The 55,562-nt window shown below is 70.4% G+C and carries 54 protein-coding genes and 4 pseudogenes (1 of these 58 only partly in view); 37 read left to right on the top strand and 21 right to left on the bottom strand.

The window, feature by feature from the left end:
• The first annotated feature begins 36 nt into the window (after window positions 1-36).
• Both ACZ5WG_RS37085 and ACZ5WG_RS37090 read left to right on the top strand, forming a co-directional pair.
• A complete protein-coding gene (locus ACZ5WG_RS37085) occupies window positions 37-522 on the top strand; it encodes a hypothetical protein (RefSeq protein WP_468729016.1) in 486 nt (161 codons plus the stop codon).
• Window positions 523-836: 314 nt separating this feature from the next.
• Window positions 837-3,089 (top strand): NACHT domain-containing protein, encoded by a 2,253-nt coding sequence (locus ACZ5WG_RS37090; protein WP_468729018.1) that lies wholly within the window; start codon window positions 837-839, stop codon window positions 3,087-3,089.
• Between the two features lie 194 nt (window positions 3,090-3,283).
• Here the strand turns inward: ACZ5WG_RS37090 and ACZ5WG_RS37095 are convergent, their stop codons facing one another.
• Window positions 3,284-3,850: a TetR/AcrR family transcriptional regulator gene (locus ACZ5WG_RS37095; RefSeq protein ID WP_468729019.1), complete on the bottom strand. Its 567-nt coding sequence runs from the start codon at window positions 3,848-3,850 to the stop codon at window positions 3,284-3,286.
• A 69-nt stretch (window positions 3,851-3,919) separates the two neighbouring features.
• Between ACZ5WG_RS37095 and ACZ5WG_RS37100 the strand changes: the two genes are divergently transcribed.
• The 4 genes from ACZ5WG_RS37100 to ACZ5WG_RS37115 all read left to right on the top strand — a co-directional run bounded on the left by ACZ5WG_RS37100 (window position 3,920) and on the right by ACZ5WG_RS37115 (window position 6,728).
• Complete coding sequence (locus ACZ5WG_RS37100) at window positions 3,920-4,393, top strand: HXXEE domain-containing protein (protein WP_468729020.1); 474 nt, start codon at window positions 3,920-3,922, stop codon at window positions 4,391-4,393.
• A gap of 111 nt (window positions 4,394-4,504) precedes the next feature.
• Entirely contained in the window at window positions 4,505-5,404 is a 900-nt protein-coding gene (locus tag ACZ5WG_RS37105; RefSeq protein ID WP_468729022.1) for an NAD-dependent protein deacetylase, read from the top strand.
• A gap of 115 nt (window positions 5,405-5,519) precedes the next feature.
• Window positions 5,520-5,693: a CsbD family protein gene (locus tag ACZ5WG_RS37110; protein WP_468729023.1), complete on the top strand. Its 174-nt coding sequence runs from the start codon at window positions 5,520-5,522 to the stop codon at window positions 5,691-5,693.
• Between the two features lie 207 nt (window positions 5,694-5,900).
• On the top strand, window positions 5,901-6,728 hold the full coding sequence (locus ACZ5WG_RS37115; protein WP_468729025.1) for a ribonuclease BN: 828 nt from the start codon (window positions 5,901-5,903) through the stop codon (window positions 6,726-6,728).
• A gap of 213 nt (window positions 6,729-6,941) precedes the next feature.
• Here the strand turns inward: ACZ5WG_RS37115 and ACZ5WG_RS37120 are convergent, their stop codons facing one another.
• Window positions 6,942-9,365 carry a SpoIIE family protein phosphatase gene (locus ACZ5WG_RS37120; RefSeq protein WP_468729027.1) on the bottom strand — a complete coding sequence of 808 codons (2,424 nt, stop codon included), beginning with the start codon at window positions 9,363-9,365 and terminating at the stop codon, window positions 6,942-6,944.
• Complete coding sequence (locus ACZ5WG_RS37125; protein WP_468729029.1) at window positions 9,362-13,387, bottom strand: HAMP domain-containing protein; 4,026 nt, start codon at window positions 13,385-13,387, stop codon at window positions 9,362-9,364. Before ACZ5WG_RS37125 ends, ACZ5WG_RS37120 begins: the two co-directional genes overlap by 4 nt.
• A 323-nt stretch (window positions 13,388-13,710) precedes the next feature.
• Between ACZ5WG_RS37125 and ACZ5WG_RS37130 the strand changes: the two genes are divergently transcribed.
• Window positions 13,711-14,082 (top strand): ATP-binding protein, encoded by a 372-nt coding sequence (locus ACZ5WG_RS37130; protein WP_468729031.1) that lies wholly within the window; start codon window positions 13,711-13,713, stop codon window positions 14,080-14,082.
• A 27-nt stretch (window positions 14,083-14,109) separates the two neighbouring features.
• On the opposite strand, the gene ACZ5WG_RS37135 is transcribed toward ACZ5WG_RS37130, so the two are convergent.
• Window positions 14,110-14,457: an STAS domain-containing protein gene (locus tag ACZ5WG_RS37135; RefSeq protein WP_468729033.1), complete on the bottom strand. Its 348-nt coding sequence runs from the start codon at window positions 14,455-14,457 to the stop codon at window positions 14,110-14,112.
• A gap of 222 nt (window positions 14,458-14,679) precedes the next feature.
• On the opposite strand from ACZ5WG_RS37135, the gene ACZ5WG_RS37140 reads away from it, so the two are divergent.
• The 5 genes from ACZ5WG_RS37140 to ACZ5WG_RS37160 all read left to right on the top strand — a co-directional run bounded on the left by ACZ5WG_RS37140 (window position 14,680) and on the right by ACZ5WG_RS37160 (window position 18,389).
• On the top strand, window positions 14,680-15,606 hold the full coding sequence (locus ACZ5WG_RS37140; RefSeq protein ID WP_468729034.1) for a SigB/SigF/SigG family RNA polymerase sigma factor: 927 nt from the start codon (window positions 14,680-14,682) through the stop codon (window positions 15,604-15,606).
• Window positions 15,607-15,666: 60 nt separating this feature from the next.
• Window positions 15,667-16,050, top strand: coding sequence for an STAS domain-containing protein (locus ACZ5WG_RS37145; RefSeq protein WP_468729036.1), 384 nt, complete (start codon window positions 15,667-15,669; stop codon window positions 16,048-16,050).
• A complete protein-coding gene (locus tag ACZ5WG_RS37150; protein ID WP_468729038.1) occupies window positions 16,047-17,012 on the top strand; it encodes an anti-sigma factor RsbA family regulatory protein in 966 nt (321 codons plus the stop codon). Before ACZ5WG_RS37145 ends, ACZ5WG_RS37150 begins: the two co-directional genes overlap by 4 nt.
• A gap of 139 nt (window positions 17,013-17,151) precedes the next feature.
• Window positions 17,152-17,616 (top strand): ATP-binding protein, encoded by a 465-nt coding sequence (locus tag ACZ5WG_RS37155; protein WP_468729040.1) that lies wholly within the window; start codon window positions 17,152-17,154, stop codon window positions 17,614-17,616.
• A 191-nt stretch (window positions 17,617-17,807) separates the two neighbouring features.
• A complete protein-coding gene (locus ACZ5WG_RS37160; RefSeq protein ID WP_468729042.1) occupies window positions 17,808-18,389 on the top strand; it encodes a DUF2231 domain-containing protein in 582 nt (193 codons plus the stop codon).
• Between the two features lie 88 nt (window positions 18,390-18,477).
• Here ACZ5WG_RS37160 and ACZ5WG_RS37165 read toward each other — a convergent pair whose 3' ends face one another.
• Entirely contained in the window at window positions 18,478-18,981 is a 504-nt protein-coding gene (locus ACZ5WG_RS37165; protein WP_468729044.1) for a hemerythrin domain-containing protein, read from the bottom strand.
• Window positions 18,982-19,171: 190 nt separating this feature from the next.
• On the opposite strand from ACZ5WG_RS37165, the gene ACZ5WG_RS37170 reads away from it, so the two are divergent.
• Both ACZ5WG_RS37170 and ACZ5WG_RS37175 read left to right on the top strand, forming a co-directional pair.
• The gene (locus tag ACZ5WG_RS37170; RefSeq protein WP_468729046.1) at window positions 19,172-19,714 is read left to right on the top strand and encodes a hypothetical protein; all 543 of its coding nucleotides are present in this window, start codon (window positions 19,172-19,174) and stop codon (window positions 19,712-19,714) included.
• Between the two features lies 1 nt (window position 19,715).
• Window positions 19,716-20,192 (top strand): hypothetical protein, encoded by a 477-nt coding sequence (locus ACZ5WG_RS37175; protein WP_468729047.1) that lies wholly within the window; start codon window positions 19,716-19,718, stop codon window positions 20,190-20,192.
• A gap of 163 nt (window positions 20,193-20,355) precedes the next feature.
• Here the strand turns inward: ACZ5WG_RS37175 and ACZ5WG_RS37180 are convergent, their stop codons facing one another.
• Window positions 20,356-20,535: a CsbD family protein gene (locus ACZ5WG_RS37180; protein WP_468729049.1), complete on the bottom strand. Its 180-nt coding sequence runs from the start codon at window positions 20,533-20,535 to the stop codon at window positions 20,356-20,358.
• Window positions 20,536-20,889: 354 nt separating this feature from the next.
• On the opposite strand from ACZ5WG_RS37180, the gene ACZ5WG_RS37185 reads away from it, so the two are divergent.
• Together ACZ5WG_RS37185 and ACZ5WG_RS37190 are read left to right on the top strand one after the other, a co-directional pair.
• Window positions 20,890-23,319, top strand: a complete 2,430-nt coding sequence (locus ACZ5WG_RS37185) for a SpoIIE family protein phosphatase (RefSeq protein WP_468729050.1) — start codon at window positions 20,890-20,892, stop codon at window positions 23,317-23,319.
• Window positions 23,320-23,514: 195 nt separating this feature from the next.
• Complete coding sequence (locus ACZ5WG_RS37190) at window positions 23,515-23,877, top strand: STAS domain-containing protein (RefSeq protein WP_468729052.1); 363 nt, start codon at window positions 23,515-23,517, stop codon at window positions 23,875-23,877.
• A gap of 202 nt (window positions 23,878-24,079) precedes the next feature.
• Here the strand turns inward: ACZ5WG_RS37190 and ACZ5WG_RS37195 are convergent.
• Window positions 24,080-24,636 (bottom strand): annotated as a pseudogene (locus ACZ5WG_RS37195) (glutamate synthase-related protein); the annotation flags it as partial.
• A gap of 154 nt (window positions 24,637-24,790) precedes the next feature.
• Complete coding sequence (locus tag ACZ5WG_RS37200; protein ID WP_468729054.1) at window positions 24,791-25,159, bottom strand: PRC-barrel domain containing protein; 369 nt, start codon at window positions 25,157-25,159, stop codon at window positions 24,791-24,793.
• Window positions 25,160-25,597: 438 nt separating this feature from the next.
• On the opposite strand from ACZ5WG_RS37200, the gene ACZ5WG_RS37205 reads away from it, so the two are divergent.
• A complete protein-coding gene (locus ACZ5WG_RS37205) occupies window positions 25,598-25,813 on the top strand; it encodes a hypothetical protein (protein WP_468729055.1) in 216 nt (71 codons plus the stop codon).
• A gap of 246 nt (window positions 25,814-26,059) precedes the next feature.
• Here ACZ5WG_RS37205 and ACZ5WG_RS37210 read toward each other — a convergent pair whose 3' ends face one another.
• A complete protein-coding gene (locus tag ACZ5WG_RS37210; RefSeq protein WP_383517336.1) occupies window positions 26,060-26,215 on the bottom strand; it encodes a DUF6131 family protein in 156 nt (51 codons plus the stop codon).
• A 227-nt stretch (window positions 26,216-26,442) separates the two neighbouring features.
• Here ACZ5WG_RS37210 and ACZ5WG_RS37215 point away from each other — a divergent pair.
• Window positions 26,443-26,906 (top strand): annotated as a pseudogene (locus ACZ5WG_RS37215) (DUF4230 domain-containing protein); the annotation flags it as partial.
• A 34-nt stretch (window positions 26,907-26,940) separates the two neighbouring features.
• On the opposite strand, the gene ACZ5WG_RS37220 reads toward ACZ5WG_RS37215, so the two are convergent.
• Window positions 26,941-27,396, bottom strand: coding sequence for a VOC family protein (locus ACZ5WG_RS37220; protein ID WP_468729057.1), 456 nt, complete (start codon window positions 27,394-27,396; stop codon window positions 26,941-26,943).
• A 96-nt stretch (window positions 27,397-27,492) separates the two neighbouring features.
• On the bottom strand, window positions 27,493-27,870 hold the full coding sequence (locus tag ACZ5WG_RS37225) for a hypothetical protein (protein ID WP_468729058.1): 378 nt from the start codon (window positions 27,868-27,870) through the stop codon (window positions 27,493-27,495).
• A gap of 173 nt (window positions 27,871-28,043) precedes the next feature.
• Between ACZ5WG_RS37225 and ACZ5WG_RS37230 the strand changes: the two genes are divergently transcribed.
• From ACZ5WG_RS37230 to ACZ5WG_RS37240, 3 genes are all read left to right on the top strand, one after another.
• A complete protein-coding gene (locus tag ACZ5WG_RS37230) occupies window positions 28,044-28,529 on the top strand; it encodes a DUF2975 domain-containing protein (RefSeq protein ID WP_468729060.1) in 486 nt (161 codons plus the stop codon).
• Window positions 28,529-28,750 carry a helix-turn-helix domain-containing protein gene (locus ACZ5WG_RS37235; RefSeq protein WP_468729062.1) on the top strand — a complete coding sequence of 74 codons (222 nt, stop codon included), beginning with the start codon at window positions 28,529-28,531 and terminating at the stop codon, window positions 28,748-28,750. Before ACZ5WG_RS37230 ends, ACZ5WG_RS37235 begins: the two co-directional genes overlap by 1 nt.
• 378 nt (window positions 28,751-29,128) lie before the next feature.
• Window positions 29,129-29,887, top strand: a complete 759-nt coding sequence (locus ACZ5WG_RS37240; RefSeq protein ID WP_468729063.1) for a U32 family peptidase — start codon at window positions 29,129-29,131, stop codon at window positions 29,885-29,887.
• Between the two features lie 225 nt (window positions 29,888-30,112).
• On the opposite strand, the gene ACZ5WG_RS37245 is transcribed toward ACZ5WG_RS37240, so the two are convergent.
• Both ACZ5WG_RS37245 and ACZ5WG_RS37250 read right to left on the bottom strand, forming a co-directional pair.
• Window positions 30,113-30,652, bottom strand: coding sequence for a GNAT family N-acetyltransferase (locus tag ACZ5WG_RS37245; RefSeq protein WP_468729065.1), 540 nt, complete (start codon window positions 30,650-30,652; stop codon window positions 30,113-30,115).
• Window positions 30,653-30,738: 86 nt separating this feature from the next.
• Window positions 30,739-31,125 (bottom strand): annotated as a pseudogene (locus ACZ5WG_RS37250) (GNAT family N-acetyltransferase); the annotation flags it as partial.
• A gap of 240 nt (window positions 31,126-31,365) precedes the next feature.
• Between ACZ5WG_RS37250 and ACZ5WG_RS37255 the strand changes: the two are divergent.
• Both ACZ5WG_RS37255 and ACZ5WG_RS37260 read left to right on the top strand, forming a co-directional pair.
• The gene (locus ACZ5WG_RS37255; protein WP_468729066.1) at window positions 31,366-32,454 is read left to right on the top strand and encodes an alpha/beta hydrolase; all 1,089 of its coding nucleotides are present in this window, start codon (window positions 31,366-31,368) and stop codon (window positions 32,452-32,454) included.
• 545 nt (window positions 32,455-32,999) lie between these two features.
• Window positions 33,000-34,004, top strand: a complete 1,005-nt coding sequence (locus ACZ5WG_RS37260) for a winged helix-turn-helix domain-containing protein (RefSeq protein WP_468729068.1) — start codon at window positions 33,000-33,002, stop codon at window positions 34,002-34,004.
• A gap of 36 nt (window positions 34,005-34,040) precedes the next feature.
• On the opposite strand, the gene ACZ5WG_RS37265 is transcribed toward ACZ5WG_RS37260, so the two are convergent.
• Window positions 34,041-34,661 (bottom strand): RICIN domain-containing protein, encoded by a 621-nt coding sequence (locus ACZ5WG_RS37265; protein ID WP_468729069.1) that lies wholly within the window; start codon window positions 34,659-34,661, stop codon window positions 34,041-34,043.
• 442 nt (window positions 34,662-35,103) lie between these two features.
• Window positions 35,104-35,532, bottom strand: a complete 429-nt coding sequence (locus ACZ5WG_RS37270; protein WP_468729071.1) for a hypothetical protein — start codon at window positions 35,530-35,532, stop codon at window positions 35,104-35,106.
• A 312-nt stretch (window positions 35,533-35,844) separates the two neighbouring features.
• Between ACZ5WG_RS37270 and ACZ5WG_RS37275 the strand changes: the two genes are divergently transcribed.
• The gene (locus tag ACZ5WG_RS37275) at window positions 35,845-36,885 is read left to right on the top strand and encodes a vWA domain-containing protein (protein WP_468729072.1); all 1,041 of its coding nucleotides are present in this window, start codon (window positions 35,845-35,847) and stop codon (window positions 36,883-36,885) included.
• Between the two features lie 61 nt (window positions 36,886-36,946).
• On the opposite strand, the gene ACZ5WG_RS37280 is transcribed toward ACZ5WG_RS37275, so the two are convergent.
• On the bottom strand, window positions 36,947-38,290 hold the full coding sequence (locus ACZ5WG_RS37280) for a lipase family protein (protein WP_468729074.1): 1,344 nt from the start codon (window positions 38,288-38,290) through the stop codon (window positions 36,947-36,949).
• A 243-nt stretch (window positions 38,291-38,533) separates the two neighbouring features.
• Here ACZ5WG_RS37280 and ACZ5WG_RS37285 point away from each other — a divergent pair, with 243 nt between their 5' ends.
• The 6 genes from ACZ5WG_RS37285 (at window position 38,534) to ACZ5WG_RS37310 (ending at window position 43,280) form a co-directional block, all read left to right on the top strand.
• Window positions 38,534-39,808 (top strand): PucR family transcriptional regulator, encoded by a 1,275-nt coding sequence (locus tag ACZ5WG_RS37285; protein ID WP_468729076.1) that lies wholly within the window; start codon window positions 38,534-38,536, stop codon window positions 39,806-39,808.
• Between the two features lie 129 nt (window positions 39,809-39,937).
• A complete protein-coding gene (locus ACZ5WG_RS37290) occupies window positions 39,938-40,462 on the top strand; it encodes a VOC family protein (RefSeq protein WP_468729078.1) in 525 nt (174 codons plus the stop codon).
• Window positions 40,463-40,823: 361 nt separating this feature from the next.
• The gene (locus ACZ5WG_RS37295) at window positions 40,824-41,783 is read left to right on the top strand and encodes an SMP-30/gluconolactonase/LRE family protein (protein ID WP_468729080.1); all 960 of its coding nucleotides are present in this window, start codon (window positions 40,824-40,826) and stop codon (window positions 41,781-41,783) included.
• A gap of 150 nt (window positions 41,784-41,933) precedes the next feature.
• Window positions 41,934-42,059 (top strand): DUF4265 domain-containing protein, encoded by a 126-nt coding sequence (locus tag ACZ5WG_RS37300; protein WP_468729120.1) that lies wholly within the window; start codon window positions 41,934-41,936, stop codon window positions 42,057-42,059.
• A 4-nt stretch (window positions 42,060-42,063) separates the two neighbouring features.
• Window positions 42,064-42,390, top strand: coding sequence for a transposase (locus ACZ5WG_RS37305; protein WP_468729081.1), 327 nt, complete (start codon window positions 42,064-42,066; stop codon window positions 42,388-42,390).
• 422 nt (window positions 42,391-42,812) lie between these two features.
• A complete protein-coding gene (locus tag ACZ5WG_RS37310; protein ID WP_468729083.1) occupies window positions 42,813-43,280 on the top strand; it encodes a hypothetical protein in 468 nt (155 codons plus the stop codon).
• Window positions 43,281-44,016: 736 nt separating this feature from the next.
• On the opposite strand, the gene ACZ5WG_RS37315 is transcribed toward ACZ5WG_RS37310, so the two are convergent.
• The 3 genes and pseudogenes from ACZ5WG_RS37315 to ACZ5WG_RS37325 form a co-directional block, all read right to left on the bottom strand.
• Entirely contained in the window at window positions 44,017-45,693 is a 1,677-nt protein-coding gene (locus tag ACZ5WG_RS37315; protein ID WP_468729085.1) for a PKD domain-containing protein, read from the bottom strand.
• A 103-nt stretch (window positions 45,694-45,796) separates the two neighbouring features.
• On the bottom strand, window positions 45,797-46,351 hold the full coding sequence (locus ACZ5WG_RS37320; protein ID WP_468729087.1) for a hypothetical protein: 555 nt from the start codon (window positions 46,349-46,351) through the stop codon (window positions 45,797-45,799).
• Between the two features lie 275 nt (window positions 46,352-46,626).
• A pseudogene (locus tag ACZ5WG_RS37325) lies at window positions 46,627-47,266 on the bottom strand (SRPBCC family protein).
• A gap of 362 nt (window positions 47,267-47,628) precedes the next feature.
• Between ACZ5WG_RS37325 and ACZ5WG_RS37330 the strand changes: the two are divergent.
• Together ACZ5WG_RS37330 and ACZ5WG_RS37335 are read left to right on the top strand one after the other, a co-directional pair.
• Entirely contained in the window at window positions 47,629-48,234 is a 606-nt protein-coding gene (locus tag ACZ5WG_RS37330; protein ID WP_468729088.1) for a hypothetical protein, read from the top strand.
• Window positions 48,235-48,518: 284 nt separating this feature from the next.
• The gene (locus tag ACZ5WG_RS37335) at window positions 48,519-49,409 is read left to right on the top strand and encodes an NB-ARC domain-containing protein (RefSeq protein WP_468729090.1); all 891 of its coding nucleotides are present in this window, start codon (window positions 48,519-48,521) and stop codon (window positions 49,407-49,409) included.
• On the opposite strand, the gene ACZ5WG_RS37340 is transcribed toward ACZ5WG_RS37335, so the two are convergent.
• Window positions 49,346-49,765, bottom strand: coding sequence for a resolvase (locus tag ACZ5WG_RS37340; RefSeq protein WP_468729092.1), 420 nt, complete (start codon window positions 49,763-49,765; stop codon window positions 49,346-49,348). The genes ACZ5WG_RS37335 and ACZ5WG_RS37340 overlap by 64 nt on opposite strands.
• 814 nt (window positions 49,766-50,579) lie before the next feature.
• Here ACZ5WG_RS37340 and ACZ5WG_RS37345 point away from each other — a divergent pair.
• Entirely contained in the window at window positions 50,580-51,830 is a 1,251-nt protein-coding gene (locus tag ACZ5WG_RS37345) for an MFS transporter (RefSeq protein ID WP_468729093.1), read from the top strand.
• A 265-nt stretch (window positions 51,831-52,095) separates the two neighbouring features.
• Here the strand turns inward: ACZ5WG_RS37345 and ACZ5WG_RS37350 are convergent, their stop codons facing one another.
• Entirely contained in the window at window positions 52,096-52,350 is a 255-nt protein-coding gene (locus ACZ5WG_RS37350; RefSeq protein WP_468729095.1) for a hypothetical protein, read from the bottom strand.
• 136 nt (window positions 52,351-52,486) lie between these two features.
• On the opposite strand from ACZ5WG_RS37350, the gene ACZ5WG_RS37355 reads away from it, so the two are divergent.
• The 4 genes from ACZ5WG_RS37355 to ACZ5WG_RS37370 all read left to right on the top strand — a co-directional run.
• Window positions 52,487-52,675, top strand: coding sequence for a hypothetical protein (locus ACZ5WG_RS37355; protein ID WP_468729096.1), 189 nt, complete (start codon window positions 52,487-52,489; stop codon window positions 52,673-52,675).
• An 865-nt stretch (window positions 52,676-53,540) separates the two neighbouring features.
• Window positions 53,541-54,320 (top strand): aminotransferase class IV, encoded by a 780-nt coding sequence (locus tag ACZ5WG_RS37360; protein ID WP_468729097.1) that lies wholly within the window; start codon window positions 53,541-53,543, stop codon window positions 54,318-54,320.
• 147 nt (window positions 54,321-54,467) lie between these two features.
• A complete protein-coding gene (locus ACZ5WG_RS37365) occupies window positions 54,468-55,007 on the top strand; it encodes an EF-hand domain-containing protein (RefSeq protein WP_468729099.1) in 540 nt (179 codons plus the stop codon).
• 139 nt (window positions 55,008-55,146) lie between these two features.
• Window positions 55,147-55,562: the start of an NAD(P)/FAD-dependent oxidoreductase gene (locus tag ACZ5WG_RS37370; RefSeq protein ID WP_468729101.1), read on the top strand. It continues 1,183 nt past the right edge of the window; 416 of the gene's 1,599 nt are visible here — the first part of the coding sequence; the start codon lies at window positions 55,147-55,149; its stop codon lies beyond the right edge, outside the window.

Here is a 55,562-nt window from a genome sequence, read left to right on the forward strand (position 1 = left end):
TACGGGGCGTACGAATCGACGGGGAAGGACCGGGGGATGCTGGAGGAGGCATTGACGGCTCTGGCTGCCGCGGGCGGAACCGCGGTGGTCCAGGCCGCGGGGACCACCGCTTGGCAGGAGTTCCAGCAGGCGGTGGCCCGGTGGTTCGGCCGGGGCGACGAAGAGCGCGAACGCACGGTACTGGAGCGCCTGGACCACGACGCGGCCGCGCTGGCCGCCGTCGGCGAGGCCGGGGACGTCTGCGAGGTCGAGCGCGTCCGGATCGCCCAGCAGGCCGCCTGGCAGACACGCTTCGAGGCCGTGCTGGAGAACCTGCACGGCGACGAGCGCGAGCACGCCGCTCAGTTCCTGCGCACCTTGCTCGCTACGCACTCCAGCGCCGATCGGATCTCGGCCGCAGACGATGGGCAGGCCGTCGGCGGGAACGTGGAGATCCGGGCCGACCACGGGTCCGCCGCCGCGCTGCGCATGCGGGACGTGGTGCTGCACAACCCTCCGCAGCCGGGCCCGCAGCAGGGCTGAGCGGCCCCGGCGTCAGTCAGGCTCCCCAAGTCATCACCGCCGCCACCGCCATCACCGCCTCCCTCGGCGGGCTCGCGGTCGGCCATGCGGATCAGGTCGTCGCCTACTACGCGGCGCCGTCCGCGCCGTGGGACCCCGCCCGGGGCGCCTCTGCGCAGCTGCGCTCCTACCTGGAGGCGGCCCGGCTCGCCGCCGACCACCACCCGTATCCGGGCCTGGCCGACGACGGCCCCTTGCCGCCGCTCGCGTGGGTCTACGTACGCCAGCAGGCAGCTGACCGGCAGACCGGGGCCACCGCCGAAGAAACCACTCTGATGCCCGCCGAGACCGTGTTCGCGGGCGAGGAGAACGAAGGCGACGAGGGAGGCATACGCGTGCTCCTCGCCGGGGCGGGCGGCGGCAAGTCGACGTTGCTGCGCCGCCACCTCGCCGACGCGGCCGCCCGCTGGCTGCGCGCCGAGGGCGACACCACGGATGGCCGGCCCGATCCGCCCGGCCGGCAGGCGGCCGTCCCCGTCATGATCCGGGCCACCGCCCTGGCCGGCGCGCCCCTGTTGGCGCAGGCCCTCGCCACCGCCGTGACCGAGGCCCTCGGCCCGTTCGGGCTGCGCGCGGCGCTTCCGGAGGACTTCTTCCGCACGCGCCCGCGCCCCGCTGCGCCCTGGCTGGTGCTGGTCGACGGCCTCGACGAGGTCCCCGACCACGCCGCGCGCGCCGCCCTTCTGGACAAGCTGGCCCGGGAGGCCCGGCGGCGGCCTTCGGTGTACCGGTTCCTCGTGGCAACCCGCCCGCTCCCGTACGGGGAGCTCGCCCGCCTGGGCCCCGGCACTGCCCGCTTCGAACTCCAGCCGTTCACCCCGGCCAACGTCCTCACGTACGCGCGGGCTTGCTTCGCGGGCCTGCCCGACCCCGACCGCCACGTCAAGGCGTTCAAGGCGTTCAAGGCCGAGCTCAGACGCTCCCGCCTCGACGGCCTGGCCCGCACACCGCTCATGGCTTCCATGCTGTGCCAGCTCTACGCGGCCGACCCGGCCCGGCCGCTGCCCGAAGGCCGTACCGGGGCCTACCAGTCCTTCGTCGAGCTGCTGTACGAACAGAACACCCACAAAGCCGTCGCACACACCCACGACGCCGCGATCCGCTTCCTGAAGGATCGTCACCAGATCGCCCCCGACATCACGGCCGCCGAGCAGGCCGCACAGGCGGTACGCGACCACCTGCGCGAGCTGATCGACCTCCTCGCCCACGAGCGGATCAGCGGCAACACCGCCCCGGCGGTCGGGATACTTGCCGCGCACCTGCCCGAGCAGCGACCGCCGAAGGTGAAGGAGGCCCGCTGGCACGCCTTTCTCGGCGACCTACTGCGGCCCACCGGCCTGCTCGCCCAGCGCGCGGGCGACTTCGACTTCCTCCACCAGAGCCTCCTGGAGTACCACGCGGCCCGGCACGCCACCCGCGACGAGCAGGCGCGCCTCCAGGTGCTCGACGACCTCTTCCCTGACCGGCACGCTCCCACCCGGCTCTGGAAGCCACCGGAACACCTGGAACCGTCCTATCTCGGCTTCCTCTTGGACGGGCTCCTGATCCCCCGGGACCACGTCGCCGAAGCCACCGCCCGGGCCCTGGAGGACGTCGCCGGAGTCGGAGACGCCGCCTTGGGGTTCCTGACGACACAGGTGGGCCTGCGGACCTGCCTGCCCGCCCGGTCCACCGCCCGCAAACTGACTCGCTTCGCCGAGAACCGGCTGTCCGACGGCAGCGCGCGGGCCGCAGCAGCCCTGACCCAGATGGATGGCCATGTGGAGGCCGGCGTTGCCCTGCTCGTACGCATCGCCGCCGGCAGTCATCCGACGCTGCTGCTGTCGGCCGCCTGGCACCTCGCCAGGGTCGACGGGCACGAGGCGGAGGGTGTCGCACTCCTCACCGCCTTCACCACCGACCCGTCCCTGCTCCCGATCACCCGCGTGAAGGCCGCCGGTGAGCTGTCCCACGTGGAAGGGCATGAGGCGGAGGGCCTGCGCCTCCTCGCCGCCTTCGCCGCGGACCCGCGCCAGCAGGATGCCGCCAGGCTGCACGCCGCCCAGGACCTGGCGCGACGGGAGGGGCACCAGCAGGACGGCATCCGGTTCCTCGCCGCCCTCACCGTCGACGCCCGCGTGAACGGCCATGTGCGCACGGAGGCCGCCCGATTCCTGGCCCAGCTCGGCGACGCCCGGGCCGCCGGCCTGCTCCTGCGGCTCTCGGGCGACACCACCGTGTTCGGGCCCGACCGCGTGAGGGCCGCCGTGGCCCTGTCCCATCTCGACGGATACCGGCAGCAGGGGGCCGACCTCCTCGCCGGTCACACCGTCGACCCCACTCTGCACGGCAGCGACCGCCTCTCGGCCGCCGTCGGCCTCGCCGAACTCGGCGATTCCCGCGGCGCGGACCTCCTCGCCAGCCACGCGGCGGCTCCCACCGCGAGCCCGGGAGCCCGTGCTTGGCTGTCCCGCCTCCTGGCCGGCCTCGGCGAGCCCCCCGCGGAAGGCAGCCCCCGTGCACCGGGAGCCGCCGGCCGGGAATCCTGACCCACCGCCGGCCAACACGGTCTGGGCCGGTGTCGTGGACCGCGGTCGGACGCAATGCCGGGCGGCAGCTCCTCGCCGCCGGCGCAGCCCGTCTCCTCGGCGGGCGCTGATGACCGAACCGGCAGCCGTCCACGCCCGTCTTCGCGATGGCGCTTCTCCGCCGGTCCGAGCGTCGCCATGACGGCTCGAGAACGTCAGGCGCGCGGTTCCTCACGCTGGTGGAGGACCGCATCCACGACCTCGGCCGCGAAGCGGTCCGGCAGCGGTTGGCGGCGCAGCAGCACGCGGACCCAGACGGCTCCGGCGACGAGGTCGACCAGCAATTGGGGGTCGGTCGCGGGCAGCTCACCCCGTGCGCGAGCGCGTTCGAAGACGGGCTGCTCACGGGCAAAGCGTTCAGCGAAGAGCTCCCGGGTGAGTTCGGCCAGTTCCGGCTGACCCGATGCGCCGGCCAGGGCGCGCACGACCGGTTCGGCATGCGGTCCGGTGAGCAACCCGATGACCTGCTCAACGAGCGCAACGAGGTCTCCGCGCAGGCTTCCGGTGTCCGGGACGTCGATGTCGAGGGCCCTGGCCTGCAGCACGGTGGCGCGCACCAGGGCCGGCTTCGAGGGCCACCAGCGGTAGATGGTCGTCTTGTTCACGCCTGCCGCCCGGGCGACGGCCTCGATGGTGAGGCCGTCATACCCGCGCTCTGCCAGGAGTTGGAGGGTGGCGTCGAAGATGGCGGCGGCGGCGCGGGGACCTCTGGTGTCGCTCATGGGAGCATCGTATGCTACGAATGCAACGCAACGTTGCGTTGCATTCTGCGAACGGGAGAGGTTGGACCGATGCCTGCCAAGACCGCCGTCCCTGCCACCGTGACATGGGGTCTGCTGGCCGCCTGGGTGCTGAACGACGTCGAGGAACTCGCCACGATGGCCCGCTTCTCCCGAGTGCCACAGCGCCGGGTGAACATCGCGATCGGACTCATGGGCTGCGTCGTGGCAGCGGCCTCGGCCGAGGGTGCCCGCACCGGTGGCCGCAGCCGCTTCTTCCGCACGGCCGTGACGGGTTTCGGTCTGCACGGAGTCACCCACCTGGCATCGGCCGCCGCCTTGGGCCGCTACACGCCGGGGGTGGCGACGGCCCCGACGGTGGTGATTCCGTACGCCCTGTGGGCGGCCCACCGCATGCGGTCGGCAGGCGTGCCGCTGACGAACGGCGATGCGCGCGAGGCGGTGCTGCGCGGCCTGGGCCTCGCCGCAGTGACGACCGCAACGGTGCACGCGGTGGCCTGGCTTTCGACGCGACGCTCTACCTGACGGTGGCCATGGCGGTGGCGGTGGCGGTGGCGGTGGCGAAGGACCGTGATCATTCCTGCGGGAGCAGTCCGCCGGGGACCGGCGCGCACAGTCGTTCCGTACGCTGGCGGCATGCGCATGCGCCCCACTCTGAGCTGGACCCCGACCGAGGGCCTACGTCCTGGCACGGCCGATCCCGAGCCGGTCGCCGATGCACTGAGGACCGGCGGCGTGCTGGTGCTCAGCGGGGCGGGCATATCCACGGAGTCGGGCATCCCCGACTACCGGGGTGAGGGTGGGAGCCTGAGTCGGCACACCCCGATGACGTACCAGGAATTCACCGCCGGTGCTCAGGCCCGGCGCCGTTACTGGGCGCGCAGTCACCTGGGCTGGCGCACGTTCGGTCGCGCCCGGCCCAACGCCGGGCACCGGGCTGTGGCGGCGTTCGGGCGGCACGGTCTGCTCTCGGGTGTGATCACCCAGAACGTCGACGGCCTGCATCAGGCCGCCGGCAGCGAGGGGGTGGTGGAACTCCACGGAGGCCTGGACCGGGTCGTCTGCCTTTCCTGCGGCACCTTCAGCTCCCGCCGTGAACTCGCCCTGCGGCTCGAGGAGGCCAATGCGGGCTTCGAGCCGGTGACCGCCGGACTGAACCCGGACGGTGACGCCGACCTCACCGACGAACAGATCGGGGACTTCTCCGTGGTGCCCTGCTCGGAGTGTGACGGCATCCTCAAGCCGGACGTGGTGTTCTTCGGCGAAGCCGTTCCGCCGGGGCGGGTCGAGCGCTGCCGCGAACTGGTCGGTGAGGCGACCTCGCTGCTGGTCCTGGGGTCCTCACTGACAGTGATGTCCGGGCTCCGGTTCGTCCGCCAGGCAGCCCAGGCCGGGAAGCCCGTGTTGATCGTCAACCGGGACCCGACCCGCGGCGACCAGCACGCCGTCACCCGCGTGATGCTCCCCCTGGGAAGGACCCTCACCACCTTGGCCGACCGCCTGGACATCCCCGTCGACGGCCAGGCGGCCGGCTGAGCCGGGCAGGAACCGAAGTCTCCGCACGACCTGGGCGTCCAGCTCGTTTGGCAGCCGGAATCGCGGTCAGAAGCAGCACGTACGGTTTGTCCCCCTCCTTCAGGAGTGATCAGCTGTGTCGAAGAACCAGAAGAGCCGGGCCAAGGCCGAGCAGGCCAAGGGCAAGCTCAAGGAGACGGCCGGCCGTGCGGTGGGCAACGAACGCCTGACCGCCGAAGGCCGCGCCGAGAAGGCCAAGGGCGACGCCCGCCAGGCCAAGGAGAAGATCAAGGACGTCTTCAAGGGCTGACCCGCCAACGGCGTCGTCGTGGTCCCAGCCCCACAGCGGGCGCGGGGCCACGGCGCGCGGCGCGCGAACGACGGCCATTCGCCATGGTCTGCCACGGGTTGATCTCGAGCGTCACGGTGCGTATGCAGGACGGAAAGCAGCCGGGGCGATCAAGTCCTACCGTGGGAAAAGCAGCAGCTGGAGCGGCCATGCTCGTCACGACACGCTATGCCCGAAACTGAGCGGCCCGGACGGATGTCGCCCTTCGGGCGGATAGGCAGCGCGATCCGCCGTGCCCGGGCCGGGCGCCGCTGGGGGCGCGTGCGGGAAGTGGCCCTGTGGCAACGCGCACTGGGGTTCGCCGCGCTCGGGTTCCTGACGCTGGTACCGCTGCTGATCGTGGTGTCCGCGGCGGATGCCGCCAGCGGGCGGGGGTTCGCCCAATGGCTCGGGGACGGGCTCGGCGTGTCCGCGACAGCCCGAGTGGAGATCGAGCGGCTCTTCGCCCTGCCCGGCCAGGCGTGGCGGACCACAACGGCGTTCGGCCTGGCCCTGCTCGCCGTGTTCGGCCTGTCGTTCGGCACGGTGCTGCAGAGCGGCTACGAAAGGATCTGGGACCTGCCCCCGGCCCGCTGGTGGGCCAGGTGGCGGCACGTGCTGTGGCTCGCCGTACTCATCGGCTTCCTCTACCTGTCGGCGTTCTCCCCGCCGTGGCGCGACTCCCCGGCCCGCGGCTACGTGACGTTCGGGATCGGCACGCTGTTCTTCTGGTGGTCACAGCGGCTGCTGCTCGCCGGCCGGATCCCGTGGACCGCGCTGTTCCCCGGGGCGGCGGCCACCATGATCGGGCTGCTCGGGCTGCGGATTTTCTCCCGGCTCGTCTTCTCGCCGCTGATCGCCTCCAGCGCCGTCACGTACGGGCCCTTCGGAACCGTCCTCGTCATCCAGTCCTGGCTCGTCGCCATCGGCGTCGTCGTGTTCGGCGGCGCGCTCACCGGCCGATTGCTCCACGAGGAGCTGCTGCGCCGCGCCAACGCCTCTCACGGCGGCGGCTGAGGCGCCCCGGCCGGCCGGGGCCGCCCAGCAGGCAGGCGGCGCAGCACGCACGCCAGGGATCCGGCAGAGCGGCAACGGCTGAGGGCAAGGCCTTGCGCGGCCGGGACGGGCCCTGGGCCCCGGGCGGGCCGGACTCGGCGATCGGGCGATCGCCATGGCCCGGCGTCCTGGTCAGCGGCTCGCCGGCGGACGTCGCCGATCCCCGGTGGGGTGTCAGCCGACCTGGATGCCGATCAGGCACGTGTCGTCGTCCGTGTCGGACCGGCTCTCGGCGAGGAGGCGGTCCAGCTGCCCGTCCAGATCCCCGGCTCCGGCGCCCGCCGCGTTCACGAGTTGGCGGAGCGAGTCCTGCACCGAGGAGTCCCGCCGTTCCACCAGCCCGTCCGTGAACATCAGCAGGGTGTCATCCGGTTCGAGCTGCACCTCCCGCTCCACGTACGTGACATCGGGCAGGGCTCCGAGGAGCAGGCCCTCGATCAGGGGGAAGGCGTCGGCCTCGCCCCCGCGGACGAGTACGGGCGGCAGGTGACCCGCGCGCGCCCAGCGCATCACCCTGGTGTTCGGGTCGAAGAGGCCGCAGACAGCGGTGGCCGTCACGTGCTTGGCCAGGTGATGGGTGACCGTGTTCAGCCAGGACAGCAGCTGGGCGGGGCCCGCACCCGTCACGGCGAGGCCCCGCAGGGCGTTGCGCAGCACGACCATGCCGGTGGCCGCCTCGATGCCGTGACCGGCGACGTCGCCCACGGACAGCATGATCAGCCCGGAGGGCAGCACCACGGTGTCGTACCAGTCACCGCCGACGAGCGACTCGGTCTCCGCCGGCCGGTAGCGGACGGCGACCCGCAGACCCGGGGCCTCGATGGCCGGCGGGGTGGGGGGCATGATGGCGTGCTGGAGCTGGAGGGCCAGCCGGTTGCGTTCGGCGGACTCGGCCTCGGTGTGGGCGAGCTGGTCCCTGGTCGCGGCCAGCGCGACCTCGGTCCAGTGCTGGGCGGAGATGTCCTGGTAGGCGCCGCGCACGGCGTACAGCTGCTGGTCCGCGTCGAGGACGGGCTCGGCAACGACCCGGATGTGGCGGGTGATTCCGTCGGGCCGCTGAAGGCGGAGATCGACCGAGGCGGGACGGCGGTGGCGGAGCACCGCCCGCAGGAAACGGCCGAGGGCGGCGGAGTCGTCCGGATGGGCGTAGCCGGGCAGTTCCTGCAGCCGTACCGGGGGCGCCGTGGCCGGGAGTCCGTGCAGCGCGTAGAGCTGCGCGTTCCACGTGGTCTCTCCCGTGGCGAGGTTCTCCTCGAAACCGCCGATCCGGCCCAGGCGCTGGGCGTGCTGGAGGAGGTTGGCCAGCCGGGCCGTCTCGTCCTCGATCCGCCAGATCAGCAGGACGGCGGCGCCGTGACGGCTGACACTGATGTCCGCGACCGAGGTGAGCGGGATCTGGTCGACGAGCGCGGTCAGGCTCATGCGTTCGGCCCTGAAGGGCTCGCCCGTCGCGTGCACGCGCTCGATGACGTCGAACAGCCCGCTCTCGCCGGCGGCCGTCGGATAGGCCTCCAGCAGCAGCGCACCGTTGACGTCACCGCGCGGCCGTCCGACCGGGTCGACGAACCGGCTGCCGGCGTACCGGATCCGGAAGTCGCTGAGCCGGCCCTCGGTATCGAGGACCGGGGTGAGGACCACGGCGGGATCCTGCAGTCCCTCGGCGAGGTCGATGAGCTCCGCGACGTCCGGGAGCACCGCCTCGGTGGTCGTGAGGTCGCGCGGCGGCGCGACGTCCATGGTGCGGGCGCACAGCTCGGCGAGGGCCTCGACTTGGCGCTCGATCTGCGGCGGCTGTTCCGCCAGGGGCTGCGGCCAGCAGATTTCGAGGACGCCGAGGATCCGTCCGCCCGTCCCCGTGGGTACGGCCATCCGTCCGCCGTCGGACCACTGGAGGTGGCCGATCGAGGGCAGCCCTTCGCGTTTGAGGCCGGCGAGGGTGACCAGTCGGCGCTCCCGCAGGGCCAGGCGGGCGACGGTGGAGACCCCCGGGGGTACGTGGCGCCAGCGGGCGGCCTCCCCCGGGCGGAATCCGGCGTGGCCGGCGAGGGCCAGCGAGCCGTCGGGCACCGCGGTCCACACGGCGACGGCGACCGCTCCCAGCGGGCCCAGGGCGTTCGTCAGGAGGGACTCGGCCACTGCCTGGGTATCGGCGGCGGCGGCCAGCATGCCGCTCTCGGCGGTGCGCAGCCGGACCGACACCGCGGAGTGCTGCTCGGCGGGGTCGCCGGCCGCACCGGCGCGCTCGACGAACTCGGCGGCGATCTCGCTGACGTGGTCACGGGACGCCTGGTTGACGATGTCGGCGGCGAGTTCGAGGGGGGACATCCCGCTGTCGCGGCACAGCACGTCGAGCTGCCGTGCAGCCGCGGCCGGGGTGCAGTGCAGTTGCCCGATCAGAATGCCCTTGGCCAGTTCGACCAAGGCCCGGCCGTCGGCGGCCGCCTGCGCCTCCAGCACCTCCCGGCGCAGCCGTTCGACCGTGGCGACGAGGCGCCCCAACGGGGTCGGGGCCTGGTGCGGGATGGCGCGTGCGGCCGGGTCACCGACCGGCGTTCGCTGCCGGCGGGCATCCTCGTGCCGCTGCGTGTCCCCGGTCATCGCGTGAGCCAATGCCGGACGCGGGCGATGAGGTCGTCGGCATCCACCGGCTTGGTCACGTAGTCGCTGGCTCCCGCGGCGAGGCTCTTCTCCCGGTCTCCGGGCATCGCCTTGGCGGTGACCGCGATGATGGGCAGGCCCTGGTACGCCGGCATCCGCCGGATCTCGGCGGTGGCGGCGTAGCCGTCGAGTTCGGGCATCATCACGTCCATCAGGATGAGGTCGACACCCGTGTTGTGGGTGAGGGCGTCGATGCCCTTGCGGCCGTCCTCGGCGTGGAGCACGTGCATGCCGTGCAGTTCCAGGATCCCGCTGAGGGCGAAGAGGTTGCGCGCGTCGTCGTCGACGACCAGGACGGTGCGTCCGGCCAGGTCGCCGTCGAGCCCGCGGGCGGCCAGCTGCCGCTCCGTGCCGCCGTGCACGGGGGGCAGCACGTCCCCCGGCTGCTCTGCGGACAGGTGGAGCGCGATACGTTCCCGCAGCTCGTCCAGACTGGACAGCAATTCCACGTGGCCTGATGCGGACCGTTCCCTCAAGGCCTCCTCCTGACCTGTTCTGACCCGGGGGTTGTTGTGGGCGAGGACGGGGAGCGAGGCGAGCGCCGGGTCCCCGTCGAGCGCGTCGAGGAAGTGCAGCGCTTCTCCGTCGGGCATGTCCAGTTCCAGGACGACGCAGTGGAAGGGGTCGGATGCCAGGGCGGCGGCGGCCTCGCGCGAGCTCGTCGCATTGACCACCTGGATCCCGCCGCTCTCCCCCGTCACCTGATGGCGGGGGGCGAAGTCCCGGGCGGCGCTCTCGGCGACGAGGGAGAGCAGGCCGTTCGGCCGTTCCTCGATCACCAGCAGGCGGCGGGCGCGCCGCTGCGCCGGGAGCACGGGCGTGCCCGGACGGCCCGGACCGGCCGCCCCGGACGTGCCGCCGGGCGGGAACGGGACAGGAGCGTCTGTACGGGGGGCGTCCTCGTAGTCCGCGCGGCTGACCGGCAGGTAGAGGGTGAAGGTACTGCCCTGGCCGGGTGTGCTTTCCGCGACCACGGCACCGCCGAGGAGCTGGGCGATCTCGCGGCTGATGGAAAGGCCGAGGCCGGTCCCGCCGTACTTGCGGCTGGTGGTGCCGTCGGCCTGCTGGAAGGCCCCGAAGACGGACTCCAACTGCTGCTCGGGGATGCCGATGCCCGTGTCGCGCACCCGGAAGGCCAGCATGGGCCCGCGTCGGGGAAGCCCGGCGGGGATCTCGGGGGCCGTCGCCGGTTCGATACGGAGCTCGACGCCGCCGCGCTCGGTGAACTTGACGGCGTTGGACAGCAGGTTGCGCAGGATCTGGCGCAGCCGCGAGTCGTCGGTGAGCAGGTCGTCGGGTGCGTCGGGGGCGGTGGTGACCGTGAAGTCGAGGCTCTTTTGCGTGGTCATCGGCCGGAAGGTGGCATCGACGTATTCGAGCAGCTGGGGCAGGTCCACCCGCTCGGGATTGATGTCCATCTTTCCGGCCTCGACCTTCGACAGGTCGAGGATGTCATTGATCAGCTGGAGCAGGTCCGAGCCGGCCGAGTGGATGATGCCCGCGTACTCGACCTGCTTGGGGGTGAGGTTGCGGGCGGGGTTCTGGGCGAGCAACTGGGCGAGGATGAGAAGGCTGTTGAGCGGGGTGCGCAGCTCGTGGCTCATGTTGGCCAGGAACTCGGACTTGTAGGTGGAAGCCAGTGACAACTGTTGTGCACGGGTCTCCAGTTCCTGCCGGGCCTGCTCGATCTCCAGGTTCTTGGCTTCGATGTCGCTGTTCTGGCTGGCGAGGAGGGCCGCCTTCTCCTCCAGCTCCGCGTTGGAGCGCTGGAGTTCCTCCTGCTGGACCTGGAGTTCCGCCGAACGCGCCTGGAGTTCGCCGGTCAGCCGCTGGGACTCGCCGAGGAGCTCGTCGGTCCTGGCGTTGGCGACGATCGTGTTGACGTTGGCGCCGATGGTCTCCATCAACTGGGCGAGGAAGTCGCGGTGTACGGGGGTGAAGGCGCTGAAGGAGGCGAGTTCGATCACCCCCAGGACCTGGTCGTCCACCACGATCGGCAGGATGATCAGGCTGCCCGGGGTGGTGTGACCCAGCCCGGAGGAGATCACGTAGCCGCCGGGGACCTGGTCGGTGGCGATGATCCGATGGCTGCGGGCCGCCTGCCCGACGAGGGACTCGCCGAGGGTGAACCGGGTGCCCACCTCGGCATCCGCGGGACGGCCGTAGGAACCGACGAGGGTGAGCACGGCGGCGCCGGGGCGGTCCTCGGCGAGGTAGAAGGCGCCGTACTGGGCGGCGACGAGCGGCGTCAGTTCGTCCATGACGAGTTCGGCGACGGCGGCGAGATCCCGGTGGCCCTGCATCAGGCCCGAGATGCGGGCCAGGTTGGACTTGAGCCAGTCCTGCTCCTGGTTGGCCCGGGTGCTCTCCCGCAGCGAACCGACCATGGAGTTGATGTTGTCCTTGAGTTCGGCGACCTCGCCCGAGGCATCGACCGTGATCGAGCGGGTCAGGTCGCCCTCGGCGACCGCGCTGGCGACCTCGGCGATGGCCCGGACCTGGCGGGTCAGGTTGCCGGCCAGCTCGTTGACGTTCTCCGTCAGGCGCTTCCAGGTGCCGGAGACGCCCTCGACCTCGGCCTGACCGCCGAGCCGGCCCTCGCTGCCGACCTCGCGGGCGACCCGGGTGACCTCGGCGGCGAACGCGGAGAGCTGGTCGACCATCGTGTTGATCGTGGTCTTCAGCTCCAGGATCTCCCCGCGGGCGTCCACGTCGATCTTCTTGGACAGATCGCCGTTGGCGACGGCCGTCGTGACGAGGGCGATGTTGCGGACCTGGCCCGTGAGGTTGTTCGCCATGGAGTTGACGTTGTCGGTGAGGTCCTTCCAGGTGCCCGCAACATGAGGCACCTGTGCCTGGCCGCCGAGCCGGCCTTCGGTGCCGACCTCACGGGCCACCCGCGTCACCTCGTCGGCGAACGCGGACAGCGTGTCGACCATCGTGTTGATGACGCCGGCCAGCGCGGCGACCTCGCCCTTCGCCTCCACCATGATCTTCTGCGAGAGGTCACCGCGGGCGACGGCGGTGGCCACCTGGGCGATGGAACGCACCTGCCCGGTCAGGTTGGAGGCCATGACGTTGACGTTGTCGGTGAGGTCCTTCCAGGTGCCGGAGACCCCCCGTACGGTGGCCTGGCCGCCCAGGTTGCCCTCGGTCCCCACCTCGCGGGCCACCCGTGTGACCTCGTCGGCGAACGCGGAGAGCTGGTCGACCATCGTGTTGATGGTCTCCTTCAGCTCGAGGATCTCCCCGCGCGCGTCCACCCGGATCTTCTGCGTCAGATCGCCCTGGGCCACGGCGGTGGTGACCTCGGCGATCGAGCGCACCTGGGCGGTCAGGTTGTCGGCCATGACGTTGACCGATTCCGTCAGGTCCTTCCACGTACCGGAGACACCCTTGACGTCCGCCTGACCGCCGAGCCTGCCCTCGGTGCCGACCTCACGGGCCACCCGTGTGACCTCCCCGGCGAACCCTGAGAGCTGGTCGACCATCGTGTTGATGGTCTCCTTCAGCTCCAGGATCTCCCCCCGTGCGGTGACGGTGATCTTCTGCGAGAGGTCGCCCTTGGCCACGGCGGTCGCGACCTGCGCGATGGAACGCACCTGGGCCGTGAGGTTTCCGGCCATGAAATTGACCGAATCCGTGAGGTCCAGCCAGGCTCCCCCGACTCCCGGTACGTCGGCCTGGCCGCCCAGTGTCCCCTCGGTGCCCACCTCACGGGCCACCCGCGTCACCTCGGAGGTGAACAGCGACAGCTGGTCGGCCATCCCGTTGAAGACGGTGGCGATCTCCCCGAGCAACCCGTCGGCCGTATCCGGCAGCCGGGTACGGAAATCCCCGTCCCGCACGGCTGTCAGTCCGGCCAGCAGCAGGCGCAGCTCCGATTCGCCGATCCCGCCCTCGCCCTCGCCCTGAAGCGCCGGCGACCCGCTCAGTGACTCCGTGACCGTCCGCTCAGCCATCCGCCAACCTCACTCTAGGAAACGACCGTGCCGGCGCTCGGGACGGGAACACGGCACGAGAGCGCACCGGGCCCCCCGGCCCGGCCGGCGGTTCCGCTTTCGCCGCACAGCCGACCGATGAAGGCTAACGCCGCCGACGGGACCACAAGGCACGGCGATCACTCTGAAGCATCGCTTCCGCACAGTGGTGCGCAAGCCGCGGGGTGTTTGCGAAAGCGGCGGGTAGACGCGTCGGTGACGAGCAACACATCGGACGAAGCGGGGTGAGGGCATTGGCCGTCAAGGCAGTGGGCTGGGCACGCTCGTTTCCCGTTTCGAGGGGGGTGCGGGCAGCACGGCAGTGGACCGCCGTGCACCTGGCGTCGCTGCCGTGGAACAACTGGGCTGCGGACACGGTGCATTCCGTGCTCCTCAGCGTCTCCGAGCTCGTCACGAACGCCCACCTGCACGCGGCCGGCACCGCGCACCTCGTGCTGACGTGGGACGGGACGTGCCTCCATGTGAGCGTCGCCGACTCCGACCCCCACCTGCCCAGCGCGCGGGAGGCCGACGCCGATGCCGGCGCCACGTCCGGTCGGGGGCTGGGCATCGTCACTGCACTGGCCGACTCCTGGAACATCCACTCGTGCCACGGCGGCAAGGCGATCACGGCGTGCTTCCGCCCCCGGGGCGGACCCGGCCCCCACACCGGCTGACCGACCGCCCGGGCCGAGGCGCGCCGGTCATGACCCGGTGAGGGCGTCCTCGACGCTCGGGTACAGGGAGAGGACGGTATCGGCGCCCGTCAGGGCGAAGAGGCGGCGCAACTGCTCGCAGGGGGCGGCGATCCGCAGGGTGGTGAGATGGTGCAGCCGCAGCAGCAGGTTCAGGAACGACGAGTCGCCGAAGGTGACGGAGCCCGCGTCCAGCACCACCAGCCGGTTCTGATCCGCTGCAGAGACGAGCGCCTCCTCGAGCGGGGCCAGCGTGTCCTGGTCGAGTTCCCCTTGCGCGGCCACCACCCATGCGGCCCCGGCCGGGTAGCTCTCCCCGACCACGCCTTCGTGGTACGCGTCCCGTGCTCCGGTCATGTCCGCCTCCCCGTATCGTCACTTGTACGGCCTCTGCAAGGGAGTATGCCTGCTCACAGACCGGACGAGGGACGCCGAGACCGCGGCACACACACCGGTGGCCGGGACCGCCTCACCGGCTGCGGGGCGGACACGAAGGATGCGGCGAGATCCGTGTAAGACCGCGAAGTCCGGGCAGGAGCGCCCAGGCAGCCGTCAGTCAACCGGGAGGGAACGGCCACCATGTCTCGCTCGGCCACCGCCGTAAGCCCCATGCCTGCAACAGACGCGCAGATCGCGCCCGCTCCTACCGGCACCGTGGGAGCCCCGACGCAGGACGTGGACCTGTTCCAGGTGGAGAACGCCCGTGAAATGGCGCCCGCCGACGCACGCGAACTTTCGAAAGTCTTCTTCGGGAGGCTTCGCTCCCTGGAAGAGGGCACGCGCGAGTACCAGTACGCCCGCAACACCCTGATCGAGATGAACCTCTCCCTCGTGCAGTTCGCCGCGCGGCGTTTCCGCGCCCGCGCGCTGGGCGGCAGTCTGGACATGGACGACATCATCCAGGTGGGGACCATCGGCCTCATCAAGGCCATCGACCGCTACGACCCGGAGCGCGGCGTCGAGTTCTCCACCCTCGCCCTCCCCTACATCACCGGTGAGATCAAGCGGTACTTCCGCGACACCACCTGGGCCGTGCACGTCCCCCGCCGCCTCCAGGAACTGCGTACGGAGCTCGCCAAGGCCCAGGAGGCCCTGACCGACGTCCTCGGCCGGGCCCCGACGGTCAAGGAGGTCGCCCAGCACCTCGAACTCACCGAGGAACAGGTCATCGACGGGCTGGTCGCCGCGAACGGCTACACGAGCGGCTCCCTGGACACCACCGGCGCCGACGGCGACGAGCCGTCGACGACGGGCCGGACGACTCGGCCGCTGGCGGACCAGCTCGGTGACGTCGACCCCGCCATGGAACTCTTCGAGGAGTTCCACACCCTCGCGCCCCTGCTGGAGCAGCTGGACGACCGCGACCGGCTGATCCTGCAGATGCGCTTCGGCCAGGAGAAGACCCAGGCGGAGATCGGCGCCGAACTCGGCATCACACAGATGCAGGTCTCGCGTCTGCTGTCCCGGACCCTGACCCGGCTGCGCGCCGGAATGCTCTCGGCGTAGGCGGCCGGCATGCCCTCCCCCGGCCGACACCACCGGTCCCTCCCGCCCGACGGTACCCACGTGCTCTACGACGACGTGGTGTGGGCGGACGCGGTCGTGCGGTGTGCGGCCGCAGGGACGAGCGGGGGTACGGCGCCGACGCTGACCGCCCGGCCGTTGCACGACCGTCCCGGCGCCCTCCTGAGCGGCAGCTGCGACCTCGACACACGGCCGATCCTCTGCGCGGCGCTCGGCGTCGTCACGCGGATCCCCGGCCCGGTCGTCCATCTCGATCTCTCCGCCGTGGCCTTCCTCGACACGGCAGCGGTCGCCGCCCTGTTGCAGGCCGCCGCCACCGTGACCGGGCAGGGGCGCCGCCTCCTGCTCCACCACCCGCCGTACTCGCTCCGCAAGGTAGTGGAATTGTTCCCGGACGAATGTGCCGCGCTGGAGGTCGCAGCATGATCAACCTTCCTGCGCCCGCCGCCCCCGGGGCCTTCGTCCACCCCGCCCTCTTCTACCAGGGGCAGGAGGAGTACCTGGCAGGGGTGGGAGGGTTCGTCCGTGCCGCCCTCGCGGCCGACGAGCCGGTGCTCGTGGCCGTACCCGGCCCGCAACTGGACGCTCTGCGCGAGAGCCTCGGCGCGGGCACGGCCGAGGTCACCTGGACGGACATGACGCAGTTGGGCCGCAACCCCGGCCGCATCCTGGCCGCCTTGCAGGATTTCGCCGACCGGCACGCGGGCCGGCCGGCCCGGATCGTGGGCGAACCGATCTGGCCCGGCCGCTCGGAGGCCGAGGTGCTCGAGGCCACCCGCCACGAGGCCCTGATCAACACCGCCTTCGCGGGGCGCCGGGCCACCATCCTGTGCCCGTACGACGTCCTGGGCCTGCCGGCCTCGGTGGTGTCCGACGCCCGGCGTACGCATCCCACAGTGATCGAGAAGGGCAAGGACCTGCTCAGCCCGGACTACGCCGACGCCCCCTCGGTCTGCGCCGACTGCGATCACCCCCTGCCCGAACCCGACGGCGGTGCGCCCTGGCTCGAGTACGCCCACGGGGAGCTGGGCACGGTGCGCGACCACGCCGAGGCCTGGGCCCGCGGCACGGCCCTGAGCGCGGCGCGGCGCGGCGATCTGATCCTCGCGATCAGCGAGGCCGCCGCCAACTCCCTCTCCCACGGGGGCGGGAGGGGTGCGCTCCGGCTGTGGAGCACCGGTGCCGGGATCGTGGCCGACATCCGCGACAGCGGCCACCTGACCGACCCGCTGGCGGGGCGCCGCCGGCCCTCCCTGGCATCGGCCAACGGCGGCCGCGGCCTGTGGATGATCCATCAGCTGTGCGACCTGGTCGAGATCCGCGCCTCGGACAGCGGCCTCACCCTGAGACTGCACATGGCATCCTCCGGAGGCCGGGAGCTCCCCTAGACTTTCACCGGCACGCTCGTGGTCCCGGGTACCGGGAGGCGTACGGAAGGTTCAGGACACCGACCGTGAAGAGGCCGGCGGGGCCGCAACGGTGCCCGCGGACAGTGACCAGCATCAAAGGCGGGGGTGAGAGTCCACAGTGGAAACCATCGGACCGGAAACCGGCGATCCGCTGCGTACCGGGCTCTCCGTTGCGGGGCAGCGCCGTCGGCTCACCCTGTCCGGCGTCCGCGGCCATGTCGCCAAGGGCCGCGATTTCACGCGCCAGGTCTTGCAGGACTGGGGCTGGGACGGGACCGCGACCGCCGAGGACGCCCTGCTCCTCGTGTCCGAACTGCTGACCAACGCGTCCCTGCACGCAGGTGGTTGCATCGAACTCGCGCTCACGGCCGGTGAGGTCCTGCGGATCGAGGTCTTCGACGGTACGACGACGCTCCCCCGCCGCCACCCGTCCCCGCAACGGAGCCTCCCGGGCGGCCACGGCCTGTACATAGTGGAACGCCTCTCCGATCGGTGGGGCACCGTCACCCACGAGAACGGCAAGGCCGTCTGGGCGGAGATCGAGGCGTCCCGGCTGACCTCGGGCAGGTCCACGGGCCGGTGACCCGGCAGGTCCGTCCTGTACCTCAACGCGGTCGTACGGGCCGGGCACCCGGCGCCTGCGTCCCCGTACGGGGGCGTGACTCGGCAGACGCGGGCAGGCGCGCGGGATGACCACGGTTGCTGGCTGCAGGCCGTTCGGGTGCAGTCGCGGCCGGGGTGGGATGGCGGCCGGATGCCGGGTAGGCGTCGTGTATGGACGCACACACCCTCGATACCTCGACGACGGCCGGGCACGCCGCGGCACTCGACACCGCATCCGCATGGTGGCTGACGGCGCTGGACCGGCTCGAACGGACGACGGTGGCCGATCCGGCGATCGGGGTCCTCCAGCGCGGAATCCGCTCGCTCCCCCTGGGAGGGATGCGTGATCTGCTGCGCGGCAGGCCGCTGGGCCACCCTGTGCATCCCGTACTGGTCCAGGTACCGATCGGCTGCTGGCTGTCAGCCGCTGTACTGGACGTCGTACCGGGTACACAGCGCGCGGCAACGACCCTCACCGCCGTCGGGCTGGCCGGGGTCGCCCCGGCAGCGGTCGCCGGCTGGGTGGACTGGGCGGACCTGCCGCCCGAGCAGGCCCGGGTAGGGCTGGCCCACGCGGTCTCCAACGTGGCTGCGGTGGCCTGCTACACCGCGTCCCTGACGGCTCGGCTCCGCGGCCGCTCGGCGAAGGGCAGGCTGTGGTCATGGGGCGGGCTGACGGCAGTCGCCGTCACCGGTGCGCTGGGCGGCCACGTGGCCTATCGGCAGGCCGTCGGAGCACATCCCGCAACCTAAGGGCCGTCCCCTCGCCCCGTGCAAGGCGATGCCGACGATCGCCAGGAGGCGCCCCGGCCCTGCCCGGGCCCCGGCGCCGCCGTCGTCGTCATCCCCGTACGACGGCGCGCACGTTCCCGATGCTGCCGCAGTCGGCCGCGAGGTGCCGCTGCCGCTCCCGCAGGAACGCCGCCCCGAGCTCGGCCCTCCGCTCGTCCGGCACGTTCTCCCTGGCGCCGTTGAGGATCGTCCGCTCCTCCTCGTCGAGGTGGTGGGAGACCGCCTTGACCAGGTCCTCCAGGCGCGCGTCCCACTCGTCGGAACCCACCTCGGACACCTCGAGCAGCGCCAGGAGCGCCTCGTTGCCCTCGGCGTGCTCCTCGGAACCGTGCTCGACCTCCTCGTTGTCGACGTCCTTGAACCTCTTCAGCGCGCCGTACACCTCGGACTCCTCGGCCTCTCCGTGCGCGATGAGGAGGGCGGAGAACTTCGCGAGGGCGCCTGCACGGTCCTCCTCCACACTGCGCATCCGGCGAAAGAGGTCCTCCATCGTGCGGTGGTCCTTGAGGATCACGGCGACGACGTCCTGGCTCTCCTGCTTGTCCGCGGCCATGCCACGTACCTCCTGCTCTCGGTCTTCCTGTTCCCGGTCTTCCTGTTCCCGGTCTTCGCTCCGGCGCCTGCTCGATGGCAGCGAGTTCAAACCCGGCTGCCCTGGCCGGCACCCCGCCCGTACGTGTTTCCACGGCGCCCACCGGGGCAGCCGCGTCAAGAGAGAAGAGCCCCCGGAACGGAGGCCGGAGATGTCAACCAATTCGCTGATAGCCGTCATCGTCGTGGCGGCGGTCGTCGTGCTCGCGCTCACGGCGCTGCTGTGGACGCTGGCCCGGCGACGCCACCTGCGTGAACAGTTCGGGCCGGAGTACGACCGCACCGTCGAGGAGCGGGGCGACAAGCGCTCCGCCGAGCGGGATCTGCGCGCCCGGGAAGAGCGGCACGACCGGCTCGACATCAAGGAGCTGTCGCCCGGGCGCCGGGACCAGTACGCGGACGAGTGGACGCGTGTGCAGCAGCAGTTCGTGGACCGGCCGGAAGGTTCCGTGGCACAGGCCGACGAGCTCCTGACCCGGCTGATGGGTGAGCGCGGCTATCCCACCGAGGGGTACGACGGGCAGCTGCGGGACCTGTCGGTGGAGCACGGGCGCACGCTCGAGCAGTACCGGGCCGCACATGCCGTCAAGGTGCGCAGCGGTGCGGGAGAGGCGACGACAGAGGAGCTGCGCGGGGCGATGGTGCACTACCGCGCCCTGTTCGAGGAGCTGCTCTCTGACCAGAGGAGCCGATGACATGCGTGAAAACGAGGAGAAGGCGGGACGGGAGTCCGAGCCCGTCCTGACGACGGAAGACCTCGCACGTCCGGCGCCGCCCCGTGACCAGGGCGCGGCCGTCTACCCGGGCGAGGCCACCGGCGGGCGGGACGAGGCGACGCAGGTGCCGGCGGACCAGCCAGCCGGTGAGCAGGAGCCGGAGCCGGGCCGCGAACCCGAGGGCGATGAGGAGCCGCTGCTGGGCGCCGCGGAGGCGGAGCGGTACCGCACCACGTGGAGCGAGATCCAGGGCCGGTTCGTCGACGACCCTCGGGAGGCGGTCCGGTCGGCGGACGCCCTGGTGGCGGAGGTCATGCAGAGGTTCGCGGGCACCCTCGCCGAACACCGGAGCGGGCTGGAGAAGCAGTGGGACCGGGGGGAGCAGGTGGCCACCGAGGACCTGAGGCAGGCCCTGCGGGCCTACCGTTCGCTCGTCAACCGGTTGCTCGACACCTGAGCCGCACGCCCGAGGGGGACGGTCCGGATGAGGGGACGCTCCGTGCGGCCGTGCGGCCGTGCACATCATGTTCTCGAGCTTGTGGGTGCCCCGCCGGGCCACTGCCCGGCGGGGCACCCTCTGCGTACATCGCAGGCCGTACGAGCCCGGGGCGGGACGCAGGTCAAGACCTGCCCGTGGCCTTCTTCGCCTTGTCCGAGGCCTTCGACGTCATCTCCTCGGCCTTGCCGCTCATCCGCTCGGCCGCCCCTTCCGCCTGCATGCCCTTGTCGTCCATGGCGCTGCCGGCGGTCTCCTTGATCTTGCCCTTGACCTGCTTGGCCTTTCCCTTTGCCTTGCTCATGACGAGGTCTTCCTTTCCTTGAGGGGTTGCCGCCCACCCTGCTTCCATGGCAGGCGTCCCGCAATCCGTGCCGGACCGACCGGTATCAGGTGCCTGGCGATCCGGAATTCCTTGACGAACGCCGCGCAGACGACGCCGAGGTCGGCCGGCTTGCGGCCGGTGACCAGGGTCGGGGGGTCGCCTTGTACACCCGTACGGGCTCGTCCACCCGAATGCTGCGAGACCCTGGTGGTTCCTGGGCGTACGCGACGTCGGGGAGCGTGCCCGCTACGCGGTCGCCCTCGTCGCCTACCCCGTCGGACGCACCTCAACCTGCGCACGCCGCGCCGTGCACGGCCGTGCCATGCTCGAGGCATGAAGGGCGACGCCGCGGGTGAGGGCGCCGCACCCGAGGTGCTGGCGCTCGCCAAGGTGGTGGCCAGGCTGCGATCGGAAATCGTGGACCTGGAAGGCGTCGCCGCGACCACGGCCGTCGTCGAACGGGCCAAGGGCGTACTGATGGCCCGGGCGGGCGTATCCGCCGACACTGCCTACGAAATGCTCCTCGGCCGCGCCGGTGAGCGGGGCCGCACCCTGTTGGAGGAGTGCTGGATCCTCCTGGGGCGGATGCGCTCGCACCCGCCGCCCGGGCGCGCACCCTCAGACCCACCCACAGCCCCCGCGGCCGCCGTCATAGGGAACGAGCCGGCCGCCCCTGTCTTCAGCGCCGGAGGCCGTCTCGTGGGCGGCGCCGCGCTGCGCCCGCTCCTGGCCCGGCTCGCAGACGGCCTGGCGACGGCTCGCGGGGGCGATGACATCGCGGAGCTGCTGCGGACCACGCTGGGCGGGGACGCCGACGTGGATGCGGTGATGATCTACTCCCTGGCCTCCGCCGGGAGCCTGGAGCTGACCGGCCGCGCCGGCATCGACGAGGAGCTCGCCGAGCAATGGCGCCACATCCCCCCGCTCAGCGGCGTCGCCGCCCACGAGGCCATCGCCGGACGCCGGGCCCTGTGGCTGGAGGACCCCGCCGAGGACGCCCGCCGCTACCTGCTCATCGCGGAGCCGCCGGACCGGTGGCCCTCGCGAGCCTGGCTCCCCGTACCCGCCGAAGGGCCCCCGACGGCTGCCATCGGCTTCCTGCGCACGAAGCCGGGCCCCTTCGCGGCCGACACCCGGGCGCTGCTGCGGCGGGCGGCCCGGTTGTGCGCGGGCCCGCTGGGGGTAGCGGAGCGGCCCCGGGACGCCGACGCCGAGGGGACCCCGGACGGCGTCGACGTGGCGTCCGTCCAGCGCATGCTGGACGTGCTGGCCGGACCCGCGATCCTGCTCACCCCGTTGCGCTCGGAGGCGGGCGAGGTGGAGGACTACCGCATCGACGCGGCGGCGCCCGAGGCGGTGGACGTGGCCGGGCGGCGCGGCAGGGAACTCGTGGGCCGCCGGATCCTGGAGACGTACCCGACCGTGGCGGGCACCTCACTGTGGGACGGCTACCTGAAGACCCTCACCACGGGAACCAGGTACGAGGGAGAGCCCTTCACCTATGAGGAGGTGATCGCCGGCGTCCCGCGGCAGTCCGTCTACTCGGTCCGGGCATCGAGGCTGGGAGAGCGTCTGGTCGTGTCCTGGATCCGCCACGACACCAGCGAGCGCGAGGCCCGGCGGCTCGCCGACATGCAGCGGCTGGGCAACCTCGGATGGGCGGGCTGGAACCTGACGACGGACACCATCACCTGGTCCGATCAGGTCTACGCCATCTTCGACCGCGATCCCCGGGACGGGCCGATGACACTGGACGAGCTGCCACGACACCTCTTGCCGGACGACCTTCCGAGGCTGGGCGCGGCAGTCGAACGGCTGCTGAGCGAGGGGGAAGCCGTCGACCAGCCGTTCCGTATCGCCACCGCGCACGGCGTGCGACACCTGCGGATCGTCGCCGAGGCCCAGACGGACGCCGACGGCACCCCGGTCGAGGTGCACGGCTTCTTCCAGGACCTCAGTGCGCAGCGCGGCGCCGAGCTCGCGCTGCTCGAGAGCGAGCGCGCCGTCCTCCTCGAGCGCGGCATGCTCCAGGCGGAACGGGCTCTCGCCGCACGTCTCCAGGAGACCCTGCTGCCGATTCCCGAGCAGTCCCTGGAGCTGGCCGGCTTGTGCATCGACGTCGCCTACGTACCCGCAGACCGGGGGGTCAACGTCAGCGGCGACTGGTACAGCGCCATCGAACTGCCGGATGAAAGTGCCCTGTTCGTCGTCGGAGACGTGGCCGGCCACGGTCTGCCGGCCGTCGGCACCATGGCCCAACTGCGGTTCACCACGAAGGGCATGACGATCACCGGCTCGCCGCTCCCCGACGTCCTGCGCCGGCTCAACACGCTTCTGCTCCATACCGCTTCGGATCCGTCCGGCGGCGCCAGCGCCACCATGGTCATGGCCCGGTATCAGCCCTGGGACCGGCGCCTGATCTGGGTACGGGCAGGTCACCTGCCCCCCTTGCTGGTCCGCGGCGACCGGGCGAGCTTCCTCGAGCAGCCTCCGGGCACGCTCCTCGGCGCCACGTTCGACACCTCCTACGGACAGGCCGTCATCGACCTGATGCCCGGCGACCACCTACTGCTCTACACCGACGGACTCGTGGAGGAACCGGGCGAGGACCTCGACGTCGGACTGGACCGGCTCGCCGCGACCACCCTGCGGCTCATCCGGGATGGGCAGGGCGAAACCCTCGCCCGTACGCTCGCCGCGCTGTGCCCGGGCAACCGCGACGACATCTGCGTCCTGGACATCCACGTCCCGGACGACCCGTGATCCGGCGCACCCGGGCGCGGGCGCGGCCTCGAATCGCCTGCCCTCCGTGCCCTCGGTGCGCTCGGTGCGCTCGGTGCCGCTTGGGCGGCAAGCAACGGGGTAGGCGCAACGCACCCCCCGAAAATCCCGGACGGGAGATGCCATGACAACCTCAGCGGTTCATCCGAGCGGGCAGGCGGCGGGGGTGTGTACGTGATGTCCACGGCGAGTGGAGAGCGTTTCACGGTCGAGGCGCAGTCCCTCCCCGGGGCCACCGTTCTGGTCATGGCGGGCGAACTCGACCACGACACCGCCGAGCCCCTGCGGCAGGCCCTGGACGCCACGTGGCAGGACGGCGGGAGGCTGCTCGTCGACCTGAGCCGGCTGGATTTCTGCGACTCCACAGGATTGAACGTGCTGTTGCACGGCCGACTCGCAATCCGGCAAGTCGGCGGCACCCTCGAACTGGTCGGGTTGCACCCGCCGGTCGCACGCATGTTCCACATCACGGGTGCGGACCGGCTGTTCCGGGTCCACGCCGATATGGAAGCCGCGCTGGCACATCCCCAGCACACGTAGCGGAGGAGCGCCCCTGGAAGAGGGCCGGGCACCGGACCGACCCGACGACTCCGAAGGCGGGTCCAGTGGGTATAGCGGGTCCGGGTCGGCCGCCTGCCCGTCTGATACCCGGTTGGCGGGCGCGCCGATGCGGGCAGTTGTCCGGGGCGAGCCACCTGTGGAGTCCGGGGTAGGAGCGGACGGTGTGCCGGTCCGCCCGCTGGGCGCGGGTGGCATCGGTGTAGTCGGCTCCCTGGAGCAGGCGTTTGACGAGGTCGCTGCCGGTGGCGACCTTGCCGCTGGCCCCGATCCGGATCCGGTCACGCAGCCCGACGCCCACGAGGGCGTTTGGCCTTGCACACGACGAGGAACGCCCGGCACGACCCCACGCACAGCTTGAACCCGACCGGTTTACCCTGGGCGAGGCCGCCTTCTCGGCGAACTGCCGCTCCTCGAAGCCGCCGCCGTGCGTCCTGCAGCCGAAGTGGCCGGTGCCGGTCTCCCAGACGAGGTCCCCGCCAGAGCGCGGGTGGCACTCCGACAGGCCGCCCTCCCCGGTGTCGTGGGCGAAGCCGCCCAGCCGGCCGCCGGTGTTGAGGGCGGGTACGGCGTCGGCCGACAGCGAATCGAAGCTCACCGCCGAGACGTTGAGCAGGCCATGACGTAGGGCCGGGTGCGGTAGAGGTCGCGTTCGGTACCGAACGGTTCCTCCGTGTCGGCGCCCTTGGCCCGCTCGTAGACGCCGCAGCGAGCCCCCGGCGCGAAGAGCAGGGGGCGGCCGCGCCCGACCAAGTGGTTTCGGCACATAGCGCTTGCGTCCCCGAGGTCCGGCCGCCGTTCAGCTCGTGTCTCGCGCGGGACGAGCCGGTGGGCCCGAACTCGAGGAGTTCTGGCCCACCGGCCCCAGGCAGTCAGGCAGTCAGGCAGTCAGCAATCAGGCACGCGGGGTGCCGAACGCGCCTCCGGTGCCGTAGTAGGTGCCCAGTTCCTCTCGATACCGGGCGTCACCGAGGTGCTCGTCCCGGTGGAACTCGGGGGCGTCCTTGATCTGGCCCTTGGTCCGGTCGACGAACACCTTCCGCTCCTCCGGGTCGATGCTGACGACGGTGCTCGCAGGCATCAGGACCTCCTTGCCGAAGATCCAGACCCCTGTGTCCACCACCAGGTAGGCGTCACCGACCTCGTCGGAGTGCTTGTCCACCTTGCCGATGCCGCCGTCGGTCGCCTCGACCTTGTAGCCGGTCAGATCGGTACCGGCCAGGTGGCCCGAGGTCGACTTGTAACTCCACACATGCTCAGTCACGCGAAAACAACTCCTCCGGTAAACAGGTAGACAGCGGACTGCAAGGAAATTCCCTGTCTCCCTTCCCCTTTTCCGTTCGTCGTGCCGGCGGTTTCCGTTCTCCGCCTGAACTCCGCCTGCCCCACTCCTGCGTCTTCATTCGCCGGGCTGGAATTCCCATTCGCGAACCTGTATGCCGGTGGCTTGACGCACCATGACCACATGGCCACCCCCGCGGACGCTTCACGGGACGGGTTCACGCCGGCGGAACCCGCGAGAACGGGCAGTCGCCGAGGCAGGCCAGAAGCTCGGCCGGACCGCCGGCGCAGAGCTCCCAGTTCGCGATCCTTGGCGGAGGTGACGAGCAGGACCTTCCATCCGGCCTCCGACAGCGTGCGAAGGAGCTCGGTGGCTCGTGCAGGGCGGGGGCCGGTCGAAGTGCGTGGCGTAGAGGGTGCCATGTGCGGCGCTCAGCAGGTCGTCGCCGGTGCGGTCACGATCCCCACCCAGGTGGTGGTCGAGGAGGTCTTCGCCGGGCAGGCCGATCGCCCGGTGGATGGGGCGCATGGGGACCTGGTGCCCGGATTGGCGCAGCGCTCCCCACCAGGAGGGGACGTGGAGGTGGCTGGTGTCCGTGAGGGTGCCGTCGATCTCGAAGAGGGCGGCGCGGATTGACCGCGCTCGACTGCCCGCGCCGCTGTGCGCGTCGAACCGCCGCAGGAGCTCCTGCTTCGGTTCCGTGCCGATCACCAAGTCGCCGTGCCGGCCTGCGAGCTCGCCCGAGCGCGGCCCGGAGACGGCGATCCCGATCGGGGGCGGCCCGTCGGAGAGGAACAAGCCGTCGAGCTGACACGGTCCGGCCATGGCGTACCGCATACCGGGCGACGCCCCGCCGTTCGGCCGCCGCCACCGGCCCAGCGGTTACCAGTAGTGTCGTCGGCCGCCGACCGCGTGCCCGACCGAGCCCAGGACCCACAACACCGCACCCACCACGAGCAGGATGACTCCGATGGTCCACAGGATGGAGATTCCGGTCAGAAAACCGATGAGCAGGAGGATAAGCCCGGCGAAAAGCATGGTGACCCCATTCTCGTGTTGGGAATTCGGCGGAGCAGTTGAATCCGCCGCAGTGCCTCAGATGGCGCCTACCCGAGAACTCCGTCTTTATCGATGGCGTCGGCCGGATGTTCTACATCGGGAGGCTCTCCCCGCGCTCGTACACGTCCTGCCGAGAGGGCCCGGCGGGGACGTGCCGCGTGCGGGGATTCCGTGCTGGAGCCGCGTCCACGGGGTATCCGCGGAACATGGAAACCTCTTCGGATCGGCCGGGCGGCCCGCGGCGCCCGCGGTGGGGGCGGATCGCTGCCTGCCTGGCGGTGGTCGTGGTGCCGATCGTGCTCGTGGAGCGCTTCAGCCCGGTTCCGGGCTTCGGCGGTCTCATCGGCGAGGAAACCCGGGACCGTTCCGGTCCCGCTCTGCCCAAGTCGATCCAGGACATGGCCCGTTACGAGGCAGCCGTCGGTAACTTCCACGTGGTCGTCGACCTCGGCGGACTTGCCGAGCGGACATCACCGTGAACGGCAACCGCACGAAGGCGTCGATCCGGCTGCCGCGCGCGGTGCTCGGCACGGCAACCCTCGACCCGAACCGTTCGTACGCGGTGTCGAAGCAGCGGGGCCTGCTGGACCGCATCGGCGATCTGTTCTCCGACAACCCGGCCGGTGAGCAGGCCGTACAGAAGCTCGCCGCGCAGCACATCAACGAAGCACACCACATGCGAGGGCGGCTGGGCCCCGAGGGGGTCATACCGCCTCGGGCCCATCGCCGCCGCGTGAGGCACTGGAGCCGCGCGGGGTGAGGTCTTCCCGGACGGCCGCAAGGACGAACGGATGCCCCGCCGGGTCGGTGTACCGGCGCAGTGTCGTGCGGCTGTCCGGCCGGGTGCCGTCGTCCTCCGCCGCCACGGGGCGTGCCCCTAGGGCCACGGCCTCGCGCTCGGCTTCGTCGAGGGAGTCCGCCGCCACCAGGATCCGCAGATGGGCCTGTTGAGAATCTTCCGGCGGCGGCCAGCTGGGTGACAGGTGATCCGGATCGCGGCGGACCCCGAGCACCACGCCGGTGTGGCCGGTGACGAGGATCATCTCTCCGTTGCCGCTGGTCGGACCCGGCGTGGCGCCGAGCAGCTCGGCATAGAACCGAGCCAGGGGCTCGGGTTCGGCGCAGTCCAGGACGAGAACACCTGTCTTGTGTACGGTCATGTAGCGCGTGTGCCCTGCGTCGTCGCCCGCACACACGGTTCGCGACCGTACGGGCCGTAAGCCTGCCGGTCCCCGGCCCGTCGGGGCGTTCCGTCATCATCGACGGGCCGGCTGCGGCGTCTTCCGCTCCCGGTGCCGCGCCCAAGAGGATGCGGTCTCCGTCAGCGTCACCACCCTGTGGTACCCAGCCGGGTGGGTCAGGTTGTACGGATCCATCGGATCCAGGCCGCGCGCAAAGTTGAGCAGGCCCGCCGTGCCCTTGACCACGCCGCCGGCAAAGTGGTTGAGCTCCACCGCCTGGCCGCCGTAGTGGTCGGTGATCCTGGCCAGTGCCCGGTCCGTCGCCGAGGGCTCCTTCGGAGCATGTTCCAGCGCTGCCTCCAGCGCCTCGGCCGCGGCCCCCGCCACCTCCTCACAGGCGTCGGAGGCGTGCAGCCAGTCGGTGCGGTGCGTCGCGCCCTTCTCGCGGAACACGTCGTCCTTCAGATGCTCCGCCGACTCCCGGATCGCCGCCGGGGACTACCGTGCACCAGCTCGTTCGCATGCTCGCCCTGCCCCAGCTGCTGCCGCCCACCCTCCACCCCCACCCTTGCTTAGCCTATCGAATTTCGATAGATTCCCATCGCAACTCGATGGAAGGATGGGCCATGGGAAAGCTGACCGTGCGTGCGCTGCGCGCCGTCCTCGTGGTGGTGCTCGCCGGCACCGCATTCGTACAGGTATTGATGGTGTGGGCGTTGGCCACCGACCCGGAGGACGGGTCGCTCCCGCTGACCCCGCTGCGCGTGATCACGATCCTGGGCATGGTGTCGGCCCAGGTCGCCCTGGTCTGCGTTTGGCGGCTGGTGACGATGGTGCGACGCGGAACCGTTTTCTCCCACGCCGCCTTCCGGTACGTGGACGGTGTGATCGGCGCGATCGTGGCGGCCGCCCTCCTGTGGTTCGCGGTCACGGCCGTCAATGCGCCGGGCCAGCGGGAGGACCCGGGCGTCACCGTCATCATGGCCGGGGTCGGCGTGGCCATCCTGGGGGTCGCGCTCATCGTCCTCGTGCTGCGGATGCTGCTCGCCCAGGCCGTCGCGCGCGACGTCGAAGCCGCGGGCATGCAGGCCGAGTTGGACGAGGTGATCTGATGCCGATCACCGTCGACATCGACGTGATGCTGGCCAGGCGGAAGATGTCCGTGGGCGAGCTCGCGGAACGCGTGGGGATCACGCCCGCCAACCTGGCGGTACTCAAGAACGGCCGCGCCAAGGCGGTGCGCTTCACGACGCTCGCCGCGCTCTGCGAGGTGCTCCGGTGCCAGCCAGGCGACCTGCTGCGCTGGGAGGCCGAGGACACCGCGGGCGGATGACGTGCCGGCGTGGCGGGCCGTCGCGGTGGTGCGACCGGAGGCATGGGACGTGGACGACACCGGCTTCCCAGGGCGGCACGTCGTCGCCCGGCGTGGCACACGCTGCGTTGGCCGGCGCCCCTGCCGTGAAGACCGAGACCCGAGACCTCGACTCGGCCGTGACGTCTCCCGTCCTCCGCCGTTGAGCTCGCCGACGCGTCGTCCGTCCGTGAGGAGCAACCGGCAATGCACCCGTTCTTCAGGGAAACCCGCTCATGGTTACGCGAGCTGGGCGTCCCCGACAGCGATCCGGATACGAACGCGATGGCTTCTGAGCGGACTTTCCCGGACGGCTGCCACTGGCGGATCGAGGCTCCCACGGTCAACACTGTTGAGGCCGTGGAGACACTGCTTTCACAAAGCGCACGGCGCGGATTCACGATCAATCGCGTCACCGAGACCTTCGGCCTGAGCCGGCATACGCTCGGCGAGATCCGCGACTACGTCGCCCTCGGACGCGAGTACGGTGCGCAGATCCTCATGTCGGTAGGGCCGCGGGCCGTCTACGACATCGGCGCGACGGTTCAGACCCCGGAGGGTGTCCGCGTCGGGTACCGGCTGCGCGGGCAGGAGCAGCTCGTCCGCGCCGTTGAGGACGTCCGGCGTGCGGTCGACGTCGGGGTGCGCGGATTCATCCTTCACGACGAGGGCCTGCTGTCCGTACTCGGCCGTCTGCGGGCCGCCGGGAAGATTCCCGAGGACACACACCTGAAGATCTCCGCGCACTGCGGGCTGGGAAACGGCGCCGCCGCCCAGGTACTGGAAAGACTCGGGGCGGACAGTGTCAACCCAGTGCGTGACCTGACACTTCCGATGATCGCGGCGCTGCGGAAGGCCGTGGAGATCCCGCTGGACGTGCACGTGGACAACACGAAGACATCGGGTGGGTTCATCCGCACCTACGAGGCGCCGGACTTCGTACGTGTGGCGTCTCCCGTCTACCTCAAGACGGGCAGCAGCGCGCTGTCGGGTCACAGCACTCAGGCGACGCCGGAGCAGACCGAGGGCATGCTCCGCCAGATGGAGATCACCGCTGAGTTCATGGACCGCCACTATCCCCAGGCTCGCCAGAGCCCGCCCCTGCGGGCAAGTGTCTGACAAACTCACCTCTTGTCGGACCGGCCCGCCGGCCGGCGGGCCGGCGGCTCCGGGCTCCGCCCGAGTCAGCACTGACACGGCCTCGGGAGACGCCTCCCGGAAGACCTGGCGGCCGACAAAGCGTACGACTCCCGCAGCAACCGCTCCTGCCTGCGCAGACGCGGGATCAAAGCGACTGTGCCGGTCGCAGCCATGAACGAGTGGCTGTGGCCAGGCGCGCCTCCGTCAGATCGCCGCTGCGTAGCACCGGAGACCCACCCTCTGCCCCGGGCTCCACTGCTGCTCGACCGTGGCCAGCAGTTGCCAGCCGAGCCGCTCGTACAAAGCTGCCGCCGCAGTGTCAGATGCCACCACGTCGAGCACCGGATGCACACCGCGATCCCGTGCCTCTGCGACGGCCCGCGCCATCAGCAATGCGCCGATCCCGTGGCCCCGGGCCGACGGAGCGACGTACAGCCGGCTGACCACAGCGGTCGCGTCGATACTCACCCCTGCACGAGCGCTCCACAGCCCAGGCGCCAGGTCTCCCTCGTCGCTCCGGGACAAGCCGACATGGCCGACAACGCGGCCGTTCAGTTCCGCCACCCACGACACAATGAGCGATGGCGGCGTGAGCCATGCGTGAGGGACGTCAGGCCAGTTCACCGGATAGCCGTCGCGCTCATGGACCTCTGCCAACACCCGCACACAGTCACTGAGATCGCGATCAGTCCGATACCGGACGCTTCGGGGCACGCTTTCGCCTGACACGCTGTCGCTCTTCACCGCGGCATGGAATCACAGCCCAAGGTCCGTGACCAGCCACTTTCACGTCGGTGCAGACATGGGTGCGACCACCGTTGACCCCCGCGTCACCGCAACGAGCGTGTGAGCCACACCACTTCACCGCTGTCTTCCATGGAGACGTGATCCCGCTCGAACCCGAGCTACTCGAGGACACGGAACGACGGCGTGTTCCACGTACCGACGGTCGCCCAGAGCCGTTTGCGCCCGGTCGCAATGGCGGCATCGAGCACCGCGCCGGCCGCCTCGGTGGCGTAGCCACTCCCATGCGCGTGCTGGAACAGCTCATACGCGATTTCGGGCTCCTCTACGGTGGAGCGGCCGATGATCAACCCGCAATAGCCGATGAAGTCGCCTTCGTCACGGCGTTGGATGGGCAGCAGCGCGATCCCCGTTGTCGCCGTTGCGGTGAGCAGCTTCGCGATGGCCGTTCGGGTGTGCTCAACGCCATGTGTGCTCGGCATGCTCCTGGTAGACACGGGCGGCCCGGGCGCTTCGCTCCGTCGTTGCTCTCCGGCACTGCCTGGCACCCGGCCGCGGCCGGCACCTCCGGGGTGCGCGGCCGCACTCATTTGAAGCCTAAACGACATTTATTGCATATTTTTGCAACCTTCGGGGTCGAGAAACACATCCAAAGAGGAGGACCCACCCGTTCTGCCCGCTCGAGGGCAGCCTCACTGTTCGGAGCGAAGTTCGTGCACGAGTACCCGCAGCCGCAGCAGCCCAGGCGATCCCGCAGGAAGGTGTGGATCGGCTCCGCGGTGGCCGTGGCCCTGCTCGCCGGCGCCGGTGCCGGGTTGATCCACTGGACGACGGACTGGTTCGACGGGAACGGAGAGTCCGTCAGCTACGCGAAGCCCTCCACCGGAGGGGACAAGGGCAAGGAGACCGGCGGCGGGAAGCAGACCTCCGCGCCGAGCGCGGACCCGGACATATCCCTCCCCACAGGTCCCCCCGCCGACTTCAAGCAGACGGTCAAGCTCGACGACGGCACCCGCATATCCAAGGCCCGGGTGAAGGGCCCCAAGTCCGGCTTCGAGGGCAGCGTCTGGGTGTGGACGCCCAAGGAGTACGACCGCCCGGAGTACGCGAAGAGCGCCTTCCCGGTCATAATCGCGCTGCCCGGAGGCAACGGGAACGCCGACAACTACTGGGCGACCATGCCGCAGCTGGGCCTCCAGAAGGCCGTCGCCGAGGGCGCCGCGGCCGGCAAGAGCCTCCCGTTCATCCTGCTCATGCCGATCCTCAACCCGGACAACAAGTACTACTACGACGGCTCCGACATCCCCGGCCAGGCCAAGATGGGCACCTGGATCGGCGAGGACGTACCCGACATCGCCCGGGCCAACTTCCGCACCTACAAATCCCGCGACGGCTGGGCCTTCATGGGCAACTCCTCCGGCGCCTTCGTCGGCCTCAAGCAGCTCCTGCAGAAGCCGGACCGCTTCCGGGCCGTCATAGCCAACGGCGGCGAGATCGTCCCCGACTCGCCGCTCTGGAAGGGCCACCAGGCGGAAATGGACGCGAACAACCCCGAGAAGCTCGCCCCGAAGCTGATCGGCAACAAGGGCCCCGAGGTGAACGTCCTCTTCCAGTACGGCACCAAGGAGGGTGGCCGTGACCGGATGGAGAAGTTCCAGCAGCAGTTCGGCAAGGGCCCGGTCAAGGTCACGATCCACGAGATCCAGGGCGGCGACCACAACGGCTGGGACTACGTCCGAGGCATGAAGGAAGGCCCCCTGGAAGAGCTCAGCAAGCTGATGAAGGGCCCGAAGCCGCAGTAAGCGGTGCGGGTGGGTCTCGCCGTCACCGGCGAGGCGGCGGCGATGCCGCCGCCCAGCTCTAGCCGAGTCACTCGAAGCTGTATGCCGACCGGCACCGCAGCTGCTGGGCCGAACGGCTCGACCGGCGGCTGCGACTCCTGCCCATAGGAGCCTGGGACGAGCCGCAGTTCTGAAACACCTGCGCCCCGGCCGAGTACGGCAGGGGCGAAAGACGCACACGGGGCGGCCGCAGCAACGGCTGAATGGCCGGCCGCCCCGCACTCCCCGCACCCGGAAACCGAGATGCGGAGCGATCCGATCGGCCCCTTGTGTACTGGGCGTAGCACTCCGACCGGGAGAAGGTCCCGGTGTACGTGTCGCGCGGAGCCGCGGTCGAAGACGTGGGTGTGCCTCTGGCACGGATGAAAGAGTCCGCCCGGACCGGTGCGGGATTCGACTCGTTTCGGTCTGTCCCGGAACGAGGGCGGTGGGGAGCATCGCTCGAAGAGGCAGGAGAGGAGGAAGGCGTGCTGCGGTTTCACTTCACTGCAGAGGATCTGGCGCGGGTGAAGGTCACTGTGCTGGGTCCGCTCGCGGAGACGGAGTTGAGCTTGTGGAACCTGCAGCGGCGTGACGGCAAGGCACTGTTCGGCGGCTGGCGTGCGCGCACGGGCCCGCTGGTCACAAGGGATGGGCCGGGCACCGCCCGGTTCCTCAGCCGGCCTGCCGGAGGGCTCGTGGACCTGTTCACCCTGGTGGGCGCGGTCGGCTGTATGGACGAGGGGCTGGAGCGGCTGAGCAGTGCGCCGGACCGTCGGCTGCGCGCGGAGTTCGCCGTGCTTCCGTGCACGGACAGGGGGCGGGCACCATGGCTGACCGAAGCGATGAATGCCGACCCGCGGGCCGTACGAAGGCTGGCCGCCGCACTGCAGGACTGCCACCGCGTCGCGGTGGCCCCGTACTGGGGACGAATCCACCAGCACCTGGACGGGGAAGTGGCTCGGCGCGGGCGGCTCATGGTGCAGGGCGGGGTGGGGGCACTGCTGGACAGTCTGCGCCCGATGGTCGTGTGGAAGCCCCCCGTGCTGGAGATCCCGGGCTATCTGCCGCTGGTCCACCCGGAGGCCGACCTCCACCTGGCGGGCCGTCCGCTCGTTCTGGCTCCATCGGTGTTCTGCGGGCCGGTCCCCCAGCTGTTCGCCGGCCCCCATGCCGACACGGTTGTCATGGTGTACCCGGCTCTGAACAGCCCGGTCGAGGCGGCCGGCCTATGGGCTCCCCCCGCCGATACACGCCAGGTCGATTCCCCGGTACCACCGGCTCTGTCCGCGCTCCTCGGCCGTACCAGGGCGGTCGTGCTGGGCGTGATAGCCGACCATCCCGCGTGCACTACGACGCAGCTCGCCCTGAGGGCAGGCATATCACCGGCCAGCGCCAGCGAGCACGCCACCACACTGCGCAGCGCCGGCCTGACCGCCCTCACGCGGGAGCGGAAGGCGGCCCTTCACACGCTGACCCATCTCGGCCTCACCCTGCTGAACACCAACGGTTCGGCCCCGTCCGGCACGTGAACACGGAACCTGCCGCGATGACGGCCGGCCGTGGAGTCAGTCCGTCCAGACATCCCACCACTGCTGCGACTGGAAGTTCTTCTGCCACAGCTGGATTCGGGCGCCGTTGCCCAGGACGTTCGCATCGCGGTCCATGACGATGTTCCCGCCGCCGTAGAAGCGGGCGTTGTAGAGCGCGCGGTCGCCCGACGGGTGGGACCAGCTCTGCTGCGGGGTGTTGTTGCAGTCCCAGATCTGTACCTTGGTGCCGTTGCGGCCGCCGCCGTTGAGGTCTGCGTCCAGGCACTTGCCGGGGAAGCGGTAGCTCTCCAGAGCGCCGTTGTTCCAGAGGTACCAACGCTGCTGGGTGGTGCCGTTGCACTGCCAGATCTGGACGACCGTGCCATTGCCACCGCCGTTCGCGTCCACGTCCAGGCACTGGGTCGTGGGGCGTTTGGCGAAGTCGTTGGTGATCCGCACGGGCTGGTTCAGTAATCGCTGCGGTGCGGCGGCCGTCACGCCCTGCGGCTGTGCGGTCCAGTGGACGGACCGGGGTACGTCTTGGGCCGGGGCGGCATTCGCACCTACGGCGTCGGCACCGGCGGTTCCGGTCAGGGCGGTGGCGAAGGCCACGGCGGTGACCGCGGTGACCGCGGCCGATCGGGTGATGCGGGGCATGTTCCCTCCAGGTTCCCGGGTGCACAAGGGCGGTGCGGCGGCACAACGAGGACGCACCTGGTGTGGGTTCAGGTGCGTCGGGTGCCGGGAGACAGCTGAACACAGCCCGGCCCGTCCGCGTCAGAGCGCCGATCCGGCCACGGAGGTCTTGGACTCAACGGAGTCGGGCCCCGCGGGCGGCACACGAGAAGGGCGGCCGCCCCCTGACAGGGGGTGGCAGGCCCGGCCCTGCCACCCCCGGCGCCCCGCGCCGGCCGCCCTTGCTCCTCGTGCCCGAGGCAGTCGGTGATCTCGCCTTCGAGAGCGGGCTTGAGGATCCCCTACGTCAGCGGCTGCAGCAGTCCGCCCTGGCAGGTCGTCCGGGGTGTCGGGCTCCAGCCCCGCGGGGCTGCGCTTCCTCCACGACCGGGTCTGTCAGTCGGGGCCACATCGCGCGTTCGGATCACCAAACGCGACCGCACCCGGCGGGTGCCTTCTCGGGGTAGTAGTTGCAGACGTTGATCATGACGTTGTCGACGTTGGACAAGGTCGTGTTGTACCTGCCGTTGGTCTTGACCCTCTGCATCGAGGTCCAGCGCCAGGCTCCGCCGTCGTACTTCCAGTAGCTGAGGTAGAGAGCGGCAGCCCAGCCGTCCCCACCGCAGTTGTCCGTGAGGGTGATGTCGAAGTAGGTGTTGTAGAGATCGCGCCCCTGAGCGGTGCCCGTGTAGCTGTAGTTGTAGATGCCCGAAGCTGAGGCGCAGCCGTTGGTGCTGGTGCCCAGGACACCCGCCGCCTCGGCGGTGCCGGAGAGCGCCATGGTGGCCGCCGCGGCCAAGGCCACGGCCATGCCGGTCTTACGGATCCTTGTAGCCGAAACCGATGTGCTCACTGCTGTCTCCCTCGTGTGATCGGGTGTTGAGGACGGCCGAGCTCGCTGTGGAACAGACGCCACGCGTCGGCATCGCTGCCGCTGGTCACCGCCGGGCGCCGTTGGTGGCGGGATGTAGGCCGTCCAGCCGGTATGGCCGGGGTTCCGCCCCACGCCGGATACAGATTCCGCCCTGGTCTGATGCGGAGTCGACTCGTTTCGGCCTGGCCCGAAGCGAGGACGGGCAGCAAGGGGACCGTGGCGGACCAAGATCGATTGTCAGTGGTGGGTGGGAGGATCGGAGCATCAAGTCGGAAAACGCGGGGAGCGGTCATGACCGGAAACCAGAACTACATCAATCACGTTGCTCTCGTGCTGGATGCCAGTTCGTCCATGTCACAGCTGAGTCGCAAGGTCGTCGAAGTCGCCGACCAGCAGATTGCATACCTGGCCCGCCGATCGCAGGAACTGGACCAGGAAACCCGCGTCACGGTGTACGTCTTCTCGAACAAGGTGGAGTGCGTCATCTACGACAAGGACGTGCTGCGCATGCCGTCCCTGAAGCAGCTGTACCGCGTCGGTGGAATGACGGCTCTGCTGGCGGCCACGCTGAAGTCCCAGCGGGAACTGGCGCAGACGGCTCAGCTTTACGGCGACCACAGCTTCCTGACGTTCGTACTGACCGACGGACAGGAGAACGCAAGTCATCGCTGTCCCGATGCCCCTGCCCGGAATCCGCGTGAACTGGTGCAGGGAGTGGCCACGATGATCGAGACACAGGAGGACAACTGGACTCTGGCCGTCCTTGTGCCGGACCAGATGGGCAAGCGCGAGGCCATGCAGTGCGGCTTCCCGAAGGACAACATCGCCATCTGGGACGCCACGAGCACTCAGGGTCTGGAAGAGGCCGGGCAGGTCATCCGGGAGGCCACCGAGAAATTCATGGTGGGCCGCACCAAGGGCATCCGGGGATCGCGGGCGGTGTTCTCCACGGGCGCAGAAGCAGTCAACAAAGACAGCATCAAGGCAGCCGGTCTCACCCCGGTGGACCTGTCGCAGTACCAGCTGATTCCCGTGTCTCGCGAAGCGGCGATCCGGGACTGGGTCATCGAGTGCGGGCACACTTACCGTACCGGTTGTGCGTTCTACCAGCTGAGCAAGTCGGAAAAGATCCAGGCACGGAAGCAGATCGCGGTGCTGGAGAAGAAGACGGATCGCGTCTACGCGGGACCGGAGGCCCGAGCCCTGCTCGGCCTGCCCGACACGGAAGTCCGCGTCAAGCCGGACCACAATGACGACTTCACGATCTTCGTGCAGAGCACCAGCGTCAACCGGAAGCTGGTGTCGAACACGCGGCTGCTGCTCATGACGTGACGGCCTGGCGCCTGCGAGGCCCTGCCGCGCGGAGTCGGCGCGGCAGGGCCTCGCACGGGCATCAGGACAGCGGCGTCGGCTCCTCCGGTGCCAGTGAATTGCCCGTGGGGATGCGGCCGCAGTCGGACGGGGCGGGCCTGCCCGCGAAGCGGTCGCCCAGCCAGCCCAGCGCGACAGGTGCCCAGACCACGGACGCGCCCGTGTGGCTGAGCAGTTCGTACTGGCTGTACTTGACGGCAGAGTTGCCGGTGGTGCAGTACTGCCGGGCGAGCGCCCGCACGTCCCCGGTGACCATGACGCCGTCACCCCTGCCGATTCCCGGGTGGTTGCCGAAGGTCCCTTCCAGGACGCCCGCGTCGCCCTGGGCGATGAATCCGGGGATGGCGGGGGTGGCGGCCGAGCCGAGGTTGAGCTTGTTCATCGCTTCCACGAACGCGGGGATCGAGTTGGGGTCGGAGTACTGCGACTTCGCCATCTTCTTCCAGGTCAGCCCGGGGTAGTGACCGATGGCGTCGAGGATGGAGCCGTGCTCCAGTTCCTTGTACACCTCCAGGCCGTAGCCGTTGAGATAGGACTTGAGGTCGATGCCGTAGGAGCGGGAGACCCCGATGACCGCCATGGGGATGACGCCCGACCACGCCAGCGAGCCGTCCACGTACTTCAGGTTGTGCGCCGGATCCACGAGCAGGCCGCCCTCGGCGTAGCCGACCAGCTTGCGCTGGACGTCCGGCGCGTAGCTCGGCGCGAGCGCAGCGGCCCAGTTGGTTGCGACGGAACCACCGGAGTAGCCCATGAGGCCGAACGCGGTGGCGGAATTCAGGCCGGTCTGCTCCGACTTGGTTGCGGCGCGGATCGAGTCCAGCGTGTTCGTCCCGTACTCAGGTCCCGCAGCGAAGTGCGCCTGCTGTCCCTCGGTGTCCGGGATGACGACGTCGTAGCCCTGCGTCAGCAATGGCGCCAGGAAGACGGCCTCGACGTTCGGGATGAGGCCTCCGAGGGAGACGTTGCCGGCGATCGCACGGGACGGCCCGTCCTCCGGGCTGAGAGAATCGTAGAACGACTGGTAGGACACCGCCTTGCTGCGGTCACCCGTCGGGCTGCGCACCACTGTGGTCACGTTGGCGGCCGGACGGCCCTGGACGTCGGTGGTCCGGTAGAGCAGTTGGACTGCCTTCAGGGGCGTGGAGATGCCGACGAGGTGGTACTGCAGCGTCCGGGTCTTCAGCACGGTGCCCGGCGCGAACGCGGAAAGGGGCTCGCTGCCGCCATAGGTGTAGAACGGGTCGCTTGTCGTGGACGTCGCTGCTACAGGCGTGGACTGGGCGGCGGTGGCCGCCGGCGCGGCGGTCATGGCCGCCGCGGTGGCGACAGCGACGGAGATCAGGCGAACGGCGGCCTTGGACATGCCTTCCTCGATTCCTGGGTGGGGGCTGACGCGTCGACACGAGGTCACGTGCATCGGCGCGTCAGGCCGGGGCGGGCGGCCCCCGGCAGGGGATTGCGGTGAACGACGCGGCCGGGGTCTGCCACATCTGGCCATCCACCGGCCAGTCGTGTTACCAACCAGTAGGTGATGTCCCGGAAACATCATGGGGCCGAAACGCGGCCGCGTCTCCGGGGTGGGGAACAGAGATGTGCGAGGTGGATTGTGACCGTATCCAACGCAGTGGGACGGGACTCGGTGCCGCAGTTCGGCGGCGTGCCGGTCCACAAGCGGCTTCAGGACGCCGCCGGGGCGCTGGAGCGTGCGGTGATGGTCCGGCTCGTCGAGCGGCTGCCCGTCTACGGAACGCTGTCAGCGGAACACCTCGGCGGTGACATCGCCAAGCAGGTGACCCGCGGCATCCGGAGCTTCGCCGCGGTCCTGCGCACCGGCGAACTGCCGGGACAGGCCGAAGCGGCGGCGATCCGCGAGTCCTCGGCCCGGCGTGCCGACGAGGGCGTGCCGCTGGAGGCCGTGGTCGGTGCCTATCACCTGGGTGCGGAGGAGTGCGCCGCCCAGGTCTTCTCGGCGGCCGAGCCGGGTGACCTGGGGGACGTGCTGTCGGTCCAGCGCCAACTGCTCGCGTTCCTGCGGCTGGTGAGCTGCGAGGTCGCAGCCGGGTACGTGCAGGAGCGGCAGACGGCGCTCAGTGACGAGCAGGTCGCCCTGCAGTCGCTGCTGTCCCGGCTGCTGGAGGGCGGCAGCCCGCAAGTCGCAGCCGACCGCGCGGGCATCCGCCTGCCGCCCTGCTACCTGGTGCTGAGCATCACCGTGGGACCGCACCCGGACGAGCTGGTGCCCGGCATGAACCATTCGGTCGCCGCGCGCCGCAAACTCCGGCGGCTGCGCAATGAACTGCAGCGCCAGACGAGGGGTGTCCCGCTGTCCGTGCTGTCCGGCGACGGCGGGCTGGTACTGATCCCGTACGAGACGCCGGCCGCCGACTTCGGCCGTGCGGACCGGGACCGGCTCTCCCGGCTGGTCGAACAGCTCGGCCGGATGTGCGGCGCCGAGCTGTTGGCTGCGGCGGCGGCCGCAGCACCGGAAGGCGTTGCAGAAGCCGCGCGGCTGGCCGGCGAGGTACGGGAGGTGGCGGAGGCGTCCGGCCGAGCGCCCGGACTGTACCTGCTCGACGATGTGCTGCTCGAGTACCAGCTGAGCCGCCCGAGCCCGGCCAGGGACGGGCTCGCCGCGCTGCTCGACCCGCTCGATGCCCGCCCGGAGCTGCTCGTCACGTTACGCGTCTTCCTCGCGTGCAGCCTTGACCGGCGCCGGGCCGCCGCCCGGCTCCAGGTCCACCCGAACACGGTCGACTACCGCCTGCGCAAGGCGACCGAGTTCACCGGACTGGACGCCGCCCGCGGCGCCGATGCGCTGACGCTGCGCGCCGCACTGGCCGCCCACGACGCCGTACGGCAGGGCAAGCCCGACTTGGGCTGACACGACCCGGCTCCGCCGGGTGACCGGCCTTCGAAAGGACACCCCCGCGATCACGAACTAGGACGAAACCTGACCTGGTCAGGTCCTACGGTCGTCACGTCAGCAGGAACCGGCAGACAGGACGAACCGATGAAGCACACTGCGCCCGAGGGCTACACCAGCGTCGCACCGTGGGTCGTCACCGACGACACCGGCGCGCTGCTCGACTTCATCACCGCGGCGTTCGACGGCGAAGAGCTCGCTCGGGTGCCGCTCGAGGACGGCACCATCGGACACGGCGAGATCCGCGTCGGCGACACGGTCGTCCTCGCCTTCGACCGTCGGCCCGACTGGCCCGTGATGCCCGCGCTGCTGCGCCTCTACGTCCCCGACGCGGACGCGGCCATGGCCGCCGCCGTGGCACACGGGGCAACGGTCGTCACCGAGGCCACTGACAGCGCGTGGGGCGACCGGGGCGGCAGGGTGCGCGACACGTTCGGCAACATCTGGTGGGTGACGAGCCGGGTCGAGGACATCGCACCGGACCGGGCCTGGCAGCGGATGTCCGAGCCGAAGTACGCGGAGTCGATGCGCATCGCCCAGGAGACTCTGGACGCCGAGCTCAGTGGGCGGGAGTCCGGGGTGGCCAGCGCCCCACGACACCCGGCCCCGTGAGCCACCCGACCCAGGAAACCGAGTCGGCGTCCGTGTTCGCGGCAGCCGCCGCGATGACGATGGCCGTCATCGGCGCTGACGGGGCATGGCTCGCGGCAGAGCCACCGTCCTGCACGCCAGACCATCTGCATGGCTCGCCACGAGCAATACCGCAGCATCCTGCCTGATCCCGGGAGCGACCGTCGGACTCCGTCCCGTACAGGCGGCCTTGCTGCTCACCCGGCCCCGGTTTGGGCCCCGTCCACTCTTCGTGATCTACGGCACTCCCTTCGGTAAACCCTTGAGGTAGCCATATTCGGTACTGAGATAATCACTTCATACCGAACAAACTTCGGTCACCCTTCAAGGAAGGACCACGCACATGGCCACCACCGAGCGCCCCGAGCTGTACACCTGCCTCGACGACCGCTTCCGTACAGGCCGGTGCATGAACGGTGACGACGCGCTGGAGGTCCTCTACACCGGCTGCCGCTGGGCCGAGGGCCCGATCTACCTCCCGGCCTGGCGCCAGCTCATATGGAGCGACATCCCCAACGACCGCATGCTGCGCTGGGACGAGACCACCGACACCGTGAGCGTCTTCCGCTCGCCCGCCGGACACACGAACGGCAACACGCTCGACCGCCAGGGCCGGTTGATCACCTGCGAGCAGGGCAACCGCCGGGTCACCCGCACCGAGCACGACGGCACGCTCACCGTGCTCGCCGACCGCTGGCAGGACAAGCGGCTCAACAGCCCCAACGACGCGGCCGTGAAATCTGACGGCTCGATCTGGTTCTCCGACCCGGACTTCGGCATCACCAGCGACTATGAGGGCTACCGCGCGGAGAGCGAGATCGGCTCCAACAACGTCTACCGGATCGACCCGGCCACGGGCGAGGTCCGCCTGGTCGCCGACTGCTTCTCCGCCCCCAACGGGCTCGTCTTCTCCCCCGACGAGCGGCAGTTGTTCGTCTCCGACACCCGGGGCGGCGCCATCCGCGTCTTCGACGTCCACGCGGACGGCGACCGCCTCTCGGACGGCGAGGTCTTCGCCAAGGCCGATACGGAGGGCGGAGCCCGCTTCGACAACCTCCGCTTCGACGACGGCGGCCGACTGTGGGTCGCGGCGATGGCCGACGGCGTGCACTGCTACGACCCCGACGGCACCCTGATCGGCCGGCTGAACGTCCCGGAGACGGTGTCCAACATCTCCTGGGGCGGGGCCAAGCGCAACCGCCTCTTCATCACCGCCGAGACCAGCCTCTACTCGGTGGTCATGGCGGTCACGGGCACCCACCCGACGGGCCCGGGCCGCCGCCCGTGGCTCGACGCCTCCTGACACACTCGCAATCCGGGCCTGACGGCCCTGACTCCATCCCGTGACGGCGGAGGTCGATCTCCGGTTCAGGCGGAGAACGCGGTCGAGAAGATCAAGGTCAGGTTCCGGTTCGTCCCTCGCGACGGGTGGTTCCCGCAGGACACCGGGGGCCTGTGGGGGACGAAGCTCGGCGATGACACCGCGAGCGTGCAGAACGCCCCCTTCCTTCAGGACGGGGTGGCCGAGGGCGATGAGGTCCGGTACCAGAGCGACTCCGCGGGACCTGTCGGACTGTAGCGCAATGTACGACGGGCTCAATCGCGGCCTGATCGGCGTCGACCGGCTGCGGAGCGTGCCGGCCTGCCTGCCAGCGCCCCGGTTCCCTGACGCCCGGCCGGTCCCGGCCGTGGATGTCTCGCCGTGGCTGCGGTCGGACGCGCCGTGCGTGCCGGAGCGCCTGTTCTGGCATGTAGTCGGCCGTGCGAAGACGGCTTCGCCGTTCATCCTGGGCCGGCCGTACTCGTTCGCAGCGGTGCCGGAGACGGGCGCGACGCCCTGGACCGCTGACCGGCCCCGGCCGGCGCACGCCGCCCCGTGCCGGACCGCCCCCGCCAGGCCCGTGAAATGAGATGCCGCTCCAACAGCGGGCTCCCCGGCACGTGCAGTGTCGTTTCTTCCACCGAGGCAGGGAAAGTTATTCCGATCAGCGACTCGTCCACGTCCCGCTGGGAATACCCTCGGTGCGTTCGCAGGTACGTCTCGGGGGGAGTCATGAGCAACCCATCTGATGAGACATCCCAAGGATCTTCAAACAGCACTCAAAGCGGTTGGTCCGCCCGTCGGGTTGCCATAGCCGGGTTGGTCGCAGCAGTCATCGGAGCGGCAGCGACGCTTGGAGCACCCCTGATCAACAACAGCCTGTCGGACACTCGCGGCCCGGGACCCGCACCCGTACCAACTCCCGACCATGCGCCCACCACGCCCGACACGGATCCGCCCGACTCTTCAAGGCTCCCTACCCCTACTTCGAAAGCGCGATGGAAGGGAGTTGTGACGCTTCCCCTCTCCCTCAACCAGAACTCGGACGTCGGCGCGGAGCTCGACGGTAAGAGGCCTGGCCAACTGGTGGGCGTGGACGACGATTTGCGAGGCGATTACAGTACCTCGGCGGCAATCATGGTCATGAGCGGCCACGCCGCGGAGGCCCCCGGGGACGCCTACGACCTCGACCGCGCCGCATGCGAGAAGCGAATGCCGCCGGGGGTGGCAAAGCACCCCGAGTGGGTCTATGTGTTCCGCGGCAACGGCCTGGGCGGGACGTACTGCTTCACCACCACGGAGGGCGGCGTCGGAGCCTTCACGATCGTGTCGGCCGAGCAACCGCTGCCTGACTCCGTGACGGTCAAGGTGGTCCTGTGGGACTTTCCGACGCCCGCCGTCTCGGGCCAGCTCGGGGCGCCCGGGGGCAGAGTACGGGCGGATGGCAGCCAGTCGCGCGGGGCGTCGGAGTACAAGTGAACGCGGGACGCGAACGACCGCCCTCCCCGCGCGAAGCCGCACGCTTGGATCACACCCCCCCGCCTGACCGACACGGCCTACGGACCACACAGCGCGGCGGTCACCATCGTCCAGGATGGCGTCGTGTGCGCACCGCGCGCGTGACGGTCCGAGCCCGGCAGACGCTGCGGAATCGTGCAGACCTCACCGCCCGGCGCGGTGACTGCCTACCCACCCCTGCCCCACCGCCCCGGCCCGCACCGCAGCCACCACCCGAAGGACGGAGCGCACGGGGAAGTGCCAGCCAGCGCAGGTGAGTTGGGAACGCCTCCCGCTGTGCCCGATCCGCGGGAAGGAGCACGCACCGAAGGAGAGGAGCGCACGACGAAGGACGGATGCCCCACCACCTCGCTTCGTGCGCGCCCCCTTGCGGGGCCACCGCCTTCTGCTCGCCGCGGCGCAGTACGGGAGCTGAGTGGTGTCCGTTCTGCCGTCCGACCGGCCCGGCCAAGGGCTGTCCCGTAATCCCCGGTGGATCAGCGCGCGGCGTCGGATGCGGTGCATCGCAAAGCGGAGGAGCGTCCTCATACCGGGCGCCTCCGGGCGTTCCGGCAACGCGGCGAGGCGCCGTAGCTGTCGTCGTGCGCCCGCCGGGGATTACGGGACAGCCCTTACGGACGACGTCGCCCTGGGAAGCCATACGGCCCTTGAGGTCCGAAGGGGCGCACGGGGTCGCTCCTTCGGACCTGTCAGCGGATCAGTAGGCGTCGTACTGGCCAAGCCAGTCGATGATGAAATCGGCTTCTCGGCTGCTCTGGTTCCAGAAGTCGACGAGGCCGTAGGGGCCCGGCTTCGCCTGGACCAGGTTGGGCACGTCCCTGCCCGCCGTCCAGTTCAGCGCGGAGGAGACGGGCCGCGGCGGCATCGGGGGGCGCCCGTTGCGGTAGCTCTCCCACGGGTAGGGATCCGGGGAGACGGAAAGGAACCCCGGGCCGCTGGTGGTGGTGACGGTGACGTTCAGTACGTGGGCCTCGATGGGGCGCGGGATGTTCACCGGCGCCAAGGGTTCATAGAAGTATCCGCCGGCGAGGGTGAGCCAGCTGTTGGGCCCCGTGAGCTTGCGCGAGTCCTCGATCCGCCAGGGGGACGTCATGCCGCCATCGCCGACGGTACTGAAGGCGGCCTTGCTGCCGGCGCCGTAGTAGCCGACGACGTCGACGATGACGTCGGTTCCGGCCCAGGCGCCGTTGCGGACGTTGATCTTCCCGTCTGCGCCGATGGGGACGATGACCGAGTTGGCGATCGTCTGGCCCGCGGTGAAGTTCAGGTTGGACGTGGACGGCGCGGCCTGTCCGGCCGGGAAGACGGTCAGGTGGCCGGCCTCCCGCGGGTTGGTGACGGTCACGTTCAGCGCCACGGCGCTGGCCCCGGCGGGGACTCCGCTCCTGCCGGTGATCTGGACACCGATGGCGGACTGCCCGGCGACCTGACCCCGCGCCGCGCCCAGGCCCTCGCGGGTATCGACGAAACGGACCGGGGCCAGGGAGGTGTAGCCGTCGTCGGCGGACCGGTGGAAGTAGCCCGTGACATCCGCGATCAAGTCGACCGCGTTCCAGCCGCCGTTGTAGAGCTCGACGTAGCCGTCCTTGCTGACCGGCACGATCACCTGGTTCGGAACGGTCTGCCCGGCGATGTAGTTCATGTTCGAGGAGTCGGGCCGCTTGGCACCCGCCGGGTACGCGGAAACGTGTCCGGCGGCGGTGGTGTTGGTGACCGTGACGTTCAGGACCACGGCAGCCACCCCCGCCGGAACCTTCCCCATGCCCGCGATCTTCACCCACACCGACGAGTACGCGCCGACCTTGGCCTTCCCCGCGCCGATACCGGCCCGGGTATCGAGCAGCCGGGTAGGCGCATGCGGAGAGAAGAACGAACCTGATGTCGAGAACGCGAGCTGCTTGACAGCCTGCACCTTGCTGACGCTGTCCGTCGCGGTCACCGTGACCGTGTAATCACCGGGCCGGGGGTACGTGTGCTTGATGGACCTCAGGATGTCGCCGCCGTTTGCGGTGGCCGTTTCCGTCGTGCCGTCGCCCCAGGCAATGGTGACGTCGTGGGGGACGGCCACGCCGTTGTAGAGGTTGACGGTCAGGGAAATCCCGCGTGCGGTCGTGTTGTCGGCAACCACCGCGAGTTCGAGGTCCGATGCGGCGGCGGCCTGTACCGCCGCGGCCGTGGCCTCGTGACCGGGCGCGACCGAGCGGACCGTGCCTGCAGCCGAGCTCCGGAGGGCCCCGCCCTCGTCGGCGGACGCCTCGGCCGGAGGAGCGGATACCCCCGGCGGCACTGCGCCGTCCGCCAGCGCCGTGCCCGGTATGAGACCAACGCTCGCCGCGATGGCGGCAGCTGAAACAACGAGTCGGCGGCTACGCACCGGCCCCCCCATTTTCTGTAAATGCTTGAGTGGGTTCGAAAGCCAGCTCAGAGTACAGATCGCCACGGGCAGGGGGCAGGGCTCGTGCGTCGTGCGGCGGCCGTCAGCGGGTGCGCCGGGGGCCGCCGCGGTACGGGCGGCGGCGGGAGACGGCCTCGGGAGCGGCCTCGGGGGACGAGAAGCCGCCGGCCACTGCCACGCGTGCCGGAGCCGGTGGGGCGAGGAGGGGCGAAGCAGCGGCCGATGGTGCGGAGGGACGATGGGGCGCCGACTGCTGCGCGCGGCCGAGGACGGCGGTGTGGGAGATCAAGGGTGCGCAGGCCTGGCAGATCTCGGCGAGGGTCCAGACCTGGCCGACGGCCGGGTTGTGGATGAGGACGAGCAGCGGGGCACCGGTACAGGAGGCTCTGGTGTCCTCGTGGAATCCGCATTCGGCGGCCCGGCAGGCACACGACGCGTCGGGGCGGACGGTGGCGAGGCGGGCGTGTGCGCGGGCGTGCTCGGCGGCGAACCGTCGCATGGCCGCCGTGTCCTTGGACCGGGGCGGCATGCGGCATGCCTCGGTGGTGCAGGTGACGGAGACGGTGTGGTCACCGTGTCCGGTCAGGCGGACCGTCCAGGTCCGCCCCGGGACACGGGATCCGGGAATCGTGGTCAAAGGAGAATTGTCCGTTCACGTATGTGCGGTGGTGTGCCCACTGTTCGACAGTCTCGCGTGTGGCGACAGTGATTTTTCACGCGGCCCCGGCGTCGGCACGGGCCCCGTACTGGTGGCCCGGTCACGCGGCGAACCGCACTCTAGATGAGGACACCGACCGAACCCATGGGGCCTTTGTCGCACGCCGTTCGGCAGGTGTCAACGACATGCCGCCACATCCATGCCCTCCCGGCGCTCCGCGGCCCGACTGCGCGGTTGCCGGTCCGGGGCGCGGGTCAGTCCGTCCTGTGGTGGGCGCGAGCCTCGGCGGTGGCCTTGAGGTCGTTCAGCCATGTTTCGAGTCCCTGGCGGAGGATGGCGGTCGCGGTGGGGACGTCCGCGTCGACCTGAGGGCCGGTGTGGGTCTCCTCGGTGCTCACCTTGACGCCGCCGGGGATCTCGGTGAAGTTCCACACGTGGACGCCGTCGATGTGCAGTCCCTCGCCGATTGCGGGGCCCGTCCAGCGGATGCAGGAGTGGTACCTGAGCTGTTCGACGGTCGAGGTGATCTCCAGGCTGGTGGCCGGAGTCGGGTTGGGGGGCACCGGGGTTGTCCACCGGAAGGCCGAACCCTGGCGGGGGGGGGCCGCGGTCGAGGCGTTCCGCGGTGGTCACGGGAGCCTGCCAGGACGGCCAGCGCTCGACGTCGGTCTGCAGCTTCCAGACCGTGCGCAGCGGTGCGCTGATGAGGATCTCGGCCCGGTGGCGGACACGGGCGGCGGGGTCGACGCCGGCGCCGCGGCAGGTGAGGGACTTGGCGGTGCGTTGGCCGGGGAAGGCTGCGGCGCCGGCGGGTAACGCGGCAGCGCCGAGGAGGCCGATGGCGAGCGGGATGGTGAACAGGGCGTGGATGCGGGTGCGGTGGATGCCGGGCATGGGGTTCCCCTTTGGTGTTCGGTGGGTGGGCATCGCCGAGCGGCAGAGCATCAAGCTGTCATTAGAGGCTATAACTCAACTTGGGTGAGGGGCAATAGGTTGCGTGACACCTTCTAACCAACCTTCGGGCGGTGGCCGGTTGGACGGGCGTTGAGCTTGTCGGTGGGCGATGTCGCCGGCCGCGAACGCGTGGTCCCGGTCCGGGGTGAACGTGGGGGTGAAGTCGGCATGTGAAGACGACTGGACGGGGCGGGTGGCGCGTACGGTCGGCGGTGGGCCGTGGCTTGCTGTCACGGCTGTCGCCCCTCATCCGGTTGGGGACCGGTCTCGTCCGTTGATGGCGCCGGAACAGGAGCACGCCGATGCGTCTTTACGCCCAGACCCGAGCACGTCGTTGCCGGCAGGTCCTCGCCGACCTCATCGCCGTGGTCCTGGTGGCGGCCGCGGTGAGGTTCGCGCTGGCTGTCCACGATGGGATCATGCTGCTGGCCGAGCCGGGGCGGACCGTAGAGGACGCGGGCGGCAGTCTTGCTTCCGGCCTCGGCGATGCGGGGGATGCGGCCTCGAACGTGCCGCTGATCGGGGGCATCCTGAAGAAGCCGCTGCAGTCCGCCGCCGAGGCCGGCAACGGGCTCTCCGATGCCGGGCAGTCGATGCAGGACATGGTGGGCCGTGTCGCCGACCTGACCGCATTGGTCCTGATCGTCACCTCGGTGGCGATCGTGCTGGCACTCTGGCTGCCCCCGCGCGTGCGCTGGATCCGGCGTAGTGCTCGGATCCGAGGTCTTCTCGACGCTCCCGGTGGTGCTGATCTGCTTGCCCTGCGCGCCCTGACCGGGCCGACGAAAGACCTCGCATCGGTCCCCGTGCCGCCGGAGGGTCTCGCCGCTGCCTGGCGCCGGGCAGACGAGCAGGTCATCGGCGACCTGTCCCAAGTGGCGCTCAGGCAGGCCGGCCTGCGCCCCTGAAGGCGCAGGCTCCCCCGCAGTCCCGCCACCCAGCACAACCATCGTGGTGCTCGCAGCACGCAGTTGCCCGACCGGATTTCGTCCCCGCGGGGGCGGGCACATGTCGCTGCGCCGGCTCTTCGCCGGCGAACGGTGGGGGTGGGGCACGTGGTCGAACCGATGACGTTCGCCGCCGGAGCCGCGGAGCTGCGGGGCGGCTGGCCGGCCAGCTGATCGGCCCGAAGGCGAAGCGGCTGCTGCTGGGCGCGCCGGAGGCGAGGGAGCTGGAGAGGATCTCGCGACGCGTGTTGACAGAGATACCGCTGCGGTACCTGGAGGCCGAGAGCGATCCCGCCCCGCCGGCTCCCGGAACCCGGGACGTCGCGCGCAGCGACAGGCGAAACGCGGCCGACCACCATGAGTCGCTGCTGGGTCGACTGCTGGCCGAGACGGATGTCGCCGACGCCCTGGTCGGTGCGGCCCTCGGCCGCCGGGCCGCTCCGGTGGGTGAGCTGATGGAGTACGCCGACGCCCTGGGCATCGACACGAGCACGTTGGGAATCGACCTCGCGGCGTTCCTGGAGGACTTCGTGCGCGCCTTCGGTGATGCGGTGAGGCTCGCCGCAACGGAGGCCGGCAACCCTCTGTTCCAGTTGGTGGTCGTGACCGAACTCGATCGGGCCGGCGACGTCGAACGCGTGCGTTCCCGGTTGACGGCCGGTCCCGGGCACGAGGACTCCCCTGCGCTCCAGGTCGTGACAGCGGTGCGCGGCTGGCCCGGCGTGGGCAAGACCACTCTCGCGGCCCGATTGGTCCACGACCGCCCGCTCACCGACCGCTTTCCGCACGGCGTCCTTTGGGCGCGCCTCGGCTCCGCAGACCGGGTCCGATCCGAACTGGCCCGGTGGGCCAGGGAGGTGGACGAGAAACCGGACCCACAGTGGGCCCTGGACCAACTGTCGAAGCGGTTGGCTGCGGTTCTGCGCGAGCGGCGCATGCTGCTGGTGGTCGACGATGTGGTGGACCCGATCGACGTCCTGCCCTTCCTGGTCGCCGGACCGCGCTGCGCCACCGTCATCACCACACGACGGCGGGACGTCGCGGACACGGTTGCCTCCGAACGGAGGACTCGCTACAGGGTGTTGCTCGCGAGGGCGGCGACGCGGTTCTCGTACTCGCGGCGCGCCTTGCGCTGAGCAGGGATCGCTGGGGCGCCCGGGGTGCCGTCGAGGGACTGGCAGTGGATGAGGAGCTGGCGGTGGACCGCGGGGGTGGCGCTGACGCGCAGGGTGTAGCCTTGGCCGCGTCGTACGGCCACCCCTTGGTCGAGCGCGACGCGCTCGGCAGGTTCCAGGTCGGCGGCCCGGAGGAAGTCGGCGACCTTGCCGGGCATGTCGAGGACGACCGACAGCTCCGGCGCCGGGGCGCTTGGGTCGGCGGCCGTGTATTCGCGCAGGAGATCGGCGACGGCGGTGCGGATGGCGCCGCGGCTGACGCCGTGATCGCGGGCGAGAGCGGCGATGGAGCGGCCCTCCAGGTACGCGGTGCGCACGGCGTACCTGTCTTGTCGGCCGGGACGGCCGGGCGGCGCCCGCCCTTGTTGCCCTTGGCCTCGGCGGCCCGTAGTCCGTCGTAGGTGAGCTCGCGCTGGAGTTCACCGGCGGCGGCGAGGGTCTGCACCATGATCACGTCGAGGATGTGCCCGGTGCCGCGTACGAGGCGGAACATCTCGGAGATGTGCACGGTGTCGCCCGGCCGGGCGTAGGCGAGCAGTTCGCCGAACTTCGGCCGCTCAATGGGGTGGAGGCGGCTGGAGGTGCCGGCCTGTTCCTCGAAGACGACCGGGTCTTCGATCCCGGCCTCGGTTAGGACGAGGTTTGCCGGTCGGTCGACTGCTGGTCGGTCGACACCCGTTTGTAGACCAGGTTGGCCATGCCGCTCCCCGCTCTCGGTGGTCGCATTCGGCCCTGAGGGCTGTCCCGTAATCCCCGGTGGATCAGCGCGCGGCGTCAGATGCGGTGCATCGCAAGGCGGAGGAGCATCCTCATACCGGGCGTATCCGGGCGTTCCGACAACGCGGCGAGGCGCCGTAGCTGTCGTCGTGCGCCCGCCGGGGATTACGGGACAGCCCTTAGCTGTCAGCAAACCCTGTCATCATCCGCCATCGGATCTGATGGGATCGGCGCCGCCGTCGGGCCCCGGAAAGTCTGGGTTCATTGGACGCCCGGCGCGCCTGTCGTCGTTCGTTCGTTTGCCGACACCCGGCCTTCAGGGGATGGAACACGCGTCGGGGCCTGCGTCGCCGTGAGGGCACGCGATCTTGGTACGACTGCGGCGGGTTCTGCGGCACTGTTAGCCTGCGGTCCATGATCAAGGACGGTTTGGCAGGTCGAATAGGCCGGATGGCGGGGGACAGTGGGCCGGAGCGCGTGCTGGTCGCCGCCAGTTTCGTCAACCGGGTCGGCAATGGTCTGTTCAACGCGGCGTCGGCGCTCTATTTCACCTGGGTCGTGGGCCTGCCTGCGGTGCAGGTCGGCGCCGCGCTCACCATCGCCGGAGTGATCGGCTTGTGCGCGGGGATACCTGGGGGTCATCTCGCTGACCGGCGCGGCGCACGCGTGATCATGATGCTGGCCCTCGCGGTCCAGGCGGTATCGATGGCGTCCCTCGTCCTCGTCGAGAGCTGGGCAGCGCTCACGATCATCGCGACGGTCGACCAGATCGCCGCGGCGGTCGGAGGGGCGGCGTGGGGGGCTCTGGTGGCCCGGGTCGGGGGTGAGCGACCGGCCATGTTCCGGGCGAAGCTGCGCACCTTCGTCAACCTGGGCGTCGTCCTGGGAACGGTGGGTGCCGGGCTGGCGCTGGCCGCGGACACCCGCGGCGCCTATGTCACGCTGATTCTCGGCAACGCGGCGAGCTTCGCCCTGTGCGCGGTGCTTCTGCTTCTGCTGCCCCGCTATCCGGTGCTGGCAGCGCCGCCGCGGCAGCGGCGCTGGCTCGTCTTCGCGGACCGTCCGTTCCTGACGTTCACCGCCCTCTACGGGGCCATGGGACTGCAGTACCCGGTGGTCTCCCTGCTCCTGCCGATCTGGATCTCCGAGCACACCGAAACGCCGCGTTGGACGGTGGCCGCGCTGTTCGCAGTCAATTCGGCCTTCTGCGTACTGATGCAGACCAAGATCGGCTCCCGTATCGAGACCCCGTACGACGGCGGCAGGGCGTTTCGCACTGCAGGGCTGCTCTTCCTCGTCAGCTGTCCGATGATGGCGCTGGCGGCGTACGCCCCTGTCTGGGCGGCAGCAGGACTGGTCCTGGCGGCGATCTTCGTCCATAGCCTGGGAGAGGTCTGGGAGTCCTCGGCGTGCTTCGCCCTGGGTTTCGGTCTTGCCCCCGACCATGCCCAGGGCCAGTACCAAGGTGTCCTCGGCCTCGGCTTCAACGCGGGCCAGGCTCTTGCCCCTGCGATCCTCACCACGGTGGTGCTGGGCCTCGGCACGGCGGGCTGGCTGCTGCTGGCGTTGTTCTTCGCAATGCTGGGTGCTGCTGGCCCATCTCTTGCCCGCTGGGGTATGCGGACCCGGCCGCAGCCGGGCATTGCTGCGGAAGCGACGAGATGACCAGGGAGTACGTGCCAGGAGCCTTCCGCGTGGCATGGAACAGTGTGTGTGCATCGCGCGGCCGCTGGAGTAGCGACATGACATGGGTGGTCAGGCCGCCTGAACGTAGCCGTCCGGCGCGGGCGGGGCGTCACCGCGCAACGGGCTGAAGTCGACGTCCAGATGCGGGTCGTACGCCTCGGGCACGAGGCCGAGCTCATGGGTGACGGGGCAAGGCCCTCAACAGCGCAAGATCATCCCGTGGCGGGTTTCTGGCGTATCTGGGTCATGCCCCTACTGGCTCGATGTGCTCACCGGCGACGATTCCGTCGAACTGCTGCGCCGGCTGGCGCCGGGGGTCGCAGCGGCGCATCCCGCTGCCCTGCGGGTCCTGGCCGAAGGCGTCGAGGGGCTGCCTCTGGCGCTGCAGGGCGTGGGCAGGATGCTCCACCGGGAGTTCTCCCGGGGCTTGCCCGTCGACGACATGGTCGACGGCCTGGGCCGCGATGCCCACCTGCTGTCCCAGCAGGTCCCGCCGCATCTCGCCGGACTGGTGGAGGAGAGCAGCCCCACCCTCGCCGCAGTGTTCGAGCGCAGCGTGTCCCTGCTCGATCCGGTGGCCCGTGCGCGCTTCGCCTACCTGGGGGCCTTCGCTCCCATAACCCGCGACGTTCACGATGGCCGAGACGACCGCGGTGTGGGACGGCATCCCTGCGGACGAGGGGCTCTCACAGCAGGCGGAGCCGGCCGTGGCCACCCTTCGCGTCCTGATGGACTGCGGCCTGCTGGAGCCGGTGGAGGACGGCGAGTACCAGATGCACGGTCTGCTCGCCCTGTACGCCGATTCCCTGCTGGACACGCTGTGACGACCTGGCATCGGGGAGAACAGCCGCCGCGCCCATGCCCGCATGGTCTGCGCTTCGCTCGAGCGGCTGCTGACACCGGCCGACGGAGAAGGTTTCGACCGGCGGCGTACGGACCGCTGGGCGGACGTGGACGTTCTCTGGCTCCAACTGGCCCGCGCGGACGAGTGGTTGGAGGAACGAGTCGATTCCGACGACGAGGCTGCCCGGCGGTGCGCGGAGCTCTGCCAAGGGCCGCAGCTGCTGGAGTCATCGGCTCGCAACTCTCCCACGAAGCATCGTCATTGGCTGGAGCGGGGTGACGGGGCGGCGAGCCGGCTGGAGCTCTACGGTGATTCGGCCCTGCCCTGCAGCTCTTCCGCGAGCTGGGCGACGGACGTGGCGAAGCGATCGCCCTCGCCCACCTGGCCGATGCCCATCTCCTGTGGGGGGGAGCCTGAAGCCGCGCTCGACCGCCTCGAACAAGTGATGAAGAGCGCCCACCCCCTGCCGGTGGCCTCCCAGCACGGCAGAAGGATTCTGCTCGCCGCACTCTGCGGACAGGGCCGGACGGCCCAGGCCTTGGAACCGGCCACCCGCCTCGTCATGGGCTCCGGAAGCTGCTCTGCGCTTCCGGAGGCAGAGGCCCTGTACGAACGGGCCTGGGTACACATGGAGGCCGGAAACCCGGGGGCGGCGCGAGACGACCTCACGAAGGCGCGGGGTCTGGCGGAACAGACAGGCGACGCTGCCCTCCTGCAGGACGCCCTCGCCCTCCTGGGACGAGCCGAGCGGACGCGGGCCCCGGCACAGCTGCGCCGGACCTCCCGCCGCGTTCCGCCGTACAGGCGTGGGCGCATCACCAGGCTCGTACGGGCAGACTGCGGGCATGGCTGCCTTGAACGGGTCCCCCGCCGGCCTCGCCGACCTGCAGGCCCTGGCGCTTACCAACTACGGGCACTTCACCACCATGATCGTGGAGAACGGCGCCGTACAGGGACTCGCGCTGCACCTCGACCGGCTGGTCGGTGACTGCCGGACGGTGTTCGGCGCGGAGCTCGATCCCGAGTGGGTGCGGGAGTGCGTACGGCGGGAAGTGGGCGATGGCGTCGGCAGGCTCACCGTCCGGGTCACGGTGTTCGATCCGGGGCTGGACCTTGCGGCCCCCGACCGGGAGGCCCGGCCCTGCGTACTGGTGACGACGCGGCCCGCGGGCGGCGCCGCGGGGCCGCTGCGGGTGCAGCGGCTCGGCTACCGCCGCGACGCGCCGGCGGTGAAGCACGTGGCGCTCTTCGGGCAGCTGCGGCTGCGTCGTGCGGCTCGGCTCGCCGGATTCGACGATGTGCTGTTCGTCGGCGGCGACGGGCTGATTTCCGAAGGCTGCACCTGGAACGTCGGCTTCGTGGACGCGGACGGGACCGTGGTGTGGCCGGAAGCCGACGTACTACCGGGGGTCACCATGCGGCTGCTCCGGTCAGCCCACGGCGGGCATGTCACCGCTCCGATGACGGACGGCCTGCTGCGGTCGATGCGGGCCGCGTTCGCCACCAACACGGCCATCGGTGTGCGGTCCGTGGCGTCGGTGGACGACGTCTCCTTCCGCACCGACGACCCGGTGGTCGCCGCTCTGCGCGAGGCGTATGCGTGCGTGCCGCCGGAACGGCTGTGACCACTCCCGGCAGCCCACGGCGACAGGACGTCACCCGAAATGCCCAGTAGGCCCGCACTTTCCATGCGCGAAGGCCGGGACGTGTGGTTTCCTGAGCCCGCCTCGCACCGTGACGGGGCGACCACATGGAGTGAAGGGGATGGTGTCGTGAGCGTTCTGGACATCAAGTTGGAGCGGGCGTTCGATGTCTTCGACTCGGACCGCGACGGACGGCTCGAGAAGTCGGATGTCATCGGCCTCTCGGACAGGCTCGCCGAGTCACTCGGCTACGCCCCGGACGCCGTGGCCGGACTCCGGAATTCGCTGGCGGATCTCTGGGACGCCGTCTTCCACAAGATGGACAAGAACGACGACGGAGGGGTCGACCGGCAGGAGTTCCGGGCGGCGTTCCGAGCCCGGATCGTCACGGACCAGAACAGGATCTGGGAACGGATCAGGAACATGAGCAATGCCTGGACCGAGCTCGGTGACCGCGACGGCGACGGCATGCTCAGCCGCGAGGAGTACACCTCTCTGCTCCACGGCATGTTCCGCCTGCCCCGAGAGACCTTCGACGAGGCGTTCAACCAGCTGGACGTCGACGGCGACGGGCAGTTGAGCCGTGACGAGATCAGCTCTGCGATGAAGGAGTACTACACGAGCGAGAACTATTCGGCACGCGGCAACCAGTTCTTCGGCCGCCTCTGAGCAGTGCACAGGGGGACCTCCGCGCCCCCTCTGCCCCGCGTGCCCGCAGTGGCTCCTCTCGAGCCGATGCCTATCGCGTCCCCGCTCGTTGACCGCGAGGGGAAGCCGATCCCTCGAGACCTACCTGGAGGACCTCTTGATGGCCGATGCCGCACTGCCGGTGATCGTTCTCTCCGACACCGATCCGCTCCGCCGGCATGAGACGGCCGAGCTGGTGCAAAGCTGGTACCGGACGTCGTTCCGCGTACTGCAGGTCGCAGGACCGGCGGAGGTGGTGCGGGCACTGACGTCGCTGGCCGACCGGAAGGTACCCGTCGCAGCCGTGCTCGCAGAGGAAGCCCCCGACCCCGGCGCCGCGCATCCCGGTGTGCGCTGGCTGTCGCTGGCCGGGCACTGCGACGCCGTGCCCGGCGCCCGTACCGGGGCGGTCCCGGGCGGCGACAGCCCGGGCGAGCACCTTCGGGGCGCACTCGACGACTCCCTGTGCACATGGAATGCCGACTGCCAGGGGGATCTGCCCACCGCCGAGGTGCGCGGCAGCCGCTTCTCACCCGC

The organism is Streptomyces sp. NPDC032745, assembly GCF_055579465.1.

Excerpts from the sequence above, each read along its gene's own strand:
- ACZ5WG_RS37085 (WP_468729016.1), top strand. The coding sequence starts at position 37 with ATGCTGGAGGAGGCATTGACGGCTCTGGCTGCCGCGGGCGGAACCGCG.
- ACZ5WG_RS37090 (WP_468729018.1), top strand. The coding sequence starts at position 837 with ATGCCCGCCGAGACCGTGTTCGCGGGCGAGGAGAACGAAGGCGACGAG.
- ACZ5WG_RS37095 (WP_468729019.1), bottom strand. The coding sequence starts at position 3,850 with ATGAGCGACACCAGAGGTCCCCGCGCCGCCGCCGCCATCTTCGACGCC.
- ACZ5WG_RS37100 (WP_468729020.1), top strand. The coding sequence starts at position 3,920 with ATGCCTGCCAAGACCGCCGTCCCTGCCACCGTGACATGGGGTCTGCTG.
- ACZ5WG_RS37105 (WP_468729022.1), top strand. The coding sequence starts at position 4,505 with ATGCGCATGCGCCCCACTCTGAGCTGGACCCCGACCGAGGGCCTACGT.
- ACZ5WG_RS37115 (WP_468729025.1), top strand. The coding sequence starts at position 5,901 with ATGCCCGAAACTGAGCGGCCCGGACGGATGTCGCCCTTCGGGCGGATA.
- ACZ5WG_RS37120 (WP_468729027.1), bottom strand. The coding sequence starts at position 9,365 with ATGACCGGGGACACGCAGCGGCACGAGGATGCCCGCCGGCAGCGAACG.
- ACZ5WG_RS37125 (WP_468729029.1), bottom strand. The coding sequence starts at position 13,387 with ATGGCTGAGCGGACGGTCACGGAGTCACTGAGCGGGTCGCCGGCGCTT.
- ACZ5WG_RS37135 (WP_468729033.1), bottom strand. The coding sequence starts at position 14,457 with ATGACCGGAGCACGGGACGCGTACCACGAAGGCGTGGTCGGGGAGAGC.
- ACZ5WG_RS37140 (WP_468729034.1), top strand. The coding sequence starts at position 14,680 with ATGTCTCGCTCGGCCACCGCCGTAAGCCCCATGCCTGCAACAGACGCG.
- ACZ5WG_RS37150 (WP_468729038.1), top strand. The coding sequence starts at position 16,047 with ATGATCAACCTTCCTGCGCCCGCCGCCCCCGGGGCCTTCGTCCACCCC.
- ACZ5WG_RS37160 (WP_468729042.1), top strand. The coding sequence starts at position 17,808 with ATGGACGCACACACCCTCGATACCTCGACGACGGCCGGGCACGCCGCG.
- ACZ5WG_RS37165 (WP_468729044.1), bottom strand. The coding sequence starts at position 18,981 with ATGGCCGCGGACAAGCAGGAGAGCCAGGACGTCGTCGCCGTGATCCTC.
- ACZ5WG_RS37170 (WP_468729046.1), top strand. The coding sequence starts at position 19,172 with ATGTCAACCAATTCGCTGATAGCCGTCATCGTCGTGGCGGCGGTCGTC.
- ACZ5WG_RS37175 (WP_468729047.1), top strand. The coding sequence starts at position 19,716 with ATGCGTGAAAACGAGGAGAAGGCGGGACGGGAGTCCGAGCCCGTCCTG.
- ACZ5WG_RS37180 (WP_468729049.1), bottom strand. The coding sequence starts at position 20,535 with ATGAGCAAGGCAAAGGGAAAGGCCAAGCAGGTCAAGGGCAAGATCAAG.
- ACZ5WG_RS37185 (WP_468729050.1), top strand. The coding sequence starts at position 20,890 with ATGAAGGGCGACGCCGCGGGTGAGGGCGCCGCACCCGAGGTGCTGGCG.
- ACZ5WG_RS37190 (WP_468729052.1), top strand. The coding sequence starts at position 23,515 with ATGTCCACGGCGAGTGGAGAGCGTTTCACGGTCGAGGCGCAGTCCCTC.
- ACZ5WG_RS37205 (WP_468729055.1), top strand. The coding sequence starts at position 25,598 with ATGTGCGGCGCTCAGCAGGTCGTCGCCGGTGCGGTCACGATCCCCACC.
- ACZ5WG_RS37210 (WP_383517336.1), bottom strand. The coding sequence starts at position 26,215 with ATGCTTTTCGCCGGGCTTATCCTCCTGCTCATCGGTTTTCTGACCGGA.
- ACZ5WG_RS37220 (WP_468729057.1), bottom strand. The coding sequence starts at position 27,396 with ATGACCGTACACAAGACAGGTGTTCTCGTCCTGGACTGCGCCGAACCC.
- ACZ5WG_RS37230 (WP_468729060.1), top strand. The coding sequence starts at position 28,044 with ATGGGAAAGCTGACCGTGCGTGCGCTGCGCGCCGTCCTCGTGGTGGTG.
- ACZ5WG_RS37235 (WP_468729062.1), top strand. The coding sequence starts at position 28,529 with ATGCCGATCACCGTCGACATCGACGTGATGCTGGCCAGGCGGAAGATG.
- ACZ5WG_RS37265 (WP_468729069.1), bottom strand. The coding sequence starts at position 34,661 with ATGCCCCGCATCACCCGATCGGCCGCGGTCACCGCGGTCACCGCCGTG.
- ACZ5WG_RS37275 (WP_468729072.1), top strand. The coding sequence starts at position 35,845 with ATGACCGGAAACCAGAACTACATCAATCACGTTGCTCTCGTGCTGGAT.
- ACZ5WG_RS37280 (WP_468729074.1), bottom strand. The coding sequence starts at position 38,290 with ATGTCCAAGGCCGCCGTTCGCCTGATCTCCGTCGCTGTCGCCACCGCG.
- ACZ5WG_RS37290 (WP_468729078.1), top strand. The coding sequence starts at position 39,938 with ATGAAGCACACTGCGCCCGAGGGCTACACCAGCGTCGCACCGTGGGTC.
- ACZ5WG_RS37295 (WP_468729080.1), top strand. The coding sequence starts at position 40,824 with ATGGCCACCACCGAGCGCCCCGAGCTGTACACCTGCCTCGACGACCGC.
- ACZ5WG_RS37305 (WP_468729081.1), top strand. The coding sequence starts at position 42,064 with ATGTACGACGGGCTCAATCGCGGCCTGATCGGCGTCGACCGGCTGCGG.
- ACZ5WG_RS37330 (WP_468729088.1), top strand. The coding sequence starts at position 47,629 with ATGCGTCTTTACGCCCAGACCCGAGCACGTCGTTGCCGGCAGGTCCTC.
- ACZ5WG_RS37345 (WP_468729093.1), top strand. The coding sequence starts at position 50,580 with ATGATCAAGGACGGTTTGGCAGGTCGAATAGGCCGGATGGCGGGGGAC.
- ACZ5WG_RS37350 (WP_468729095.1), bottom strand. The coding sequence starts at position 52,350 with ATGCGGCGGGACCTGCTGGGACAGCAGGTGGGCATCGCGGCCCAGGCC.
- ACZ5WG_RS37355 (WP_468729096.1), top strand. The coding sequence starts at position 52,487 with ATGGCCGAGACGACCGCGGTGTGGGACGGCATCCCTGCGGACGAGGGG.
- ACZ5WG_RS37360 (WP_468729097.1), top strand. The coding sequence starts at position 53,541 with ATGGCTGCCTTGAACGGGTCCCCCGCCGGCCTCGCCGACCTGCAGGCC.